Origin of the sequence: Nocardioides sp. J9 (genome assembly GCF_007829375.1) — a bacterium.
Taxonomy (GTDB): Bacteria; Actinomycetota; Actinomycetes; order Propionibacteriales; family Nocardioidaceae; genus Nocardioides.
On sequence record NZ_VLJQ01000060.1, the window covers coordinates 1 to 54,202 of the forward strand.

At 72.1% G+C, this 54,202-nt stretch carries 63 protein-coding genes and 2 pseudogenes (1 of these 65 cut by a window edge); 47 read left to right on the forward strand and 18 right to left on the reverse strand.

Annotation, left to right across the window (positions count from 1 at the left end; all coding sequences use genetic code 11):
* Positions 1-303: 303 nt before the first annotated feature.
* The 8 genes from L615_RS07615 (at position 304) to L615_RS07645 (ending at position 8,807) form a co-directional block, all read left to right on the forward strand.
* Entirely contained in the window at positions 304-1,425 is a 1,122-nt protein-coding gene (locus L615_RS07615; RefSeq protein WP_028656330.1) for a VWA domain-containing protein, read from the forward strand.
* Positions 1,418-2,701 (forward strand): XdhC/CoxI family protein, encoded by a 1,284-nt coding sequence (locus tag L615_RS07620; RefSeq protein WP_145724692.1) that lies wholly within the window; start codon positions 1,418-1,420, stop codon positions 2,699-2,701. Before L615_RS07615 ends, L615_RS07620 begins: the two co-directional genes overlap by 8 nt.
* A 77-nt stretch (positions 2,702-2,778) precedes the next feature.
* Positions 2,779-4,029, forward strand: a complete 1,251-nt coding sequence (locus tag L615_RS07625) for a helix-turn-helix domain-containing protein (protein ID WP_145724693.1) — start codon at positions 2,779-2,781, stop codon at positions 4,027-4,029.
* Positions 4,030-4,156: 127 nt separating this feature from the next.
* Positions 4,157-4,648 (forward strand): (2Fe-2S)-binding protein, encoded by a 492-nt coding sequence (locus tag L615_RS07630; protein WP_145724694.1) that lies wholly within the window; start codon positions 4,157-4,159, stop codon positions 4,646-4,648.
* Positions 4,645-7,131 carry a xanthine dehydrogenase family protein molybdopterin-binding subunit gene (locus L615_RS07635; protein ID WP_145724695.1) on the forward strand — a complete coding sequence of 829 codons (2,487 nt, stop codon included), beginning with the start codon at positions 4,645-4,647 and terminating at the stop codon, positions 7,129-7,131. Before L615_RS07630 ends, L615_RS07635 begins: the two co-directional genes overlap by 4 nt.
* Positions 7,128-7,826 (forward strand): xanthine dehydrogenase family protein subunit M, encoded by a 699-nt coding sequence (locus tag L615_RS07640; protein WP_261376595.1) that lies wholly within the window; start codon positions 7,128-7,130, stop codon positions 7,824-7,826. Before L615_RS07635 ends, L615_RS07640 begins: the two co-directional genes overlap by 4 nt.
* Positions 7,823-8,038, forward strand: a complete 216-nt coding sequence (locus L615_RS24095) for a hypothetical protein (RefSeq protein ID WP_261376596.1) — start codon at positions 7,823-7,825, stop codon at positions 8,036-8,038. The genes L615_RS07640 and L615_RS24095 overlap by 4 nt, the downstream gene beginning before the upstream one ends.
* Before the next feature lie 7 nt (positions 8,039-8,045).
* Positions 8,046-8,807, forward strand: a complete 762-nt coding sequence (locus L615_RS07645; protein WP_145724696.1) for an SRPBCC family protein — start codon at positions 8,046-8,048, stop codon at positions 8,805-8,807.
* A 35-nt stretch (positions 8,808-8,842) separates the two neighbouring features.
* On the opposite strand, the gene L615_RS07650 is transcribed toward L615_RS07645, so the two are convergent.
* From L615_RS07650 to L615_RS07680, 7 genes are read right to left on the reverse strand one after another with little or no spacing between them, the layout of a single operon-like run.
* Entirely contained in the window at positions 8,843-9,574 is a 732-nt protein-coding gene (locus L615_RS07650; protein ID WP_145724697.1) for a hypothetical protein, read from the reverse strand.
* Positions 9,571-10,488: a VWA domain-containing protein gene (locus L615_RS07655; protein WP_145724698.1), complete on the reverse strand. Its 918-nt coding sequence runs from the start codon at positions 10,486-10,488 to the stop codon at positions 9,571-9,573. The genes L615_RS07650 and L615_RS07655 overlap by 4 nt, the downstream gene beginning before the upstream one ends.
* A complete protein-coding gene (locus tag L615_RS07660) occupies positions 10,485-11,537 on the reverse strand; it encodes a VWA domain-containing protein (RefSeq protein ID WP_145724699.1) in 1,053 nt (350 codons plus the stop codon). Before L615_RS07660 ends, L615_RS07655 begins: the two co-directional genes overlap by 4 nt.
* 20 nt (positions 11,538-11,557) lie before the next feature.
* Positions 11,558-12,049 (reverse strand): hypothetical protein, encoded by a 492-nt coding sequence (locus L615_RS07665; protein ID WP_145724700.1) that lies wholly within the window; start codon positions 12,047-12,049, stop codon positions 11,558-11,560.
* A complete protein-coding gene (locus L615_RS07670; RefSeq protein WP_145724701.1) occupies positions 12,033-12,929 on the reverse strand; it encodes a DUF58 domain-containing protein in 897 nt (298 codons plus the stop codon). The genes L615_RS07665 and L615_RS07670 overlap by 17 nt, the downstream gene beginning before the upstream one ends.
* A gap of 9 nt (positions 12,930-12,938) precedes the next feature.
* Positions 12,939-14,000, reverse strand: coding sequence for a MoxR family ATPase (locus L615_RS07675; protein WP_145724702.1), 1,062 nt, complete (start codon positions 13,998-14,000; stop codon positions 12,939-12,941).
* Positions 14,001-14,031: 31 nt separating this feature from the next.
* Positions 14,032-14,868 (reverse strand): RDD family protein, encoded by an 837-nt coding sequence (locus L615_RS07680; protein WP_145724703.1) that lies wholly within the window; start codon positions 14,866-14,868, stop codon positions 14,032-14,034.
* 102 nt (positions 14,869-14,970) lie between these two features.
* Between L615_RS07680 and L615_RS07685 the strand changes: the two genes are divergently transcribed.
* Positions 14,971-15,975 (forward strand): stage II sporulation protein M, encoded by a 1,005-nt coding sequence (locus tag L615_RS07685; RefSeq protein WP_261376597.1) that lies wholly within the window; start codon positions 14,971-14,973, stop codon positions 15,973-15,975.
* Between the two features lie 236 nt (positions 15,976-16,211).
* Here L615_RS07685 and L615_RS07690 read toward each other — a convergent pair.
* The 5 genes and pseudogenes from L615_RS07690 to L615_RS07710 all read right to left on the reverse strand — a co-directional run bounded on the left by L615_RS07690 (position 16,212) and on the right by L615_RS07710 (position 21,614).
* Positions 16,212-17,537: pseudogene (locus tag L615_RS07690) on the reverse strand (DUF58 domain-containing protein).
* 15 nt (positions 17,538-17,552) lie between these two features.
* Positions 17,553-18,656, reverse strand: a complete 1,104-nt coding sequence (locus L615_RS07695; protein ID WP_084255335.1) for a MoxR family ATPase — start codon at positions 18,654-18,656, stop codon at positions 17,553-17,555.
* The gene (locus L615_RS07700; protein WP_145724704.1) at positions 18,653-19,798 is read right to left on the reverse strand and encodes a DUF4350 domain-containing protein; all 1,146 of its coding nucleotides are present in this window, start codon (positions 19,796-19,798) and stop codon (positions 18,653-18,655) included. Before L615_RS07700 ends, L615_RS07695 begins: the two co-directional genes overlap by 4 nt.
* Positions 19,795-20,433 (reverse strand): DUF4129 domain-containing protein, encoded by a 639-nt coding sequence (locus tag L615_RS07705; RefSeq protein WP_145724705.1) that lies wholly within the window; start codon positions 20,431-20,433, stop codon positions 19,795-19,797. Before L615_RS07705 ends, L615_RS07700 begins: the two co-directional genes overlap by 4 nt.
* On the reverse strand, positions 20,430-21,614 hold the full coding sequence (locus tag L615_RS07710) for a hypothetical protein (protein WP_145724706.1): 1,185 nt from the start codon (positions 21,612-21,614) through the stop codon (positions 20,430-20,432). Before L615_RS07710 ends, L615_RS07705 begins: the two co-directional genes overlap by 4 nt.
* A gap of 404 nt (positions 21,615-22,018) precedes the next feature.
* Here L615_RS07710 and rpsJ point away from each other — a divergent pair, with 404 nt between their 5' ends.
* The 28 genes from rpsJ (at position 22,019) to L615_RS07850 (ending at position 41,049) form a co-directional block, all read left to right on the forward strand.
* Positions 22,019-22,327: a 30S ribosomal protein S10 gene (rpsJ, locus tag L615_RS07715; RefSeq protein ID WP_007078637.1), complete on the forward strand. Its 309-nt coding sequence runs from the start codon at positions 22,019-22,021 to the stop codon at positions 22,325-22,327.
* 11 nt (positions 22,328-22,338) lie between these two features.
* Positions 22,339-22,989, forward strand: a complete 651-nt coding sequence (rplC, locus tag L615_RS07720) for a 50S ribosomal protein L3 (RefSeq protein WP_028656343.1) — start codon at positions 22,339-22,341, stop codon at positions 22,987-22,989.
* Positions 22,990-22,994: 5 nt separating this feature from the next.
* Positions 22,995-23,609: a 50S ribosomal protein L4 gene (gene rplD / locus L615_RS07725; protein ID WP_028656344.1), complete on the forward strand. Its 615-nt coding sequence runs from the start codon at positions 22,995-22,997 to the stop codon at positions 23,607-23,609.
* Entirely contained in the window at positions 23,609-23,911 is a 303-nt protein-coding gene (gene rplW / locus L615_RS07730) for a 50S ribosomal protein L23 (protein ID WP_028656345.1), read from the forward strand. The genes rplD and rplW overlap by 1 nt, the downstream gene beginning before the upstream one ends.
* Positions 23,911-24,747, forward strand: a complete 837-nt coding sequence (rplB, locus tag L615_RS07735; RefSeq protein WP_028656346.1) for a 50S ribosomal protein L2 — start codon at positions 23,911-23,913, stop codon at positions 24,745-24,747. The genes rplW and rplB overlap by 1 nt, the downstream gene beginning before the upstream one ends.
* Positions 24,748-24,762: 15 nt before the next feature.
* Entirely contained in the window at positions 24,763-25,044 is a 282-nt protein-coding gene (gene rpsS / locus L615_RS07740) for a 30S ribosomal protein S19 (protein ID WP_028656347.1), read from the forward strand.
* Positions 25,041-25,460, forward strand: a complete 420-nt coding sequence (gene rplV, locus L615_RS07745; protein WP_051485960.1) for a 50S ribosomal protein L22 — start codon at positions 25,041-25,043, stop codon at positions 25,458-25,460. Before rpsS ends, rplV begins: the two co-directional genes overlap by 4 nt.
* On the forward strand, positions 25,460-26,299 hold the full coding sequence (rpsC, locus tag L615_RS07750; protein WP_028656349.1) for a 30S ribosomal protein S3: 840 nt from the start codon (positions 25,460-25,462) through the stop codon (positions 26,297-26,299). The genes rplV and rpsC overlap by 1 nt, the downstream gene beginning before the upstream one ends.
* A gap of 4 nt (positions 26,300-26,303) precedes the next feature.
* Positions 26,304-26,723 (forward strand): 50S ribosomal protein L16, encoded by a 420-nt coding sequence (gene rplP, locus L615_RS07755; RefSeq protein WP_028656350.1) that lies wholly within the window; start codon positions 26,304-26,306, stop codon positions 26,721-26,723.
* Positions 26,723-26,959: a 50S ribosomal protein L29 gene (rpmC, locus tag L615_RS07760; protein ID WP_028656351.1), complete on the forward strand. Its 237-nt coding sequence runs from the start codon at positions 26,723-26,725 to the stop codon at positions 26,957-26,959. Before rplP ends, rpmC begins: the two co-directional genes overlap by 1 nt.
* Positions 26,959-27,231, forward strand: coding sequence for a 30S ribosomal protein S17 (gene rpsQ, locus L615_RS07765; protein WP_028656352.1), 273 nt, complete (start codon positions 26,959-26,961; stop codon positions 27,229-27,231). Before rpmC ends, rpsQ begins: the two co-directional genes overlap by 1 nt.
* A gap of 66 nt (positions 27,232-27,297) precedes the next feature.
* Positions 27,298-27,666, forward strand: a complete 369-nt coding sequence (gene rplN, locus L615_RS07770) for a 50S ribosomal protein L14 (protein ID WP_011757324.1) — start codon at positions 27,298-27,300, stop codon at positions 27,664-27,666.
* Positions 27,666-28,061 (forward strand): 50S ribosomal protein L24, encoded by a 396-nt coding sequence (gene rplX / locus L615_RS07775; RefSeq protein WP_028656353.1) that lies wholly within the window; start codon positions 27,666-27,668, stop codon positions 28,059-28,061. The genes rplN and rplX overlap by 1 nt, the downstream gene beginning before the upstream one ends.
* Positions 28,061-28,630, forward strand: a complete 570-nt coding sequence (rplE, locus tag L615_RS07780; RefSeq protein WP_028656354.1) for a 50S ribosomal protein L5 — start codon at positions 28,061-28,063, stop codon at positions 28,628-28,630. Before rplX ends, rplE begins: the two co-directional genes overlap by 1 nt.
* 19 nt (positions 28,631-28,649) lie before the next feature.
* Entirely contained in the window at positions 28,650-28,835 is a 186-nt protein-coding gene (locus L615_RS07785; protein WP_011757321.1) for a type Z 30S ribosomal protein S14, read from the forward strand.
* Positions 28,836-28,901: 66 nt separating this feature from the next.
* Positions 28,902-29,306 (forward strand): 30S ribosomal protein S8, encoded by a 405-nt coding sequence (gene rpsH / locus L615_RS07790; RefSeq protein WP_028656355.1) that lies wholly within the window; start codon positions 28,902-28,904, stop codon positions 29,304-29,306.
* Positions 29,307-29,328: 22 nt separating this feature from the next.
* Positions 29,329-29,868 (forward strand): 50S ribosomal protein L6, encoded by a 540-nt coding sequence (gene rplF / locus L615_RS07795; RefSeq protein ID WP_028656356.1) that lies wholly within the window; start codon positions 29,329-29,331, stop codon positions 29,866-29,868.
* Positions 29,869-29,870: 2 nt separating this feature from the next.
* Positions 29,871-30,254: a 50S ribosomal protein L18 gene (gene rplR / locus L615_RS07800; RefSeq protein ID WP_145724707.1), complete on the forward strand. Its 384-nt coding sequence runs from the start codon at positions 29,871-29,873 to the stop codon at positions 30,252-30,254.
* A 25-nt stretch (positions 30,255-30,279) separates the two neighbouring features.
* A complete protein-coding gene (gene rpsE / locus L615_RS07805; RefSeq protein ID WP_145724708.1) occupies positions 30,280-30,918 on the forward strand; it encodes a 30S ribosomal protein S5 in 639 nt (212 codons plus the stop codon).
* Positions 30,918-31,106 carry a 50S ribosomal protein L30 gene (rpmD, locus tag L615_RS07810; protein ID WP_028656359.1) on the forward strand — a complete coding sequence of 63 codons (189 nt, stop codon included), beginning with the start codon at positions 30,918-30,920 and terminating at the stop codon, positions 31,104-31,106. Before rpsE ends, rpmD begins: the two co-directional genes overlap by 1 nt.
* Before the next feature lie 2 nt (positions 31,107-31,108).
* A complete protein-coding gene (gene rplO / locus L615_RS07815; protein WP_028656360.1) occupies positions 31,109-31,549 on the forward strand; it encodes a 50S ribosomal protein L15 in 441 nt (146 codons plus the stop codon).
* Between the two features lie 160 nt (positions 31,550-31,709).
* Positions 31,710-33,020, forward strand: a complete 1,311-nt coding sequence (gene secY, locus L615_RS07820) for a preprotein translocase subunit SecY (protein WP_145724709.1) — start codon at positions 31,710-31,712, stop codon at positions 33,018-33,020.
* Positions 33,017-33,592, forward strand: a complete 576-nt coding sequence (locus L615_RS07825) for an adenylate kinase (protein ID WP_028656362.1) — start codon at positions 33,017-33,019, stop codon at positions 33,590-33,592. Before secY ends, L615_RS07825 begins: the two co-directional genes overlap by 4 nt.
* A gap of 10 nt (positions 33,593-33,602) precedes the next feature.
* Entirely contained in the window at positions 33,603-34,439 is an 837-nt protein-coding gene (map, locus tag L615_RS07830) for a type I methionyl aminopeptidase (RefSeq protein WP_145724710.1), read from the forward strand.
* A gap of 75 nt (positions 34,440-34,514) precedes the next feature.
* On the forward strand, positions 34,515-35,690 hold the full coding sequence (locus L615_RS07835) for an isochorismate synthase MenF (RefSeq protein WP_145724711.1): 1,176 nt from the start codon (positions 34,515-34,517) through the stop codon (positions 35,688-35,690).
* Positions 35,691-35,885: 195 nt separating this feature from the next.
* A complete protein-coding gene (locus L615_RS07840) occupies positions 35,886-36,902 on the forward strand; it encodes a TerC family protein (RefSeq protein ID WP_145724712.1) in 1,017 nt (338 codons plus the stop codon).
* A gap of 38 nt (positions 36,903-36,940) precedes the next feature.
* A complete protein-coding gene (locus L615_RS07845) occupies positions 36,941-39,463 on the forward strand; it encodes an FHA domain-containing protein (protein WP_145724713.1) in 2,523 nt (840 codons plus the stop codon).
* A gap of 536 nt (positions 39,464-39,999) precedes the next feature.
* Complete coding sequence (locus L615_RS07850; RefSeq protein ID WP_145724714.1) at positions 40,000-41,049, forward strand: LLM class flavin-dependent oxidoreductase; 1,050 nt, start codon at positions 40,000-40,002, stop codon at positions 41,047-41,049.
* Positions 41,050-41,076: 27 nt separating this feature from the next.
* Here the strand turns inward: L615_RS07850 and L615_RS07855 are convergent, their stop codons facing one another.
* From L615_RS07855 to L615_RS07865, 3 genes are all read right to left on the reverse strand, one after another.
* Positions 41,077-41,670, reverse strand: a complete 594-nt coding sequence (locus tag L615_RS07855; RefSeq protein ID WP_145724715.1) for a TetR/AcrR family transcriptional regulator — start codon at positions 41,668-41,670, stop codon at positions 41,077-41,079.
* Between the two features lie 62 nt (positions 41,671-41,732).
* Positions 41,733-42,419, reverse strand: a complete 687-nt coding sequence (locus tag L615_RS07860; RefSeq protein ID WP_028656366.1) for an ABC transporter ATP-binding protein — start codon at positions 42,417-42,419, stop codon at positions 41,733-41,735.
* Entirely contained in the window at positions 42,416-43,540 is a 1,125-nt protein-coding gene (locus L615_RS07865) for an ABC transporter permease (RefSeq protein WP_145724716.1), read from the reverse strand. The genes L615_RS07860 and L615_RS07865 overlap by 4 nt, the downstream gene beginning before the upstream one ends.
* Before the next feature lie 287 nt (positions 43,541-43,827).
* Here L615_RS07865 and infA point away from each other — a divergent pair, with 287 nt between their 5' ends.
* The 9 genes from infA (at position 43,828) to L615_RS07910 (ending at position 49,699) form a co-directional block, all read left to right on the forward strand.
* On the forward strand, positions 43,828-44,049 hold the full coding sequence (infA, locus tag L615_RS07870; protein ID WP_028656368.1) for a translation initiation factor IF-1: 222 nt from the start codon (positions 43,828-43,830) through the stop codon (positions 44,047-44,049).
* Between the two features lie 107 nt (positions 44,050-44,156).
* Complete coding sequence (rpmJ, locus tag L615_RS07875) at positions 44,157-44,270, forward strand: 50S ribosomal protein L36 (RefSeq protein WP_028656369.1); 114 nt, start codon at positions 44,157-44,159, stop codon at positions 44,268-44,270.
* A 184-nt stretch (positions 44,271-44,454) separates the two neighbouring features.
* On the forward strand, positions 44,455-44,829 hold the full coding sequence (gene rpsM / locus L615_RS07880) for a 30S ribosomal protein S13 (RefSeq protein WP_028656370.1): 375 nt from the start codon (positions 44,455-44,457) through the stop codon (positions 44,827-44,829).
* Between the two features lie 61 nt (positions 44,830-44,890).
* Positions 44,891-45,295, forward strand: a complete 405-nt coding sequence (gene rpsK / locus L615_RS07885; RefSeq protein WP_028656371.1) for a 30S ribosomal protein S11 — start codon at positions 44,891-44,893, stop codon at positions 45,293-45,295.
* Between the two features lie 23 nt (positions 45,296-45,318).
* Entirely contained in the window at positions 45,319-45,927 is a 609-nt protein-coding gene (rpsD, locus tag L615_RS07890) for a 30S ribosomal protein S4 (RefSeq protein ID WP_028656372.1), read from the forward strand.
* Positions 45,928-46,040: 113 nt separating this feature from the next.
* Entirely contained in the window at positions 46,041-47,063 is a 1,023-nt protein-coding gene (locus L615_RS07895; protein WP_028656373.1) for a DNA-directed RNA polymerase subunit alpha, read from the forward strand.
* A gap of 311 nt (positions 47,064-47,374) precedes the next feature.
* Entirely contained in the window at positions 47,375-47,956 is a 582-nt protein-coding gene (rplQ, locus tag L615_RS07900) for a 50S ribosomal protein L17 (protein ID WP_145724717.1), read from the forward strand.
* Positions 47,957-48,082: 126 nt separating this feature from the next.
* Entirely contained in the window at positions 48,083-49,078 is a 996-nt protein-coding gene (locus L615_RS07905; protein WP_084255339.1) for a 4-hydroxy-3-methylbut-2-enyl diphosphate reductase, read from the forward strand.
* A gap of 3 nt (positions 49,079-49,081) precedes the next feature.
* Entirely contained in the window at positions 49,082-49,699 is a 618-nt protein-coding gene (locus L615_RS07910) for an L-threonylcarbamoyladenylate synthase (RefSeq protein WP_145724718.1), read from the forward strand.
* Between the two features lie 429 nt (positions 49,700-50,128).
* On the opposite strand, the gene L615_RS07915 is transcribed toward L615_RS07910, so the two are convergent.
* Entirely contained in the window at positions 50,129-50,548 is a 420-nt protein-coding gene (locus L615_RS07915; protein ID WP_145724719.1) for a DUF6542 domain-containing protein, read from the reverse strand.
* 75 nt (positions 50,549-50,623) lie between these two features.
* Complete coding sequence (locus L615_RS07920) at positions 50,624-51,415, reverse strand: exodeoxyribonuclease III (protein WP_145724720.1); 792 nt, start codon at positions 51,413-51,415, stop codon at positions 50,624-50,626.
* A 22-nt stretch (positions 51,416-51,437) separates the two neighbouring features.
* Here L615_RS07920 and L615_RS24100 point away from each other — a divergent pair.
* Positions 51,438-52,292 (forward strand): annotated as a pseudogene (locus L615_RS24100) (glycosyltransferase 87 family protein); the annotation flags it as partial.
* 244 nt (positions 52,293-52,536) lie between these two features.
* On the opposite strand, the gene L615_RS07930 reads toward L615_RS24100, so the two are convergent.
* A protein-coding gene (locus L615_RS07930) for a CDP-alcohol phosphatidyltransferase family protein (protein ID WP_145724722.1) crosses the window boundary here: on the reverse strand, positions 52,537-54,202 show its 3' portion. The gene runs 488 nt beyond the window's last position; only the last 1,666 of its 2,154 coding nucleotides appear in the window; its start codon lies beyond the right edge, outside the window — the gene reads right to left on this strand; its stop codon occupies positions 52,537-52,539.

Sequence of the window (54,202 nt, forward strand, 5' to 3'; positions counted from 1 at the left end):
TCTCCGGGGTGGTGCTGGCAGACTTCATGTCAGCCTCCTCGCTGCTAGACCCAGTGGGGAGGCACCCTCGTCTTGGTGCCGGGACGCATCTGTCTGTCAGCTCACTGATCGGCGCTCCCAGCCAGCCATCCGGTCGGCCTTGGCGCACAGCCCTGTCGACGATCACGGCGTCCCGGGTGACCGCCGGGCCCTGCAGAACTCATCGTGGACCTCAAGGGGTCGAGCGAGCAGGGCAGTGACCCGACGGCACCTGGGGTGCATCAGCGGCCCGTCCAGGACCGCCGACACGAGGAAGGTAGTCCAGTGAGCGACACCGTCCTGCTCCGTGACGCCGACGAGGTGCTGCTCGGCTTCACCACCGCGCTCCGCGCCGCCGGGGTCACGGTGACCCAGGACCGCACCCGCACCTACCTCGACGCCGTCGCCCTCGTCGGCATCGCCGACCGCGACGCCACCCGCGCCGCCGGCCGGGCCACGCTGTGCGCGACCCGCGAGGACGTCGAGCGGCACGACCGGGTCTTCGACGCGTGGTTCCACCGCGACAACACGCAGCCGACGCTGCAGCCGCGGGCAGCGCAGGCCCGGCCCGGGGCCGGGTTGCTGCCCGACGACCTCGGCGAGGGTGCCGGCGCCGCCGACGACGACCCGCTGCGCGCGGCGGCCAGCGCCGCGGAGGTGCTGCGCCACCGCGACGTCGCGACGCTCGACCCGGCGGAGCAGGCGCTGCTCGCGTCGATGTTCTCCTCCTTGCCGGTCCGCCTGCCGGCGCGACCGACCCCTCGTCGTACCCCGCACCGCAGGGGTGACGTCGACGCCTCCCGCACGCTGCGGGCCAGCCTGCGCCGGATGGGGGAGCCGGCGCGGATCCACCACCGCCGTCGCGCCCGCCGGACCCGGCGGGTGGTGCTGCTGGTCGACGTGTCCGGCTCGATGAGCGGGTACGCCGACGCGCTGCTGCGCCTCGCGCACCGGGTCACCGCCGCGGGGCGGGCCGGCGACGTCGAGACCTTCACGCTCGGCACCCGGCTCACCCGGATCACCCGCCCGCTCGGGCTGCGCGACCCCGACCGCGCGCTCGCCGCAGCAGGCGACGTCGTCCCGGACTGGTCGGGTGGCACCCGGCTCGGCGAGACGCTGCAGGCGTTCCTCGACCGGCACGGGCAGCGCGGGATGGCGCGCGGTGCGGCGGTCGTCGTGCTCAGCGACGGCTGGGAGCGCGGCGGGGTCGAGCTGCTCGGCGAGCAGGCCGCCCGCCTGCACCGCCTCGCCCACACCGTCGTGTGGGTCAACCCGCACCGCGGCAAGGAGGGCTACGCCCCGGTGCAGCAGGGCATCGTCGCCGTCCTGCCGCACGTCGACCACTTCCTCGCCGGCCATTCGCTGGCGACGTTCGCCGAGCTCACGGAGGTGCTGGCCGGTGCGTGAGGTCCTGCCACAGCTGCTCGCCTGGTGGGAGGCGGGCGAGACCGTCGGCATGGGGACGGTCGTCGCGACGTTCCGCTCCGCCCCGCGCCCGCCCGGCGCGTCGATGCTGGTCGGCCCGGACGCCTCGGCGGTCGGCTCGGTCTCCGGCGGCTGCGTCGAGGGCGCCGTCTACGAGCTCGCCCAGGAGGTCGCGTCCTCCGGCACGCCCGTGCTGCAGCGCTACGGCGTCTCCGACGACGACGCGTTCGCCGTCGGCCTGACCTGCGGCGGCATCCTCGACGTGTTCGTCGAGAAGGTGGACCGCAAGACCTTCCCCGACCTCGGTGAGATCGCCGCCGACATCGAGGCCGGCCGCCCCGTCGCCGTCGCCACCGTCGTCGAGCACCCCGACCCGTCGTACGTCGGCCGCCGCACGACCATCCGCCCCGAGCCGGTCGTCCATGGCGAAGAGCACCGCGACACGCCGCCGGACGGTGCTCCTCGTCAGGGACCGTCCCTCGGCAGCGCCCGGATCGACGACGCGGTGCGGGACGACGCGCTGGGGCTGCTGGCGGCCGGGCACAGCGGGACGCTGTCCTACGGGCCGGACGGCGAGCGTCGCGGCGAGGGGATGCGCGTGTTCGTGTGGGCGTTCGCGCCGCCACCGCGGATGCTGGTCTTCGGTGCGATCGACTTCGCGGCCGCCGTGGCGCGGGTCGGCGGCTTCCTGGGCTACCGGGTGACGGTGTGCGACGCGCGGCCGGTGTTCGCGACGACCAGCCGCTTCCCCGGCGCCGACGAGGTCGTCGTCGACTGGCCGCACCGCTACCTGGCCGCCGAGCAGGAGGCCGGCCGCATCGACGGGCGCACGGTGATCACGGTGCTCACGCACGACCCCAAGTTCGACGTCCCCCTGCTGGAGGTGGCGCTGCGCCTGCCGGAGGTGGGGTACGTCGGCGCGATGGGCTCGCGGCGCACCCACGACGACCGGCTCGAGCGGCTGCGCGAGGCCGGCCTGGGCGAGGACGAGCTGGCCCGCCTGCACAGCCCGATCGGGCTCGACCTCGGCGCCCGCACGCCGGAGGAGACGGCGATCAGCATCGCCGCGGAGGTCGTCGCCGGCAAGCCGCTCGCGGTCAGGGAGGGGCGCATCCNCGAGGACGAGCTGGCCCGCCTGCACAGCCCGATCGGGCTCGACCTCGGCGCCCGCACGCCGGAGGAGACGGCGATCAGCATCGCCGCGGAGGTCGGCAGCGGCAAGCCGCTCGCGGTCAGGGAGGGGCGCATCCACGGCTGAGGGCCGCCCGGGCACCCGGCTCCCGGCTACCTCCGAAGGGAGTGATTGCCGTCACACGCCGGGGGTAGGGTGCGCCCATGGACGAGCTCCTCGAACGGCGGAGGGCGGCGCTCTCTGCCTGGACCACTTTCGTCGAGCTGGGCGACGGGGCCGCGCCGCTGGTCCGCCCCGAGATCCGCGACAGCTGGGAGCGCTCGCGCCCGGCCGTGCCGAAGGACGTCGGCGAGGCCCCGCTGGCGGACGAGTCCGAGACCCGCTCCTTCTGGGAGGGCTCCCCGCTGCAGGTCGGCGTCGCCCGTGTCGAGGAGGAGCTGCGTCGCACGGCCGAGGACGGCGACCTGGTGCTAGCGGTGACCGACCCGGACACCCGCGTGCTGTGGACGTACGGCGGCCGGGTGATGCGCCGCCGCGCGGAGAGCGTGAACTTCGTGGCCGGCGGCCGCTGGGACGACCAGTCCGTCGGCACGAACGCGCTCGACCTCGCCAACCGGCTCGAGCGGCCCTCGATGGTGTTCAGCGCCGAGCACTACGCGCCGATGGTGCACAACTGGGTGTGCTGGGCGGCGCCGCTGCACGACCCCGTCACCGGCGCCAAGCTCGGCGTCCTCGACATCTCCACGACCTGGGACCGCACCCACCCGATCGGCCTCGCGACCGCCCGCGTGCTCGCCCGCCTCGTCGAGCAGGCGATGCCGCGCTCGAACCACTACCTCGACCCCGCCGCCCCCGCCGCGGCCGCCGACGACGTCGCCGAGCCCGGCCTCGTGCTGCGCCTGCTCGGCAAGGCCGAGGCCACCGTCGACGGCCAGCGCCTGCTGCTCAACCGCCGCCAGACCGAGATCCTCGCCCTGCTCGCGCTGCACCCCGACGGCCTCTCGCTCGACCAGCTCCACGCGATGCTCTACGGCGACCACGCCGTCACCCTCTCCACGCTGAAGGCCGAGGTCTCCCACCTGCGCCACGCGCTCGCCGGCCAGCTCGCCTCGCGGCCCTACCGCCTGTTGATGCCCATCACCACCGACGTCGACCACGTGCTCGCCCTGCTCCGCCGCGGCGACGTGGCGGCCGCGGTCGCGGCCTACGGCGGCGACCTGCTGCCCGGCACGGAGAGCCCGGCCCTGGTCGAGATGGGCGAGTACGTCGCCGTCGCGGTCCGCGAGGCGCTGCTGGCCGACCCGCAGCCGGACGCGGTCCTCGACTACGCCGAGCTGGCGCCGTACGACACCGCGGTGCCGGAGGCCTGTCTCGCCCACCTCGAGCGGTCCGGACGCGCGGACCACCCCTCCATCCCGCTGCTCAAGGCGCGGCTGGCCGTCGCCGACGCGTAGCCGACGCGCAGCCGACGGAGCGACCCGCAGGCCGCGCCCTCGCGCCCGGCGCCCGCCGCAACCTTCGGCCAACCTTGGCTCCCTAGCGTGAGCCGCGTCACAGGTCCCTCGCGCTCAAGGGAGAGTCATGGCCCGGATCAACCTCACCGTCGACGGCCAGAAGGTCGCCGACGACGTCGAACCCCGCATGCTCCTCGTGCACTACCTCCGCGAGAAGCTCGGCAAGACCGGCACGGTCGTCGGTTGCGACACCAGCAACTGCGGTGCGTGCACGGTCCACCTCAACGGCAGGAGCGTGAAGTCCTGCAACGTGCTGGCCGTCCAGGCGGACGGCGGCGAGGTCACCACGATCGAGGGGCTGGCCGGCGAGGACGGCCAGCTGCACAAGGTCCAGGAGGCCTTCCGCGAGTGCCACGGCCTGCAGTGCGGCTTCTGCACGCCCGGGATGATCATGCAGACCGTCGACCTGCTCAACGAGAACCCCAGCCCCTCCGAGGAGGCGATCCGGCTCGGGCTCGAGGGCAACCTCTGCCGGTGCACCGGCTAMCACAACATCGTCCGCGCCGTGCAGCACGCCGCCGGCACGGCCACGGGTACGACGGAGGGGGCATCGGCATGACCGCGACCCAGGAGCCCACGACCGGGCAGGAGATCGGTCGCGACCGGCGACGCAAGGAGGACCAGCGCCTCATCACCGGCCGGACGCGGTGGACCGACAACATCACGCTGCCGGGGATGCTGCACCTGGCGATGGTGCGCAGCCCGTTCCCGCACGCGCGGATCACCGGCATCAACACCGAGGCCGCCAGGCAGGCGACCAACGTCGTCGCCGTCTACACCGGCGCCGACCTGGGGGAGGCGCAGGGCGCGTGCATCAACGCGTGGCCGGTCACCACCGACCAGGTCACCCCGCCGCACGTGCCGATGCCGACCGACCGGGTCGCGTTCGCCGGGGAGACCGTCGCCGTCGTCGTCGCCCGCAGCGCGGCTGAGGCCCGTGACGCGGCCGAGCTGGTCGAGGTCGACTACGAGGAGCTGCCCGCCGCGCTGGACCTCAAGGAGGCGGCCGCGGCCCACGAGACCGGGGGCGCGCTCGCGCACCCCGACCTCGGCACCAACGTCACCGCGGTGTGGAAGTTCGACTCCGCCGAGGCCGGCACCGGCGGCGACGTGGAGCAGGCGATCAGCGAGGCCCGCGCCAACGGCATCGTCATCGAGCGGGAGTACCGCCAGCAGCGGCTGATCCCCGCGTTCATGGAGCCGCGCAGCGTCGTGGTGGACCCGACCGGCGAGCAGATCACCATCTGGTCGGCCACCCAGATCCCGCACATCCTGCGCTTCGCCCTCGCCGCCACCACCGGCGTGCCCGAGTCGAAGATCCGGGTGATCGCGCCCGACGTCGGCGGCGGCTTCGGCGGCAAGCTCCAGCAGACGCCGGAGGAGATGATCGCGTTCGCGGTCGCGCGCAGGCTCGGCAAGCCGGTGAAGTTCACCGAGACCCGCAGCGAGTCCCTGCTCACCGCGCACCACGGCCGCGACCAGTGGCAGCGGCTCACCCTCGCAGCGACGAAGGAGGGCAAGGTCACCGGCCTCAAGGTCGACCTGCTCGCCGACCTCGGCGCCTACGTCGCCATCGTCGGCGGCGGTGTCCCGGTGCTCGGGGCCTTCATGTTCAACGCGATCTACAAGTTCCCCGCCTACCAGTTCCAGACGACGAACGTCCTGACCAACAAGACCTGGACCGACGCCTACCGCGGCGCCGGCCGGCCCGAGGCGACGTTCGCGATCGAGCGGCTCATGGACGAGCTCGCCGCCGAGGTCGGCAAGGACCCCCTCGAGGTCCGCGAGATGAACTGGATCAGGCACGAGGAGTTCCCGTTCACCACCGTCGCCGGGCTCGAGTACGACTCCGGCAACTACGAGGCCGCCACCGCGCGGGCCCGGGAGATGCTCGGGTACGACGAGCTGCGGGCCGAGCAGGCCGAGCGCCGCGCCCGCGGTGACAAGGTCCAGCTCGGGATCGGCGTCTCGACCTTCACCGAGATGTGCGGCCTGGCGCCCTCCCGGGTGCTCGGCCAGCTCAACTACGGCGCAGGCGGCTGGGAGCATGCCGAGGTGCGGATGCTCCCGACCGGCAAGGTCGAGGTCGTCACCGGTGCCACCGCCCACGGGCAGGGGCACGAGACGGCGTTCAGCCAGATCGTGGCCGACCGCCTCGGCGTACCGTTCGAGGACGTCGAGGTCCTGCACGGTGACACCCAGATCTCGCACAAGGGCCTCGACACCTACGGCTCGCGCAGCCTCGTCGTCGGCGGCGAGGCGCTGGTCCGGGCCGCCGACAAGGTCATCGAGAAGGCGAAGCCGATCGCGGCGCACCTGCTCGAGGCCTCCGCCGACGACCTCGAGTTCAACGGCGGCAGGTTCACCGTCCGCGGCACCGACCAGGGCATGGCGATCACGGAGATCGCGACCGCCGTGTTCGCCGCGCACAACCTGCCGGACGGGGTGGAGGCCTCGCTCGACTCCGAGGCGACCTACGACCCGGTGAACTTCAACTACCCCCACGGCACGCACCTGTGTGCGGCGGAGGTCGACACCGAGACCGGGCAGGTGAAGCTGCGCAAGTACGTCTGCTGCGACGACATCGGCGTGGTCATCAACCCGCTCATCGTGGCCGGCCAGGTCCACGGCGGGCTGGTGCAGGGCATCGCCCAGGCGCTGTGGGAGGAGGCGGTGTACGACGAGAACGGCACCCTGGTGACCGGCTCGTTCGTCGACTACCTGCTGCCCACCGCGGCCGACACGATCAGCTTCGAGATCGACCACACCACCTCGCCGTCGACCACGAACTCGCTCGGCACCAAGGGCGTCGGCGAGGCCGGGACCATCGCGTCCACGCCGGCGGTGGTGAACGCGATCGTCGACGCGCTGCGGCCGCTGGGCGTCAACGACGTGGCCATGCCGTGCACGCCCGAGCGGGTGTGGCGGGCGATCAACGAGGGCTCGGCCGGTGGCGAGACCACCGGTGCGGCCGCACCGCACTTCGATCCGTCGACGGGCATGTCAGGGACCGTCGACCGCGCGGAAGGAGACGTCCAGTGATTCCCGCAGCCTTCGAGTACGTCGCCCCGACCTCGGTCGAGGAGGCACTGGCCGCGCTCGCCGAGCACGGTGACGACGCCAAGGTCATCGCCGGCGGGCAGAGCCTGCTGCCGGTGCTCCGGATGCGCCTCAACGCCCCGGAGTGGGTGATTGACCTCGGCCGGATCGACAGCCTGCGCGGGGTGCGCGACGGTGGCGACCACCTCGTCATCGGCGCGATGACCACGCACCACGACGTCGGCCAGGACCCGCTGGTGCACGAGCACGCGCTGCTCGTCAGCAAGGCGATCACCCATCTCGCCGACGCGCAGGTGCGTCACCGCGGCACCTTCGGCGGGGCACTCGCGCACGCCGACCCGGCCGGGGACCTCGGCGCACCGGCCCGGGCGCTCGGTGCGACCTTCATGGTGCAGGGGCCCGGCGGGACGCGGGAGGTGCCGGCCGACGACTTCTTCGTCGACCTGTTCGAGACCGCGATCTCCGACGACGAGATCCTCACCGAGGTCCGGGTGCCCAAGCACACGGGCTGGGGGGCGTCGTACGAGAAGTTCGTGCGGATCGCCCACCAGTGGCCGATCGTGGCGGTCGCCGGCGAGTCCGTCGCCCGGATGACCGGCCGCAAGGTCGTGGTCCGCGGGTCGCCGCCGCGGTCCGGCTCGACGGCGACACCATCGCCGAGGCGCGCGTCGGGTTGACCAACATGGGCTCGACGCCGCTGCGCGCCACCGCGGTGGAGCAGGCGCTGGCGGGCCAGCCCGCGACCGAGGAGGGCGTGGCCGCGGCCGCCGCCCTCGCGGCCGAGGGCACCAACCCGCCGAGCGACCTCAACGGCGACGCCGACTACCGGCGCCACCTCGCCACGGTGCTGACCCGGCGGGCCGTGCTGTCGGCGGCAGGCAGGAGCTGAGGGAGTCGTGGACCTCACCCACTCCTTCACCGTCCCCACCGACGTCGACGCGACCTGGTCGCACTTCCAGGACATCGGCGGCCTCGCCGAGTGCTTCCCGGGCGCCCAGGTCACCTCGGTCGGTGAGGACGACGCCGGCAACCCGACCTTCGAGGGCACCTGCAAGGTGAAGCTCGGCCCGATCGCGCTCGTCTACGCCGGCTCCGGCGCGTTCGTCGAGCGCGACGAGGCCGGACGCCGCTTCGTCGTCGAGGCCAAGGGACGCGACAAGAGGGGCAACGGCACGGCGGGCGCCACGGTCACGGTGACCATGGCGCCCGCCGACGCCGGCGCGACGCAGGTGGAGGTGCTGACCGACCTCGCGATCACCGGCAAGCCGGCGCAGTTCGGCCGTGGCGTGATGCAGGACGTCTCCGACAAGCTGCTCGGCCAGTTCGTCGCCTGCCTCGAGCAGCGGCTCTCGGGCGAGCAGGAGCCGGCGGCGGACGACGAGCCCGCGGCGAGGGAGGGGACCGCGGCGCCCGACGCTCCGGCCGCCGGGCCGGCGCCGGCCGTGGACGCCGAGCCACCGACGGTGGCGACGTCCCAGGCGTCCGCGGAGCCGCCACGCGCGACCCCGCGCCCGGTGCCCGACCCGGACGACGACGCGCTCGACCTCGGCTCGGCGCTGCTGCCCGTGCTGCTGCGCAGCTACGGCAAGCAGGCCGCCGCCGCCGTGGGGGCGCTGCTCGTGCTGGCGGTGCTGCGGCGGCTGCTCCGCCGCTCGTAGCACCTCGCGGCGGAGGGCGGCCGCCCCGCGGCCGGCTACCAGGTCTCGGGGCGCGTGTAGTCCTCGTCGCGGAACAGGTCCTGCTCCTCGGAGCGCTGCTCGCGGCCGAGCTCGTTGTTGCGCTCGAGCCGGTCCTGGCGCGGGTCGCCGCCCTGGTCCGGCCGCTCACCCTGCTGCTCCTCGGGCTCCTGCCCCTGGTCGCCGCCTCCCTGTTGCTGCTGCTGCTCCTCGGCCTGCCGCAGCTTCTCCCGCAGCCGCTCGTCGACGTCCTCGGCGTCCTCGGCCTGCTCCTCGCCGCGGCCGGCGTCGGTCGGGCACTCGCCGGCGGCGAGCACGTCGATGCCCTCCTGGTAGGCCGCCGTCGCGCCGTCGAGGTCGCCCTCGCCCTGCCGGGCGTCGCCGATCGCCTCGTGGGCCAGCGACAGGTTGATCCGGACGGTGCACTCGTCGCGCTCCGGCACGTCCTCGAGCGCGGTCCCGTAGGCCGCGACCGCGTCGTCCAGCAGGCCGTCGGCGTGCAACGAGGCGCCCTGGCCGAAGGGGGCGACCCACGGCTCGAACCAGTTGAGGTCGCGGGTCTCGAAGAACTCCGCCGCGGCGCCGTCGTAGTCACCGCGGTCGAAGGCGTCGCGCCCGGCCGCGTTGTGCTGCAACATCAGCGCCACCTTGAGCAGGTAGGCGGCCACGACCAGCGCCGGCAGCGCGCCGGCGACGAGGAGCACCATGCGGCGCCGGGCGTTCGGGTTGGGGCGACGCGTGCGCCTCATCGCGGCTCCTCCTTCAGCGCGTCCTGCGAGCGCCACATCGCCCGCCAGCCGGAGCGCAGCTCGAGCAGCACGAGGCCGAGCAGGAGCAGCCCGAACACCCAGGTCAGGTCGTGCGCGGCCGGCGGGCCGTCGCCGCGCTCGCCCTCGACGTACGACGCGCCGAAGGAGTCGACCACCTCGTCGAGCCCCGGCGTGCTGGTGCGGTGCCAGAAGCCGACGTCGAGCTCGTCGGCGATCGCGCGCAGGTTGTCGAGGTCGGCACGGGAGACCGCAGGACCACCGCTCTCCGGGTCCTCGACGTAGTCCCCGTCGAGGTCGAGGTCGTCCGACGCCGGCATCCTGGCGCCGTCGGTCGTGCCGTAGCCGAGCACGGCGCCGCCGACGATCAGGTCGGCCACCGGCGCGAAGGTCTCCCCGGGGTCGGGGCTGGTGGTGTCCTCGCCGTCGCCGACGTAGACCACGACCCGGCGGCGGTCCGGGCGCCGTTCGGCCGCACGCTCGAGGACCTCGGCGACCTCGGCCGCGGGCCGGGTCGACGAGGAGCCGTTGCCCTCCCGTGGGCGCTCGAGGTCGAGTGTCTCGACCGCGGACAGGTACGCCGACGCGTCGGTCGTGAACGGCAGCGTCAGCCGGCTCTCGGCACCGAAGGTGACGATCCCGAAGCGCGCGCCCGGCACCTCCGTGGCCAGCGCCTCGAGGTCGGCGCGCACGCCCTCGACCCGGGGCCGGCTGCCGCCGTGGTCGAGCGCCGCCATCGACCGGGTGCGGTCGACGACGACGAGCAGGTCGACGTCGGCCAGCTGGGTCGGGACCTGTGCGGTCCCGAAGCCCGGCCGCAGCAGCACCATCACGAAGACGAGCACGATCGCGAGCCGTCGGGCGAGGAGCAGGAGCGTGGCGGTGCGCGGGTTCATGACGCGTCCTCCCGGCGGGCGGCCAGGGCGAGCACGCCCTGCACCGCCCAGACCACGCCGAGCCCGCCGACGCCGACCGCGGCGACCACGGTGCCCAGGCGCGGCCGGTCGAGGACCTGGACGATCGGCGGGCGCTCGATCTCCTTGGCCTCCAGCCGGCCGATCGCCTCGACGACGGTCGCGGCGCTGCCGTCCTGGCCGAGCAGCGAGAACGTGCCGCCGGTGCTGGTCACCGCGTCCCGGAACAGCCGCGCGGCGCTCGGGCGGTCCGCGGTCATCGGGGCGGCGATACCGTGCACCACGACCTCCTCGGAGCGGGCCAGCTCGGCCGCACCCTCGAGGTCGTAGATCCCCTCGCCGATCGGCTCGTTGTCGGAGGCGAGCACGATGGCGCGACTGCGCTCCTGGTCGCGGTTGTCGAAGCGCTGCACGCACGACGCCAGCCCGTCGCCGAGCTGCGACTGCACCGTCCAGTCGATGACGGTGCCGGCGGTGTAGCGGGCGTAGTCGTCGGAGTAGATGCCGCCGGACCCGAACGCCGACTCGGCCTCGGTGAGCTGCTCGAGCACGAACTCGTAGTCGTCGGTGAGCGGGAAGATCGTGATCGCCACGCCGCTCCAGATGGTCAGCCCCACCCGCTCCCCGCGCAGGCCGTCGACGATCGTGCGGAACTCGCGCAGCACCGCGGCGTCGACCTCCGCCATCGAGCCGGACGCGTCGAGGCACAAGATGATGTCGCGGGTCCGGTCCTCGCGCACCAGCGACTGTCGCTCCTGCACCCGCCCGCCCAGCACGATCGCCCCGGCGCAGGCGACCAGCGCGGCGACGGTCAGGCAGGTGCCGATCGCGACCTGGCGGCGCACCAGCGCCTGGTAGCGGGGCAGCGCGCGCAACCGCGCCGCGTGGGCGACGTACGACGCCCCGGTCGACGAGCGGCGGKCCCGGGACCGGGCCCACCACGCCATCAGCACGAGCACGAGCAGCGCGAGCACGGGCACCAGCCATGGCCAGCGGAAGCCGGKCTCGCCGCCGTTCCAGGTCAGGTCCATGTCCACCCCCGTCAGCCCCGTCAGCCCCACGTGCTCACGAGGTCGCGGGACCGGCCGACCGCGTCCTCGAAGGTGGCGAGCGGGTCGGCCGGGTCGGGCGCGAACTCGGGCGGGTACATGAGCTCGATCGCCTCCACCAGCTCACGCGGTGCCCGGTCGCGGAAGTCGGCGAGGGCCATGGTGCGGGCGGGCAGCGTGGAGACGGCGGCGACGTAGGACCGCACGAGCTCGCTGAGCTGCTGGTGCCCCTCGCGCGGGCCCACGTCGCCGGACCGCACGCGGGCGGCGAGGTCGTCGATGAGGGCGAGGTGCTGCTGCTGGGCGTCGGGCACGTCGACGGTTCGGCGCGGCACCGTGGGCACCCGCGGCGGGCGGGTGACCCACCAGGACACGAGGTAGTAGGCGAGGACGAGGACGAGCAGCGCGATGCCGATCCACAGCCACCGGTCGCTGTAGGCGACCGGGCCGGTGAACTCCTCGGGCATCCCCGGGACGTCAGCGGCGGCGGGCATGGCGCTGCCTCTCCAGCAGGCGGAAGACGGCGGTGAGCGCGGTCTCGGTGTCGTGGACCCGCTCGTGGACCACGCCGAGCTGCTCGAGGCGGCGGCGCAGCTGCTGCTCCTCCTCGCGGACCAGGGTCGCCAGCTCGCGGCGCAGCCGCCGGTCGTGGCGCAGCCAGCCGGGCACCTCGGCGGCCGAGTCGACGTCGACCAGCCGGCGGTCGGCGACGGTCGGCAGGGTGGGGTCGAGGTCGCCGATGGTCAGGAGCAGGACCTCGTGCTGGACCGTGAGCCGGCGCAGCAGGTCGGCGGTCCCGTCCGGCACGGTGGTCTCGTCGCAGACGACGACCAGGATCGTGCGGCGGCGCACCGTGCGCACGACGTAGCGCAGCAGTGCGGCGAGGTCGGTGTGTGCCCCGTCCGGGCGGATCGCGCCGTGCACCGTGCCCAGCAGCCGCTCGAGGTGCAGCTCGCCGCCCTTCGGTGGCTCCGCGTGCTGACCGGCCTCGTCGCCGTGCACGAGGCTGACGAGGTCGCCGTGCTGCACGGCGAGCAGGCCCATCACACCGGCGACGAGCACGGCGAGCTCGCGCTTGGAGACCGCCGCGTCGTTCATCGCCGCCATGCTGCGGCCGGTCGAGACGCACAGCAGGACGGTGTGCTTGCGCTCGGCGACGTACCGCTTCACTAGGAGCTGCCGGCTGCGCGCCGACGCCTTCCAGTCGATGTCCTTCACGTCGTCGCCGCGGACGTACTCCCGCAGGTCGTTGAAGTCGATGCCCCGGCCGACGTGGAGCGCGGCGTACTCGCCCTCGAGCAGTCCCCGCACCTTGCGGTGCGCGTGGATCGACAGGCGGGCCTTGATCCGGGGCAGGTGGGCGGGCACGGTCACGGGCTCCGGTCAGGGCGTGGGCACGGCACGGAAGACCGCGTCGATGACGGTCTCGGGGCGCACCCGGTCGGCCAGCGCCTCGAAGGAGAGGTGGATCCGGTGCCGCAGGACGCTGTGCCGCAGCTCGCGGACGTCCTCCGGGATCACGTAGTGGCGACCCTGCACGACCGCCATCGCCCGGGCTGCCTGGAAGAACGCGATCGAGCCGCGCGGGCTGGCGCCGATCTCGACGTAGCCGCCGAGCTCGGGCCCGAGCAGGCCGGTGACGTTGCGGGTGGCCCGGATCAGGGAGACGACGTAGCGGCGGATCGCGGGGTCGACGTACACCCGGCGGGTCAGGCCCTGCAGCTCGACGACCTCGGCGGGGGTGGCGACGGGCGCGACGTCGGTCATGTGCTGGCCCAGCGTGCCGTCGTCGATCCGCTCGAGGACCATCAGCTCGTCCTCCTCGCTCGGGTAGTCGACGATCTCCTTGAGCAGGAAGCGGTCCATCTGGGCGTGGGGGAGGACGTAGGTGCCCTCCTCCTCGATGGGGTTCTGCGTCGCGAGGACCAGGAACGGGTCCGGCAGCGGGTGGATGGTGCCGGCGATCGACGTCTGCCGCTCCTGCATGGCCTCGAGCAACGCCGACTGGGTCTTCGCGCTGGCGCGGTTGATCTCGTCAAGGAGCACGAAGTTGGCGTGCACCGGGCCCAGCTGGGTCTCGAACTCGTGGCGGCGCGGGTCGTAGACCTGGGTGCCGATGATGTCGCTCGGCAGCAGGTCGGGGGTGCACTGGATGCGCGCGAAGCGGGCGCTGACCGCCTGCGCGAGCGTCGACGCGGCGAGCGTCTTGGCCAGGCCCGGGACGCTCTCCAGCAGGGCGTGGCCCTCGGCGAGCAGGGTGACCAGCAGGGCGGTGCGCACCCGGTGCTGGCCGACGACGCGGCTGGAGAAGGCCTCCGAGATGCGTCCGACGAGCTCGGCGGCGCGGGCCAGCTCGGCCTCGGTCAGCGGGACCGTCGAGTCGACGTGGGCGCGCCGCACCGTGCTGCCGCTCGGGTGGGTCGGCGACTCGAAGACGTCGGTCATGCCGCCCAACCTACCCAGCAGGTGTGCGGGATCACCTGCCAGATCGGGGGACCTGCGGGGCGCGCTCCAGCAGGCGGGTACGCAGCGCCTCGTCGCGGCGCAGCCGCTCCAGGTCGCGGCGCCGGCGCTCGGCGACCACGGCGACCAGCACCATCTCCGGCGGCGCGCCCGGCGGCGGCGCCGGCGCGACGTGGGGGAGCACGTCGGCCAGCAGCGTGCGGGCGACCCGGTCGCGGGAGAGCGGGTCCAGCGTGCCGACCCGGTTGAGGAACTGGCGCACCGCCAGCGCGGTGCCGGTGGGCAGCGCGGCGAGGTCGGCCCGACGTGCCCAGGCCCCGAGCGGTGGCGGCATCTCCGGGGGCGGCGGGAGCCGCAGCGGGACGCGGTCGCGCACGACGTAGGTGCCGGCGGCGTAGTCGCCCAGCCGCTTGCCGCGGCTGCTCAGCATGACCGCGAAGAACGCCGGGGCGCCGCTGAGGAAGTAGATCTCGACCACGCCGATCAGCGCGCGCACCAGCGCGTGGTGGAACGAGATCGCCCCGCCGTCGTCGCGCACCGTGCGCAGGCCGAGCGCCAGCTTGCCGATCGAGCGGCCCCGGGTCAGCGTCTCGACGGTCGTGGGCACGCCGAGCAGGGCGACGATGGTCGCCAGCACGACCGCCGCACCCACCGCGGCCTCGTCGCGGAGCTGGAGTGCGGAGACCACCAGGACGATGTAGAGCACGACGAACGACACGATGGTGACCAGCACGTCGATCACGCCGCTGGCCAGCCGCAGGCCGAGGGAGGCGGCGGGCAGGTCGAGCGCGACGCCCTCGCCGGTGACGAGGTCGTCGGCGGTGACGGTGGCGAAGTCGGGTGCGGACATCGGGCACAGCCTAGGAGACCCGCGGGTGGGTGCCGGGCGGGCGCCGGGTGGGCGCCGGGTGGATGGTGCGGACCACGTGGCCGGGGACCGTAGGCTGCACCCGTGCCGCGCATCGACCTCGACGCCTACGTCGCGGCCCACTCGCACTCGTGGGCCCGCCTGGAGCAGCTGGTGCGCCAGCGCCGGCGGACCGGCGCGGAGGCCGACGAGCTCGTCGACCGCTACCAGCAGGTCGCGACCCACCTGTCCGTCGTACGCACGTCGGCGCCGGACGCCCAGCTCGTCGCCTACCTGTCGTCGCTGCTGGGCCGGGCCCGGATCGCGATGCTGGCCGCCCGGGTGCCCAGCTGGCGCGGGGTGCTGCACTTCTTCACCGACCGGTTCCCGGCCGCGCTCTACCGGCTGCGCTGGTGGTGGCTGGCGTGCCTGGCCGGCAACGTCGTCGTCACCGGCGTGATGATGGCCTGGCTGGCCGGCAACCCGTCGGTCGAGCAGAACCTCCTCGACCCGCAGCAGGTCGAGCAGCTGGTCAACAGCGACTTCGAGAGCTACTACAGCGAGAACGCCGCCGGCGCCTTCGCCACCCACGTGTGGCTCAACAACACCTGGGTGTCCGGGCTGTGCATCGCGCTGGGCATCCTCGGCCTGCCGGTGATCTGGCTGCTCTTCCAGAACATCGCGAACCTCGCCATCGTCGGCTCGCTGATGATCCGCCACGACCGCGGCGAGGTGTTCTGGGGCCTGATCATCCCGCACGGCCTGCTCGAGCTCACCTGCGTCTTCGTCGCCGGCGGCGTCGGCCTGCGCCTGTTCTGGTCGTGGGTCGAGCCCCGCGACCTCAGCCGCGCCGCCTCGCTGGCCCGCGAGGGCCGCACCGCGGTCACCGTGGCCCTCGGCCTCGGCGTGGTGCTCGCGATCAGCGGGGTGATCGAGGCCTTCGTGACTCCCTCCCCGCTGCCGACCTGGGCCCGCATCGCGATCGGCATCCTCGCCGAGGTCGTCTTCCTCGCCTACGTCTTCGTCGTCGGCCGCGCCGCGGTGGCGCGCGGAGCGACCGGGGACCTGGGGGCCGAGCTGCTCGAGGACCGGGTCGCCACCCAGGGCTGAGCTTCCTGCCCGTTCCTGCTGGTTCCTGGCCGTTGCAAAGGTCAGGAAGTGCGGGAATCACCGCCTGGGTGGTGATTCTCGGGACGGGTGGGGCTGGTGGGGTCGTGGCGTGCGGGGCCGGGTGAGCGTCGTACCTGGTGGCCGCTTCTGGGACTTGTTGGCTGCTGCAGGAGTCAACAAGTTCGGGAATCGCCGCCGGAGCGGTGATTCCTGTGACCGCCCAGCCCTCCCGCGCCCTACAGCAACCCCTGCGCCTTCAGGTGCAGGTAGTGGTCGGCCAGCGCCGGGGGGAGCTGGGCGGCGTCGGCGTCGACGACGTCCACCCCGAGGCGGGCGAGCACCTCCTCCATCCGGGCCCGCCGCTCGAGCTCGTGCTCGGCGGCGGCGGCGTCGTAGACGGCGTCGGCGGTCGGGCGGTCGGTGGCCGAGACGTCGGCGAGGTGGCCGAGCTCGGGGTCGCGGACCGAGGCGAGGACGACGCGGTGGTGGCGGGTCAGGGCCGGCAGGACCGGGAGGAGGCCGTCGGCGATGGCGGACGGCTCGAGCGCGGTGAGCAGGACGACGAGGGCGCGCTGGCGGCCGAACTCCTGGACGCCGCCGGCCAGTGCGTCCCAGTCGGCCTCGACGAGCGTGGGCTCGAGGTCGGCCATCTGCTCCTGCAGGCGGGCGGCGACGTCGCGGACGCCGTGGACGCGCTGGCGGGCGCGGACGCGGCGGTCGCCGGCCAGGAAGTCGATCCGGTCGCCGGCGCGCGAGGCGAGGGCGCCGAGGAGGAGGGCGGCGTCCATCGCGGCGTCGAGGCGCGGCATGCCGTCGGCGACGTCCTCGTCGACGGAGCGGGCGACGCGGCCGGCGGAGGTGCGGGAGGTGTCGAGGACGATCACCACCCGCCGGTCCCGCTCGGGCTGCCAGGTGCGCACGACCACGTGCGGGGCGCGGGCGGAGGCGCGCCAGTCGATGGAGCGGACGTCGTCACCGCGGACGTACTCCCGCAGCGAGTCGAACTCGGTGCCCTGCCCCCGCACGCGTACGGCGGCGCGCCCGTCGAGGTCGCGCAGCCGCGCCAGCCGGGACGGCAGGTGCTTGCGGGACTCGAAGGGCGGCAGGGCGCGCACGGTGCCGGGGACGTCGTAGGTCCGCTGCCGGGCGGCGAGGCCGAGCGGTCCCCAGGTCCGCACCGTCACCCCGGCGGCGTGCAGGTCGCCGCGGCGGCGGGGGAGGAGCGGGGTGGTGAGCCGGCGCGACTCACCGGCGCGCAGGTGGAAGCGGTGCCGGTTGTCGGTGGCGCCGGCCGACGGCTGCCAGGCGTCACGCACCTGGACCCGGCCGCTGCGGGTGGCGGSGRCSCSCMGSCCSGCGGKSGCGGGGTCGCCGAGGCGGACCGTGCCCGGCTGGCGGCGGGTGAGCGTGACCGACGCCGGCGCCGGTGCGACGGCGAGGTCGATGCCGACGAGCAGCAGCACCCCGAGCAGCCACAGCCACACGGTGCTGCCCTCGGGGCGCAGCACGACCGCCACCAGCCCCAGCAGGAGCAGCAGCGGCACGCGCCCGGAGATCGCCATGTCGACCCCGGTGGCTCAGCGCGGGACGGGCACGGAGGCGATGGCCGAGGCCAGCACCTGCGCGACGTCGACACCCTCGAGCTCGGCCTCGGGCCGCAGCCCGAGCCGGTGGACGAGGGTGGCCTGGGCGAGGGCCTTGACGTCGTCGGGCGTCACGAAGTCGCGGCCCGAGAGCCACGCCCACGCCCGGGCGGCGCGCAGCAGCGCGGTCGCGCCGCGGGGGCTGACGCCGAGCGACAGGCTCGGCGACTGGCGGGTGGCGCGCGCGACGTCGACGATGTACGCCGCCACCTCGGGCGAGACCTGCACGGTGCGCACGGCTGCCTGGGCGGCCTCGATGTCCTCACCGCTGGCGACCGCGGTGACCCCGGCGCCCGCCACGTCGCGCGGGTCGAAGCCGGAGGCGTGGCGGGTCAGGATGGTGACCTCGTCGTCGCGCGGCGGCACCGGCAGCACCACCTTGAGCAGGAAGCGGTCCAGCTGGGCCTCGGGCAGCGGGTAGGTGCCCTCGAACTCGACCGGGTTCTGCGTGGCGGCGACGAGGAACGGCCGGGGGAGCTGGCGGGTGACGCCGTCGGCGGACACCTGGCCCTCCTCCATCGCCTCCAGCAGCGCCGACTGCGTCTTCGGGGGCGTCCGGTTGATCTCGTCGGCGAGCAGCAGGTTCGTGAAGATCGGGCCCTCGCGGAACGACAGCTCGCCGGCGTTCTTCGAGTCGATCACCAGCGAGCCGGTGATGTCGCCCGGCATCAGGTCGGGCGTGAACTGCACGCGCCGGGTCTGCACCGACAGGCTGGCGGCGAGGGTGCGCACGAGCAGCGTCTTCGCCGTGCCAGGCACGCCCTCCATCAGCACGTGGCCGCCGCACAGCAGCGCGACGAGCAGGCCGGACACCGCGGCGTCCTGGCCGACGACGGCCTTCGCGACCTCCTGCCGCACGGCGAGCAGCCGCTCGCGCAGCGCCGCGTCCCCGGCGCCGCCGGAGCCGGGGACGCCGGACCCGCCGGACCAGCCGGACCCTCCGACGCCGCTCGGGCCACCGGGGCCCCCGGCCTCGCCGGGACCGCCCGTGCCGTACGGCGGCGGCGGGGGCGGGGTGTGCTTCGTCAGATCGGTCATCCTCGTCGTACCTCTTTCCTGAGACGGGCGAGCTCCTGGGCGAGCGCGACCAGGTCCTGGTCGCTCGCGGGGACGTGGCCGTGGTCGTCGAGCAGGGCGGCGACCTGCTCGAGGGGTGCGCCGGTGTGGCGGGCGGTCGCCTCGACGACCTCGCCGGTGCCGGCCCGACGGTCCAGGCCGAGGCGGGCGGCGACGTCGGTGCGCGCGGCCCGGCGCAGGACGCCGGCGGCGTGCCGGCGGTCGCCGCTGCGGCGGTACATCCGGCCCCGGCTCCGTGCGGTCTCCACCGCCCGCACCACGACCGGCAGGGGCTCGCGCGAGAGCGGCCCGAGCCGGCGCACCCGCCACAGCAGCAGGCCGAGCAGGCCGAGCGCGGTCAGCCACAGCCCGGGCACCACCCAGCGGGGCAGCAGGGAGCCGAGGGAGACCACCTCGTCCGCGCCGGCGTCGGTCGGGTCCGGGACGTACCAGACGAGGCGGTTGCTGCCGCCGGCCACGCGCAGCGCGAGCGCGGCGTTGTCGGCGCGCAGCACCTGGTCGTTGGTGAGCGCCTGGCCCGCGCCCAGGAGCACGAGGTCGTGGGCGCGTGACTCGGCCACGACCACGCCGCCGCTGGTCGGGAAGCACCGGGCGCCGTCGAGCGCGTCGCCGCCGGTGAAGACGGTGAGCTGGTCGACCTCGATGGTCAGGTCGGACAGGTCGGTGCCGGCCGGGGCGGACCCGGCCTCGCACGCGGCCTCGACCTCGTCGGGGTAGACGGTGGTGGCGCGCAGGTCCTCGTCGATCTCCCGGACCAGGGAGTACGACGGTTCGACCAGCACGAGGCGGGCTGGCTCCGCGTGCTGGCGGAGCCGGTCGAGGGTGCGCGGTGAGAGCGCGGCGGTGGCGGTGACCAGCACCGTGGTGTCTTCGCCGACCGTGGTGTCCTCCAGCGCGTCGGCCGAGCGGACGACGGTGACCGCGACGCCCTGGTCGTCGAGCACCTCGGCGAGCGCCTGGGCGCCGTCGGGCCCGGGGTTCCGCGGGTCGAGCGGGGTCGGGTACTCGGTGCTGCCGCGGGTGGACCACACGGCGACCAGGAGCGCGGCGACGAGCGCGAGCGCGACCAGCACCGTGGTCCGTCGGGGGCGGGTGAGGGTCACCGGCGGACCGCCCGTCCCGCGAGCGCGTCGTCGAGGTCGAGCAGCTCGCGGGCCTGGCCGGGGGTGGCCTCCCGCTCGCCGTACAGGGTCTGGTCGAAGAGGTCCGCCCCGTGGTGCACCGCGCCGGCGTGCGCGGGGAACTCCGCGGCGAGGGCGCGGGCGAGCTCGTGCGCGGTCGCCTGGGGGACGTCCTCGATGCGGTGCCGCTCGACCTGCCGGACCGCCAGGGCGCGGAAGGCGTCGACGAGGGCGGCCGAGGAGTCGCCGGCCGCGAGCGCCGCCTCCGCCCGTGCCCGCAGCTCCGCGGCGGTGATCATCTCGTCGGTCAGCGCCGCGGCCGGCCGCCGCCCGGCGCGCGCGGTGCGCCGGGCGCGGGACACGATGAGGATCACCGCGGCGACCAGCGCCATCGCGACGAGGATCGCGAGCAGCGCGGACAGCGGCCGCGAGCCGGAGACCCCCTCGATGGTCCGGCCGACGGTGCGCTCCAGCCAGTCCCGGAGGCGCTGGAGCAGGTCGGTGTCGTAGTACTTCGGGTCCGCCAGCTCGCGCCGCAGGCTCCGGCGCGCCTCGTCGCCGCTGGGGTCCAGCGGCGGCTCGAGGCTCCCGGCGAGGAGGGCGGCGAGCGGCGTCATGCGGAGATGATCCCCGCCTCCCGCAGCAGCTCGACGTCGAGCGCCTCCTTGCGGATGCGCAGGTCGAGGTACTGCATCGAGTTGACGCTGGCGAGGAAGGGAGCGCTGAACGCGTTCTGCACCACCATCGCGAGCGCCTGGGTCACCACGAGCAGCAGCAGGGCGTACTCCGGGACGACGAAGACGCCGAACTGGCCGATGAGGGAGAACGGGGTCGACAGGATGCTCCCGCCGATGGCGCCGATGAGGGCGGTCAGCAGCGCGAGGCCGAAGGTCCGCCAGAAGTGCCGGGTGGTCAGCCGCCATGCCCGGCCGATGGAGCCGAACACCCCGACCGGCTCGAGCATGAGCACCGGGACGGCGAGGTAGTAGGCCTTGATCCACAGCCAGCAGCAGAGTGCGATGAAGGCCGGCACGCTGAGCAGGCCCCACAGCACGACCAGCCCCGCGGGCAGGCCGGCCACCACCACGACGACCCACATCAGGACGTAGGCGGTCGTCAGGAGCAGGAAGGCGACGATCGACAGCGTGACGAGGCCGATCAGCCGCCAGCGCTTCCCGTGCGTCGCCGCCCAGGCCTCGGCCAGGCCCAGCCGGCGCCCGACCGCGGCGGCGCGGGTCACGTGCACCACCATCCCGGTGACCAGGGCGATGCCGACGAAGGACAGGAAGTAGGAGGCGACCAGCGAGCCGTACGCCGCGACCAGCCCGACGGCTTCGCCGGTGGTCAGGTCGGCCTCCTCTGCGGTCAGGTCGACGGCGAGCCCGGCGGTGAGGGTGAGCACCGTCGTGATCACCACGGGCAGCAGCATGGCGACGGCGGTCACCAGCACCGCCGCGCCGACCGTCGCACGCGGGTTGAACCGGATGATCCGGAAGGCACCGTCGTAGAGGTCGCCGAGCCCGAGCGGACGCAGCGGGAAGGCGCCCGGCTTGTGGGCGGCGCCCAGCGCCAGGCCGGGCCGCGGGCCCGGCCCGGGGGCGGGGTACGTCGCCCACCCGGGCGGGGGAGCGTCGGCCGGCGGGGGAGCGCCCGGTGCCGGGAAGGCCGCCGTACCCGGGTAGCCCGGGTAGCCGGGGTGACCCGGGTGCCCCGGGAAGGCGGTCTGGGCGGGCTGGGACGCAGGCTGCTCCGGCGGCGGCGCACCCGGTGGCGGGAACGCGTGCGGGCCGTCGGTCATGGCTCTCCTCGGTCGCTGGGGGTGCGCCCATCCTTGCAGGCGGCAACAGCCTGGCCGGGGGACCTCCTTGTCGATTTGTTGGCCGCGCCGAACTCTGCCAAGATGTTCCGGTTGCTCCGACGGGGTTCGTCGGGGTGCGTGCCACACCTTGACTACTGAATCGTGTCTCCCTCGTGGAGCTGGAATCCGGTTTCCGGACACTCCCGCACCGCGGTGAGCGTGCGCGGTGGTCGACGTTGGTCGCACCGCGCCGAGACCCGAAGCAGCCGAGAACAACAGCTCCACTTCCCCCAGGACGGGAGACGTGCGCGTTCAACAGGCGCGACACGCCCGACCTCGGGGGTCGGGGGCTGGCCCACAGAACGAGCCGACATGGCACGGACGAGTAAGGACGAGAGAGACCTATGGCGGGACAGAAGATCCGCATCAGGCTCAAGGCCTATGACCACGAGGTGATCGACACCTCGGCGCGCAAGATCGTCGACACGGTCACCCGTACGGGTGCGAAGGTCGCGGGCCCGGTCCCGCTGCCGACCGAGAAGAACGTCTTCTGCGTCATCCGCTCGCCGCACAAGTACAAGGACTCGCGCGAGCACTTCGAGATGCGCACCCACAAGCGGCTCATCGACATCATCGACCCCACGCCGAAGACCGTCGACAGCCTGATGCGCCTCGACCTCCCGGCCGGTGTCGACATCGAGATCAAGCTCTGAGGTTTGCCGACATGACTATTGAGCGCAACGTGAAGGGGCTGCTGGGCACCAAGCTCGGCATGACCCAGCTGTGGGACGAGAACAACCGCGTCGTCCCGGTGACCGTCGTCGCCGCTGGCACCAACGTGGTCACCCAGGTTCGCCAGCCCGAGCCGGACGGCTACAACGCCATCCAGATCGGCTACGGCGAGATCGAGGGCCGCAAGGTCAACAAGCCGCAGGCGGGTCACTTCGCCAAGGCCGGCACGACCCCGCGTCGTCACCTCGTCGAGATCCGCACCGCGGACGCCGCCGAGTACACCGTCGGCCAGGAGCTGGCCGTCGACACGTTCGAGGCCGGCCAGGCCATCGACGTGACCGGCACCAGCAAGGGCAAGGGCTTCGCCGGTGTCATGAAGCGTCACGGCTTCGCCGGTGTGAGCGCCTCGCACGGTGCCCACCGCAACCACCGCAAGCCGGGCTCGATCGGCGCCTGCGCCACGCCGGGCCGCGTGTTCAAGGGCCTGCGCATGGCCGGCCGCATGGGTTCCGACACCGTCACCACCCAGAACGTCACCGTCCACGCCGTCGACGTCGAGAAGGGCCTGGTCCTCCTCAAGGGCGCCGTCCCCGGCCCCAAGGGCGGCCTCGTCGTCCTGCGCACGGCCGCGAAGAAGGGCTGATCGCCATGGCCAAGACCGTTTCCGTCGACCTCCCCTCGTCGATCTTCGACGTCGAGGTCAACGTCCCGCTGATCCACCAGGTCGTCGTCGCCCAGCAGGCGGCCGCCCGGCAGGGCACGCACGCCACCAAGACCCGCGGCGAGGTCCGCGGTGGCGGCAAGAAGCCCTACAAGCAGAAGGGCACCGGCCGCGCCCGCCAGGGCTCGACCCGTGCGCCGCAGTTCGCCGGCGGTGGCACCGTCCACGGCCCGCAGCCGCGTGACTACTCGCAGCGGACCCCGAAGAAGATGAAGGCCGCCGCCCTGCGCGGTGCCCTCACCGACCGGGCCCGCAACGAGCGCATCCACGTCGTCGAGGGCCTCGTGTCGGGCGACAAGCCGTCCACCAAGGCCGCGCTCGCGTCGCTCTTCGAGCTGTCCGACCGCCGCAAGTTCCTCGTGGTGCTCGAGCGGACCGACAGCCTCACCTGGCTGTCGCTGCGCAACGCTCCCGAGGTGCACATCGTGGCCGTCGACCAGCTCAACACCTACGACGTGCTCGCGAGCGACGACGTGGTGTTCAGCAAGGCCGCGTTCGACCTGTTCGTCGCCGGTGGCAACGCCCAGGAGGAGAGCAACTGATGAGCACCCTGCACAAGGACCACCGCGACGTCCTGATCGCGCCGGTCGTGTCCGAGAAGAGCTACGGCCTCCTCGACAACAACAAGTACACGTTCCTGGTGCGCCCCGACGCCAACAAGACCGAGATCAAGATCGCGGTCGAGAAGGTGTTCGGCGTCAAGGTCACCTCGGTCAACACCCTCAACCGTCCGGGCAAGGTCCGCCGCACCCGGCACGGCCTCGGCAAGCGCAAGGACACCAAGCGCGCCATCGTGAGCCTGGCCGAGGGTCACCGCATCGACATCTTCGGAGGTCAGGCCTGATGGCTATCCGCAAGTACAAGCCGACCACCCCGGGCCGTCGTGGCTCCTCGGTGGCCGACTTCGCCGAGATCACCCGGACCACCCCGGAGAAGTCCCTGACGCGTCCGCTGCCCAAGAAGGGCGGTCGCAACAACCAGGGCCGGATCACCACCCGGCACCAGGGCGGTGGCCACAAGCGTGCCTACCGCGTCATCGACTTCCGTCGCTACGACAAGGACGGCGTGCCGGCCAAGGTCGCGCACATCGAGTACGACCCGAACCGCACGGCGCGCATCGCGCTCCTGCACTACGCCGACGGCGAGAAGCGCTACATCGTCGCGCCGAAGGACCTCGTCCAGGGCATGCGGGTCGAGTCGGGTGTCAACGCTGACATCAAGCCGGGCAACAACCTGCCGCTGCGCAACATCCCGGTCGGTACCACCATCCACTGCGTCGAGCTCCGCCCCGGTGGCGGCGCCAAGCTGGCCCGCTCGGCCGGCAACAGCGCGCAGCTGGTCGCCCGTGAGGGTTCGCGCGCCACGCTGCGCCTGCCGTCGGGCGAGATGCGCTTCGTCGACGTGCGCTGCCGCGCCACCGTCGGCGAGGTCGGCAACGCCGAGCAGTCGAACATCAACTGGGGCAAGGCCGGCCGCATGCGCTGGAAGGGCAAGCGCCCGACCGTCCGCGGTGTCGTCATGAACCCGGTCGACCACCCGCACGGTGGTGGTGAGGGCAAGACCTCGGGTGGTCGTCACCCGGTCTCGCCGTGGGGCAAGCCCGAGGGCCGCACGCGCAAGCGCAAGGCCAGCGACTCCCAGATCATCCGACGCCGCAAGTCCGGCAAGAACAAGCGCTGATAGGAACCGTCAGAGATGCCTCGCAGCCTGAAGAAGGGCCCCTTCGTCGACGGCCACCTCCTCAAGAAGGTGGACGCCGAGAACGAGAAGGGCACCCACAACGTCATCAAGACCTGGTCGCGTCGGTCGATGATCATCCCCTCGATGATCGGCCACACCATCGCCGTCCACGACGGCCGCAAGCACGTCCCGGTCTTCATCTCCGACTCGATGGTCGGCCACAAGCTCGGTGAGTTCGCCCCCACGCGCACCTACCGCGGCCACGTCAAGGAAGACCGGAAGGGACGCCGTCGATGAGCACCACTGAGCGTCACCGCACCAGCGCGCGTCGCGAGTCGATCCTGGGCGACGAGCCCGGCGCCTTCGCGACCGCCCGCTTCGTGCGCATCACCCCGATGAAGGCGCGCCGCGTCGTCGACCTGGTCCGTGGCCTGCCCGCGGACGAGGCGCTGACCCTGCTGGAGTTCGCGCCCCAGTCGGCCGCCGAGACCGTCTACAAGGTCCTCAGCTCCGCCGTCGCGAACGCGACCACCACCGAGGGCCTCGCCTCCGGTGACCTGGTCGTCTCCGTCGCGCGGGTCGACGAGGGCCCGACGATGAAGCGCTGGCGTCCGCGTGCGCAGGGCCGGGCCACCCGGATCAACAAGCGCACCAGCCACATCACCATCGCGGTCCAGCCGGCCGACGTCGTCGCGAAGAAGGGCAAGAAGTAATGGGTCAGAAGATCAACCCGAACGGCTTCCGCCTCGGCATCTCGACCGACCACAAGTCGCGTTGGTACGCCGACAAGCTGTACAAGTCCTACGTCGGCGAGGACGTCGCCATCCGCAAGCTGCTCAGCAAGGGCATGGAGCGGGCCGGCATCGCCAAGGTCGAGATCGAGCGCACCCGTGACCGGGTCCGCGTCGACATCCACACCGCGCGTCCGGGCATCGTCATCGGTCGCCGTGGCGCCGAGGCCGACCGGATCCGTGGCGAGCTCGAGAAGCTCACGGGCAAGCAGGTCCAGCTGAACATCCTCGAGGTCAAGAACCCCGAGATCGACGCGCAGCTGGTCGCCCAGGGTGTCGCCGAGCAGCTCTCGGGCCGCGTGCAGTTCCGCCGCGCGATGCGCAAGGCCATGCAGACCTCGATGCGTTCCGGTGCCAAGGGCATCCGGATCCAGTGCTCCGGCCGCCTCAACGGCGCCGAGATGTCGCGCACCGAGTTCTACCGCGAGGGCCGCGTCCCGCTGCACACGCTGCGCGCCGACATCGACTACGGCTTCTACGAGGCCCGCACCACCTTCGGCCGCATCGGCGTGAAGGTGTGGATCTACAAGGGCGAGGTCGCCGGCACCCGTGCCGAGCGCCAGGCCCAGGCCGCTGCCCGCGCCGGCGTCCCCGGCCGCGGTGGCCGTCCCAACCGCGGTGGCGACCGTCCGACCCGCGGCTCGCGCGGCGACCGTCCCAACCGCTCGGACCGTGGTGGCGACGCCCCCGCCGTGACCGAGGCTCCGGCCGGCGGCGACACGGCGCAGGCCACCACCCCGGCAGAGACCCAGGAGGGCTGACGACATGTTGATGCCGCGTCGCGTCAAGCACCGCAAGCAGCACCACCCGAAGCGTCGGGGTGCCGCCAAGGGCGGTACGTCGCTGGCGTTCGGTGACTTCGGTATCCAGGCGATCGAGGGTGCTTACGTCACCAACCGCCAGATCGAGTCGGCCCGTATCGCCATGACCCGCCACATCAAGCGTGGCGGAAAGGTCTGGATCAACATCTACCCGGACCGCCCCCTCACCAAGAAGCCTGCCGAGACCCGCATGGGTTCCGGTAAGGGCTCCCCCGAGTGGTGGGTCGCCAACGTCAAGCCGGGCCGCGTCATGTTCGAGCTGTCGGGTGTGCCGGAGGACGTGGCTCGCGAGGCCATGCGTCGCGCGATCCACAAGCTGCCCATGAAGGCCCGATTCATCACGCGAGAGGCTGGTGAGTTCTGATGGCGAACGTCATCCGCGCGCACGAGCTCGACGAGCTCAACGACGTCGACCTCGAGGCCAAGCTGCGCGAGGCCAAGGAGGAGCTGTTCAACCTGCGGTTCCAGGCGGCCACCGGCCAGCTGGAGAGCCACGGCCGGCTCCGCACGGTCAAGAAGGACATCGCCCGGATCTACACCGTGGTGCGTGAGCGCGAGCTCGGCATCCGGACCGCTCCGGGTTCGGAGGAGGAGAACTGATGGCCGAGACGACCGAGAACCAGCGCAACGCGCGCAAGACCCGTGAGGGCCTGGTCGTGAGCGACAAGATGGACAAGACCGTGGTCGTGTCCGTCGAGGACCGCGTCAAGCACGCGCTGTACGGCAAGGTCATGCGGCGCAACACGCGCCTCAAGGCCCACGACGAGCAGAACGAGTGCGGCGTCGGCGACCGCGTCCTCATCATGGAGACCCGCCCGCTGTCGGCCACCAAGCGCTGGCGCGTGGTGGAGATCCTCGAGCGCGCCAAGTAATTCCGTTCGGCCAGGCTCGGCCCCCGGTGAGGGGCCGAGAACCGGCACGACAACCAGGAGAAATCGATGATTCAGCAGGAGTCGCGACTCAAGGTCGCCGACAACACCGGTGCGAAGGAGATCCTCTGCATCCGGGTGCTCGGCGGCTCCGGTCGTCGCTACGCCGGGATCGGTGACGTCATCGTCGCCACCGTCAAGGACGCCATCCCCGGCGGCAACGTCAAGAAGGGCGACGTCGTCAAGGCGGTCGTCGTGCGCACCGTCAAGGAGCGCCGTCGTCCCGACGGCTCGTACATCCGCTTCGACGAGAACGCCGCGGTGATCCTCAAGAACGACGGCGAGCCCCGCGGTACCCGCATCTTCGGCCCCGTCGGCCGTGAGCTGCGGGAGAAGAAGTTCATGAAGATCATCTCGCTCGCGCCGGAGGTGCTGTGATGGCTGCCCGCAGGAAGTCGGAGCAGGACCGCAAGCGTCCCAACCTCCACGTCAAGAAGGGCGACACCGTCAAGGTCATCGCCGGCAAGGACAAGGGCGCCGAGGGCAAGATCATCAAGGTGCTCCGTGAGGAGCAGCGGGTGATCGTCGAGGGCGTCAACCGGATCAAGAAGCACACCAAGGTCGTCGACCAGGGTGGTCGCGCCGGCAACACCGGCGGCATCATCACCACCGAGGCGCCGATCCACGTGTCCAACGTGATGCTGGTCGAGGGTGACGGCGTCACCCGCGTCGGCCACAAGCGGGTCGAGGTCACCAAGCGCCGTCCCGACGGCTCGGAGTACACCTCGACGCGCAGCGTCCGCATCTCCCGCAAGACCGGGAAGGAAATCTGATGACCGAGAGCACCATCGAGAAGGTCACGCCCCGGCTCAAGACCAAGTACCGCGAGGAGATCCTCCCGGCGCTCAAGTCCGAGTTCGAGATCGCCAACGTCATGCAGGTGCCCGGCCTCGTCAAGATCGTGGTCAACATGGGCGTCGGCGAGGCCGCGCGTGACTCGAAGCTGATCGAGGGCGCGATCCGCGACCTGACCGCGATCACCGGCCAGAAGCCGGCGGTCACCAAGGCCCGCAAGTCCATCGCGCAGTTCAAGCTGCGCGAGGGCATGCCGATCGGCACGCACGTCACGCTGCGCGGCGACCGGATGTGGGAGTTCCTGGACCGCCTGCTCACGCTGGCCCTGCCGCGTATCCGCGACTTCCGTGGTCTGTCGCCGAAGCAGTTCGACGGCCGCGGCAACTACACGTTCGGGCTGACCGAGCAGGTCATGTTCCACGAGATCGACCAGGACAAGGTCGACCGCCAGCGGGGCATGGACATCACCATCGTCACCACGGCGACCAACGACGAGCAGGGGCGCGCGCTGCTGAAGCAGCTCGGTTTCCCGTTCGCTGAGCGCTGAGTCAGCGAGGAGAGAAGACATGGCGAAGACTGCCCTCAAGGTCAAGGCCGCCCGCAAGCCCAAGTTCGCGGTGCGTGGCTACACCCGTTGCCAGCGCTGCGGCCGCCCCAAGGCCGTGTACCGCAAGTTCGGCCTGTGCCGTATCTGCCTGCGCGAGATGGCGCACCGTGGCGAGCTGCCCGGTGTCACCAAGTCGAGCTGGTAACCCACCACGTAGCAGGTCGCGCCGGCTGGGACCGGTGCGAAACCACTTCGAGAAAGAACACACATCATGACGATGACTGACCCGATCGCAGACATGCTCACGCGTCTGCGCAACGCCAACCAGGCGTACCACGACGCGGTGACCATGCCGTACAGCAAGCTGAAGGAGGGCGTGGCCGGCATCCTCAAGCAGGAGGGCTACATCACCTCCTACGAGGTCGCCGACAACGAGAACGGCGTCGGCAAGCTGCTGACGATCACCCTCAAGTACGGCCGCAACCGGGAGCGCTCGATCGCCGGCGTCCGCCGCATCAGCAAGCCCGGTCTGCGCGTGTACGCCAAGCACACCGGTCTGCCCAAGGTCCTCGGTGGCCTCGGCGTCGCGATCATCTCGACGAGCCAGGGCCTCCTGACCGACCGCCAGGCCAACCAGAAGGGCGTGGGTGGGGAAGTCCTCGCCTACGTCTGGTGACAAGGGAAGGAGAGAGAAGAACATGTCGCGCATCGGCAAGCTCCCCATCCCGGTCCCGGCTGGGGTCGACGTCCAGATCAACGGCGCAGACGTCACGGTGAAGGGCCCCAAGGGCACCCTGAGCCACACCGTTGCCGCTCCGATCACCGTGGAGAAGGGCGAGGGCGTCCTGGACGTCAAGCGTCCCGACGACGAGCGGGTCTCCCGCTCGCTCCACGGCCTGTCCCGCACCCTGATCAACAACATGGTCGTGGGTGTGACCGAGGGCTACGAGAAGAAGCTCGAGATCGTGGGCGTGGGTTACCGCGTCCTGTCGAAGGGCCCAACCCAGCTGGAGTTCCAGCTCGGTTACTCGCACCCGATCATCTTCGACGCCCCCGAGGGCATCACCTTCACGGTGGATGGCCCGACCAAGCTCGGCGTCGTCGGTATCGACAAGCAGCTGGTCGGCGAGGTCGCCGCCAACATCCGCAAGCTCCGCAAGCCCGAGCCGTACAAGGGCAAGGGTGTCCGGTACGCCGGCGAGCACGTCCGCCGCAAGGTCGGAAAGGCTGGTAAGTGACCATGGCGATCACTCTCAAGCACAAGCGGAACCTGTCCGCGCGCGCCAGCTCGCGCCTGCGCCGCCAGATCCGCGGTCGCAAGAAGATCTACGGCACGGCCGAGCGGCCGCGCCTGGTGGTCACCCGCTCGAGCAAGCACATCACCGCCCAGGTCGTCGACGACCTGGTCGGCAAGACCCTGGCGTCGGCCTCGACCCTCGAGGGCGACCTGCGCGCCTTCGACGGCGACAAGACCGCCAAGGCCAAGAAGGTCGGCGAGCTCGTCGCCGCCCGTGCCAAGGAGCTGGGCGTGGAGTCGGTCGTCTTCGACCGCGCCGGCAACAAGTATCACGGTCGCATCGCGGCCCTGGCCGATGGCGCCCGCGAGGGCGGCCTGACCTTCTGACCGCGAACAGGACTGAGGAGAAATCATGAGCGGACCCCAGCGCGGACAGCGTTCGGGCGGCGACCGTGGCGGCCGTGGCGGCCGTGACGGCCGCGGTGCCGAGAAGAGCCAGTACGTCGAGCGCGTCGTCGCGATCAACCGCGTCGCCAAGGTCGTGAAGGGCGGTCGTCGCTTCAGCTTCACCGCCCTCGTGGTCGTCGGTGACGGCGACGGCCTGGTCGGCGTCGGCTACGGCAAGGCCAAGGAAGTTCCCGCGGCGATCGCCAAGGGTGTCGAGGAGGCGAAGAAGAACTTCTTCCGCGTCCCCCGCATCCAGGGCACGATCCCGCACCCGGTCCAGGGCGAGAAGGCTGCCGGCGTGGTGTTCCTGCGCCCGGCCGCTCCCGGTACCGGTGTCATCGCCGGTGGTCCGGTGCGCGCCGTCCTGGAGTGCGCCGGCATCCACGACGTCCTCAGCAAGTCGCTGGGCTCGTCGAACCAGATCAACATCGTGCACGCCACCGTCGAGGCGCTCCGCATGCTGGAGCAGCCCGAGTCGGTCGCCGCGCGTCGTGGTCTGCCGGTCGAGGACGTCGCCCCGGCGGCGCTGCTGAAGGCCAAGGCCGAGGGCGAGGCCGCTGCGGCCGCCGCCAAGTCGGCCGCCCCCGAGGCGGTGAACGTCTGATGGCTCAGCTCAAGGTCCAGCAGACCAAGTCGAAGATCGGCGCGAAGGCCAACCAGCGCGAGACCCTGCGCACCCTGGGCCTCAAGCGGATCGGCGACGTCGTCATCAAGGAGGACCGTCCCGAGATCCGGGGCATGGTCCACACCGTCCGTCACCTGGTGACGGTCGAGGTCGTCGGAGGCGAGTGACCATGACTCTCAAGCTGCACCACCTGCGCCCGGCCCCGGGCGCCAAGACCGCCAAGACCCGCGTGGGTCGCGGTGAGGGCTCCAAGGGCAAGACCGCGGGCCGTGGTACCAAGGGCACGAAGGCCCGTTACCAGGTCCCCGTCGCGTTCGAGGGTGGCCAGATGCCGCTGCACATGCGGCTGCCGAAGCTCAAGGGCTTCAAGAACCCCTTCAAGGTGACCTTCCAGGTCGTCAACCTCGACAAGATCAGCGCGCTGTTCCCCGAGGGCGGCGACGTCACCCCGGAGACGCTGGTCGCCAAGGGCGCCGTCCGCAAGGGCGAGCCCGTCAAGGTGCTCGGCCAGGGCGACCTGACGGTCAAGGTCGCGGTGAGCGCGCACGCGTTCTCGGCCTCGGCCAAGGAGAAGATCGAGGGCGCCGGCGGGACCGTCACGGTCCTGTGATGGCGCTGCGAGGGGCGCGTCGAACCCAGCCACAGCTGGGGTTCGCCGCGCCCCTCGTCTCGTCTCCACGGTCAGGTCGCCGTACCCCGCCAGGCTTCTGCGACCGCCCTGTTAGGCTTCCCGCTGGCCACAAGGCCAGCGATGAGAGAAGAGGACCCGAGTGCTCAGCGCGTTCGTGAACGCCTTCCGGACCCCGGACCTGCGGCGCAAGCTGCTGTTCGTCCTGTTGATCATCGTGATCTTCCGGGCCGGTTCGCAGATCCCCGCCCCGGGTGTGCACGTCTCCAACGTGGAGCGGTGCATCGACATCGTCCAGGACGGCGAGAACGCCGGGCTGTACAGCCTGGTGAACCTGTTCTCCGGCGGTGCGCTCCTGCAGCTGACTGTCTTCGCGCTCGGCATCATGCCGTACATCACCGCGAGCATCATCCTGCAGCTGCTCGTCGTCGTGATCCCGCGCCTGGAGGCCCTGAAGAAGGAGGGCCAGGCCGGGCAGACCAAGATCACGCAGTACACGCGCTACCTGACGCTGGGCCTCGCCGTGCTGCAGGCGACGGGCATCGTCGCGCTGGCACGCACCGGCAACCTGCTGCAGGGCTGTGACCGCGACCTGCTGCACGACGACAACACCTCGACCTTCCTGGTCATGGTCATCACCATGACCGCCGGCACGGCCGTGATCATGTGGCTGGGTGAGCTGATCACCGAGCGCGGCGTCGGCAACGGCATGTCGATCCTGATCTTCACCCAGGTCGTCGCGACCTTCCCGGCGGCGCTGTGGCAGGTCAAGATCACCCAGGGCTGGTGGACCTTCGGCATCGTCATCGCCATCGGTCTCGCACTGGTGGCCGCGGTCATCTTCATCGAGCAGTCGCAGCGCCGGATCCCGGTGCAGTACGCCCGCCGCATGGTCGGGCGGAAGATGTTCGGCGGCAGCTCGACCTACATCCCGCTCAAGGTGAACCAGGCCGGCATCATCCCGGTCATCTTCGCGAGCTCGCTGCTCTACCTGCCGGCCATGGCCGTGCAGTTCAACGCGAACGCCGAGTCGACCAACTGGTTCATCGACTTCCTCAACGAGTACCTCGTCGACCAGGGCAACCCGGTCCACATGGCGGCGTACTTCGCGCTCATCATCTTCTTCACCTACTTCTACGTGTCGATCACCTTCAACCCGCAAGAGGTGTCCGACAACATGAAGAAGTACGGCGGCTTCATCCCCGGGATCCGGGCAGGCAAGCCGACCCAGGACTACCTGTCCTACGTCCTCTCCCGCATCACCCTGCCGGGCTCGCTCTACCTGGGTCTGATCTCGCTCGTGCCGCTCATCGCGTTCGTGCTGATCGACGCCAACCAGAACTTCCCGTTCGGCGGAACGTCCATCCTGATCATGGTCGGCGTCGCCCTGGACACGGTGAAGCAGATCGAGAGCCAGCTCCAGCAGCGCAACTACGAAGGATTCCTGCGTTGAGGCTTCTGATCATGGGCCCCCCGGGCGCCGGCAAGGGCACCCAGGCCACCGCGGTCGCCGACCACTTCTCCATCCCCGCCATCTCGACCGGTGACATCTTCCGGGCGAACGTCAGCGGTGGCACGCCGCTCGGCATCGAGGCCAAGCGCTACATGGACGCCGGCGAGTACGTGCCGGACGAGGTCACGAACAACATGGTGCGCAGCCGGCTCGCCGAGCCGGACGCCGAGGGCGGCTTCCTGCTCGACGGCTACCCCCGCACCCTGGCCCAGGTCACCGAGCTCGACTCGATGGTCGAGGAGACCGGTCACAAGCTCGACGCCGTCCTGGTGCTGACCGTCGACCGCGAGGCGGTCGTCGAGCGGCTCCTCAAGCGCGCCGAGATCGAGGGTCGCGCCGACGACACCGAGGACGTCATCCGGCGTCGCCTCGAGGTCTACGCCGAGGAGACCGAGCCACTCATCGAGGTCTACTCGGGCCGCGGCCTGGTCGTCTCGGTCGACGGCATGGGCGACATCGCCGACGTCCAGCAGCGGATCTTCTCCGCGCTGGACGCCCTCACCACGAGCTGACCTGCCCTCGGTGCTGTTCGACCACCGGATCGAGGTCAAGACCCCCGAGCAGGTGCGCTCCATGCGCGCCGCGGGGCTCGTCGTCGGTCACACCCTTGCGCGCCTGCGTGACGCGGTGCAGCCGGGCGTGAGCACGGCCGACCTCGACGCGCTCGCCGAGGCGAGCATCCGGGAGCAGGGCGGGGTGCCGTCCTTCCTGGGCTACGGGGTGCCCCCGTTCCCCGCCAGCATCTGCGCCTCGGTCAACGACGAGGTCGTCCACGGCATCCCCGGCCCGCGGGTGCTGCAGGAGGGCGACATCATCTCCATCGACTGCGGCGCGATCGTCGCGGACGAGGACGGCACCGGCTGGCACGGCGACGCGGCCATCACCGTGGCCGTCGGAGACGTGCCTGAGGACGTGCGGCGGCTGATGCAGGTCACCGAGGACGCCCTGTGGCGGGGTCTCGCGGCGGCGCGCGTCGGCGGACGGGTCGGCGACATCTCGCACGCCGTCGAGAGCTTCGTCCGAGCCGCCGGCGACTTCGGCATCGTCGAGGGCTACACCGGGCACGGCATCGGCACCTCGATGCACATGGAGCCCGACGTCCCGAACGAGGGGCGGCGCGGCCGTGGCCCCCGCCTGAAGCGGGGCATGGCCCTGGCCGTCGAGCCGATGGTCACCCTCGGCACGGCCGACACCGTGGTCGCGGACGACGAGTGGACCGTGATCTCCGCCGACCGGTCGTGGGCGGCGCACTACGAGCACACCTTCGCGCTCACCGACGCGGGGGTGTGGGTCCTGACCGCCGAGGACGGTGGGCAGGCCCGGCTCGAGGAGCTCGGTGCGCCGTACGGCGCGATCTGAGGTGCCCTCCGACTTGGACCTCGCCGCCCCGCATGTGACGCTGCACCACGAGCACGTCCACGGAGGAGACCGCCAGTGAGCCAGAACGACGCTCGCGAGCCGATCACCCCGGCGGCGCTGGCCGAGCGACCGCTGCTGTTCGCGTCCGGGGTGCAGGCCTACGTCGCGAGCCGCGTGGTGCGCACCTGGCAGACGCCGGACGGTGCCGACCCGAGCTGGGCGGACGAGGTCGTCGCCGGCCTCGCCCCCGGCGAGCGGGCGCTGTGCGCGCTGTCCTTCGCCGCCGGGGCCCCGGGCATCGCCCACCAGGTCGAGGGCGCCGAGCGGGCCCTGCTCCGGGTCGAGCCCGACACGACCGTCGACCGCCACTACGACGTGACCGAGTTCCCGACCCCGGCCGAGTACGCCGTCATGGTCGAGGCCGCGCTGGAGAAGATCGCCGGCGGCGACCTCCACAAGGTCGTCCTCGGCCGCTGCCTCGACGTGGTCAGCACGCCGCCGCTCGTGCCGGCCGAGATCATCGACCGGCTGCTCACGACCCGACCGGGCCGCTACGTCTTCAGCGTCCCGCTGGTGCCGGGCACCAAGGACGGCACGCCGACGGAGGGGCCGATCCTCGTCGGAGCCAGCCCCGAGCTGCTGGTCCGCCGCGACGGCCGCACCATCACCTGCACCCCGCTCGCAGGGTCGGTGCCGCGCTCCGACGACCCCGACGAGGACGCGAGGCGCGCCGCCGGCCTGCAGGCCTCCGCCAAGGACCTCGCCGAGCACGCGTTCGTCGTCGACGCGATCGTGCACGCCCTCAAGGACGTCTGCGTCGAGATCCAGCACCCGGCGACGCCGGAGCTGCTCTCGACCGACACCGTGTGGCACCTCGCGACCCCGATCCGCGCCCGCCTCGCCGGTGACGACCACGGACTGAGCGCGCTGCGCCTGGCCCAGCTGCTGCACCCGACGCCCGCCGTCGGCGGCGTCCCCACCGCCGCCGCCAACGCGGTCATCGCCGACCTCGAGGGCGACCTGCGCGACTTCTTCGCCGGCTGCGTCGGCTGGGTCGACGGCAACGGCGACGGCGAGTTCGCCGTCACCATCCGCGCCGCGGTGATCGACGGGCCGAAGCTGCGGCTGTTCGCCGGCGCGGGCATCGTCGCCGGCTCGGACCCGGCGCTCGAGGTGCGCGAGACCGGCGCGAAGCTCGCCACGATGGCGCGCGTCACCGGCTTCGCCCCGCCCGGGGAGCCGGCTTCCTGACACGTCCGGCGGGCGGTCGCCTTGGTCGGGGCCGGTCCGTCTGTCACCATGGAGGCAGCCAAGGGGAGTAGTCCTCCGCTGCGGGCTCGTCAGTACGAGCGGTCGTCGTGCCGCTCCGGACCCGCAGGTTGTCCATCCGGACAGCGGACGAGACCTCGGTCGACCATCGACCGACCCCTGGAAGGACCTCGTCCCGTGGACGTGACCACCCTCGAATGGACCATCACCATCGCGGCGACCGTCGCCGTGCTCCTCTTCGACGTCGCCGTCATCGCGCGCAACCCGCACGAGCCGACGATGCGCGAGTGCGCGATCGCGCTGACCTTCTACATCGGCGCGGCGCTCGCCTTCGGCGCGTGGACCTGGCTGGGCCACGGCCAGGAGTACGGGCTGCAGTTCTACACCGGCTGGCTCACCGAGTACTCGCTCTCGATCGACAACCTCTTCGTCTTCCTGCTGCTGATGGCAGCGCTGAAGGTGCCGCGCCAGTTCCAGCAGCAGGCGCTGATGGTCGGCATCGTGCTCGCCCTGCTCTTCCGCGCAGTGTTCATCGCCCTGGGCTACGCGCTGATCGAGAACTTCAGCTGGGTCTTCTACGTCTTCGGTGCCTTCCTGGTCTGGACGGCGGTCAAGCTGGCCCGGTCCTGGCGCACCCACGAGGAGGAGCACCCCGAGGACAACGCGATCGTCGCCTTCACCCGCAGCCACCTCCGCGTCGGCGAGCGGTACGACGGCCTGCGGCTCTGGTACCGCGAGAACGGCGTCCGGTTCGTCTCCCCGATGGTGGTCGTCATCGTGGCGCTGGGTGCGACCGACATCCTCTTCGCGCTCGACTCGATCCCCGCCATCTTCGGCGTCACCCGCGAGCCCTACCTGGTCTTCACCGCCAACGTCTTCGCGCTGATGGGCCTGCGCCAGCTCTACTTCCTGCTCGGTGGGCTGCTGCAGAAGCTGGTCTACCTCTCGCTCGGCCTGGCCGTCATCCTCGCCTTCATCGGCGTCAAGCTGGTGCTGCACGCACTGCACGAGAACGAGCTCTCCTTCGTCAACGGTGGTGAGCCGCTCCACGTGCCCGAGGTCCCGTCGTTGCTCAGCCTCGGCGTCATCGTCGTGACCCTCGTCGTGACCGCCGTCGCCAGCCTGTGGCGGGCGCGACGGCAGGAGGAGCGGGAAGGGGCGAAGAACCGTTTCGACGGCGCCTCCATCGGTTAGGGTTCCCGCGTCAGCGGCTCCCGACCGAAGGATGATCAGTGGACCGTCTCCAGGTGCAGTGGGCGGGGACCACCCGGACCTTCGACGGGCCCAGCGTGGTGGTCGGCCGGGAGCATGACTGCGACGTCACCGTCGCCGACGCCCGGGCCTCGCGCCACCACGCGACGGTCCAGCTCGAGGACGGCACCTGGGTGGTCGTCGACTCCAGCAGCAACGGCACCTTCGTCGCCGGGCAGCGGATCACCCGGCTCCCGCTGACCGGCGGACCCGTCAGCATCCACCTCGGTGGCCCGGCCGGTGAGCCGGTGGTGCTGACCGTGCTGGTCGGCCAGTCCGGCGGGGGAGGCGTGGCCGCGCCGCCGCCGTACCAGCAGCCGGCACCGCAGTCCTCGCGCCCGCTGCCGCAGGGCACCCCGCAGGTCGGGACGCCCTCGCCGCAGGCCCCCAAGCAGCCGCAGGCCCAGCCGGCGGACGGTGGCGAGTTCTGGAAGAACCTGCCTCCGCCGCAGCTGCCGGCGAGCGGCGCCCCCGCCGACGCGTGGCGCCCGGCCGGCGTGCTCCCGCCGGGCCAGCTCCCGCACGGCCACTCCGTCGTGCTGCCCCAGCAGCTGCAGGCGGGCCGCTCACTGGGCATCGGTCGCGACCACGCCAACGACATCGTGCTCGACGACCCGCTGGTCAGCCGTCGCCACGCCCGGCTCGACCCGCCGACGGGGCAGACCCTCGCGGTGCTGCACGACCTCGGCTCGTTCAACGGCACCTTCGTCAACGGCCACCGCGTCCAGGGCGCCGTGCAGCTGCCGGTCGGCTCCGAGGTCATCTTCGGCAACCAGACCTTCCGGTGGGACGGCCAGCAGCTCATCGCGTCCGCGACCGCGCACGAGCTCACCCTGTACGCCGACGGCCTGACCCAGGTCGTCGCCGGCGGCAAGCGGCTGATCGAGAACATCTCGTTCAAGCTCGAACCGAAGAGCCTCACCGCGGTCATCGGCCCCTCGGGTGCCGGCAAGTCGACCCTGCTCGGGGCCCTCACCGGCCTGCGCCCGGCCAGCCACGGCCGGGTGATCTGGCAGGGCCACGACCTCTACCAGCACTACGACCAGCTGCGCTTCCAGATCGGCCTGGTGCCGCAGCAGGACATCCTGCACCCGCAGCTGAAGGTGCGGCAGGGCCTGCGCTACGCCGCCCAGCTGCGCCTGCCCCCCGACACCACCGCGCAGGAGTGGGACGCGCGGGTGAACCACGTCGCGCACCAGCTGCAGCTGGTGCAGCGGATGGACAACCGGATCGGCACCCAGCTCTCCGGCGGCCAGCGCAAGCGCGTGTCGATCGCGACCGAGCTGCTCACCGCGCCGCCGCTGCTCTTCCTCGACGAGCCGACCTCGGGCCTCGACCCGGGCCTGGACCTGGAGGTGATGAAGCAGCTGCGCTCGCTCGCCGACGACGGCCGCGTCGTCATGGTCGTCACCCACTCGGTGCTCGCCCTCGACGTCTGCGACAACGTCATGGTGCTCGCCCCCGGCGGACGGATCGCCTACTTCGGCCCGCCGGACGGCGTGCTCGCCCACTTCGGGGCGAGCAACTACCCCGAGGTCTTCGACCTGCTCGACGAATCGGACCTGTGGCAGCGGATCCCCGCGCCGCGGCACGCCGTCGACACCTCCTCGCTGCAGCGGCACCACCAGGCCGCCGTACCCGCGCCACCGCGGCAGTCGGTCGCGCGCCAGCTCAGCACGCTGGTCAAGCGCAACCTCGCCGTCGTCCTCGCCGACCGGCTGCTGCTCGGGATGCTGCTCGTGCTGCCGCTGGTCCTCGGCGGACTGAGCCGCCTCGTGCCCGGCAGCAACGGCCTCTCGCTCGACGTGTCGCGCAAGGAGCGCACCCTGCCCGACGGCGGGGTCGTGGAGTCTTTCGCCACGGGCGAGGCGTCCCAGCGCCTGATCGTGCTCATCGTCGCCGCCTGCCTGATGGGCACCGCGCTGGCGATCCGAGAGCTGGTGGGGGAGCGGCCGATCTTCAAGCGGGAGTACGCCGTCGGCCTCTCGCCCGGCGTGTACTTCACCAGCAAGGTCATGGTCCTCGGCTCTGCCGCCTTCCTGCAGGGCCTGGTCGTCACCTTCCTCGCCACCGTCGGGCTGCCCGGTGCGGACGGCGAGCTCGGCACGATCCGGGTCGGTCTCGCGATCGCCGCGCTGTCGTTCACGATGGTCGTCATCGGCCTCGCCCTGTCGGCCCTGGTCACCAGCACCGAGCAGACCATGCCCGCGCTCGTCGGCCTGGTGATGCTGCAACTCGTGCTCTCCGGCGCCCTCTTCGAGATCGCCGGCCGCCCGATCCTCGAGCAGGTCGCCTGGCTCTCCCCGTCCCGCTGGGGCTACGCCGCGGCTGCGTCCGCGATGGACCTGGTCCGCGAGACCGAGGGCACCGACAAGGAGGACTGGATCGCCCTCGGCGGCGCCGCGCACTACGTGATGGACCTGCTCGTCCTCGCCCTGCTGTGCCTGGTGTCGTACGTCGTCGGCCTCCTGCTCGTCCGCCGCAGCGCCACCGCCGACGACTGAGGCCGGCCGGCTCTGGTGCCGGGCTCGGGGTGCGGGGGCTCGGTCCGCGGGGCGTTCGGGCCGGCTCGGTCCGCTGTAACACGTTGATCGCGGCTCTACCCGTCCGCTGACCGCGTCCGAGGGGCGCTGGGTGGGGCTGGAACAGCAGTGGAGGGGCTGCCAGGTCGGCAGACCACGTGTTGTATGGCCGGTGGGCGGCCCGAGGGCGTTCGGGCGGGGCTCGGGCCGGGCTCGGCCCGGGCTCGGCCCGGGCTCGGGCGGGGCTCGGTCCGCTGTAACACGTTGATCGCGGCTCTACCCGCCCGCTGACCGCGCCCGAGAGGCGCTGGGTGGGGCTGGAACAGCAGTGGCGGGGCTGCCAGGTCGGCGAACCACGTGTTGCAGCGGCCATGCGGCTGCCAGGTCGGCAGACCACGTGTTACATGAGCCGTCGGGCTGCCAGGTCGGCAGACAGCGTGTTGCAGCGCGCGCCCGAGGCAGGCCGACCGACCCCACGCGGCGGGAATGTTCGAGCCCCCACCAGCCTTGGGTCGGCGATGCCTGATCTCGCGCTCTCCGTCCTCGACCTCGTCCCCGTCCGCAGCGACCAGACCACCGGCGACGCCGTCGCCGCGTCGGTCGAGCTCGCCCGCACCGCCGACCGACTGGGCTACCGCCGCTTCTGGGTGGCCGAGCACCACAACATGCCGGCCGTCGCGGCGACCAACCCGCCGGTGCTGATCGGCCTCTTCGCGAGCGCGACCGAGCGGATCCGGGTCGGCTCGGGCGGCGTCATGCTGCCGAACCACGCGCCCCTGGTCGTCGCCGAGCAGTTCGCGCTGCTCGAGGCGGCGTTCCCCGGCCGGATCGACCTCGGCATCGGCCGCGCGCCGGGCAGCGACCCGGTCACCAGCTGGGCGCTGCGCCACGGCGCCGGGGGAGTGGAGGACGACGCCGTCGCCCGCTTCCCGGAGTACGTCGACAACGTGCTCGCGATGATGGAGCCGGCCGGCGTCGGCCTGGCGCTGCGCAACGGCCAGCACGTCCTCAAGGCCACCCCGGTCGCCCGGTCGGTGCCCGAGGTGTGGCTGCTCGGCTCCTCCGACTACTCCGCCCGGCTGGCCGCCGCCAAGGGCCTGCCCTACGTCTTCGCGCACCACTTCTCCGGCTCCGGGACCGCCGAGGCCCTGCAGCTCTACCGCTCGACCTTCCAGCCCTCGCCGGAGGGCGCCGCCCCGCGCACCTTCCTCACCGTCAACGCCTCGGTGGCCGACACCGCCGAGGAGGCACACCGCCAGGCGCTGCCGCAGCTACTGCAGATGCTCGCGCTGCGCACCGGCCAGCCGCTCATCGCGCAGCGCACGATCGAGGACGCCGAGACGATCGTCGAGGCCGGCCTGCCCGAGGCGCACCAGTCGCTCGTCGACGCGATGCGGCGCAAATGGGTGATCGGCGACGCCGAGTCGGCCCGCAAGGAGATCGCGGACCTCGCGGCGTCGTACGGCGTCGACGAGGTGATGGTCAACCCGGTCGGTGGTGCCACCTCGGGCACCGACCCGCGCACCGCCCCCACCCGGGTGCGGACCCTGGAGCTGCTCGCCGGCTGAACCGGCCCCAGCCGGTCCCAGCCGGCCTCAGCCGGCCAGGCGGAGGTACCCGCCGAGCAACCGGCGCAGGTGGGCCAGCGCGGCGTCGTGGTCGCGCGGTGCGTCCTCCCTGCCGTCGACCAGGGCCTGTGCGGTCCGCACGACGATCCCGTCGATGGTGTCGGCGACCAGGCGCGGGTGCGGCTCGCCGTGGTCGACGAGGGCCGCGACCAGGGGCTGGTGCAGCTCGGCGTGGAAGGCTGCGACCGGTTCCCGCAGCACGCTGGGCTCCACCACCTTGCGCAGCGCGGTGGCGACGGCCTGCTCGGAGCTGGTGAACAGCTCGAGGTTGGCGCAGACGTAGGCCCACACCCGCTCACCCGGGCCGTCGGCCGCCTCCATCCGGTCGCGGACCTGCTGCGCCCACGCCGGGAAGACGTCCGCGACGACCGCCGCGAGCAGGTCGTCGGGGGAGGAGAAGTACTGGTAGACGCTCGACCGCGCCAGGCCCGCCCGCTCGGCGGTCGCGGCCAGGGTCGGTGCCCTCCCGGTCTCGCCGAGGATGGCCCGGGCGCCGTCGAGCAGCGCCCGCAGCTGCTGCTCGCGGTGGGCAGCCACCGTGGGGGCGTTGATCCGCGGCACCGGCCACCTCCTCCTGCGACTCCTGCGACTCCTGCGACTGCTGGGCTCCCGCGACGTCCCGGTCAGGCCGGCGAGTCGGCCGCGGCCCCGAGCCTGCCGTCGATCATCTCGTACACCCGGTCGCAGTGGTGGAGCACGTCGCGGTCGTGGGTGACCATCACCGTCACCACCCCGTGGGCCCGGGTCTCGCGGGCGAGCAGTCCGACGACGTCCTGGCTGCGCTGGCGGTCCAGGGCAGCGGTCGGCTCGTCGACCAGCAGCAGTGCCGGGCGGGTGACCAGCGCGCGGGCGATGCCGACGCGCTGGCGCTCGCCACCGGAGAGCTGGTGCGGACGGCGTCCGGCCTTGTGGTCCATGCCGACCTCGGCGAGCAGCTCGCGCGGGTCGCGCGGGTCCTCGACCTTGCCGAAGGTGAGCGGCAGCCTCAGCTGGTCGAGCGCCGTGAGCGCAGGCACGAGGTTGCCGGTCTGGAAGACGAAGCCGACGTTGCGGCGGCGGAACGAGGTCAGCTCGCGCCGGGACAGCCCGGTCAGCTCCGTGCCGCCGACGCGGACGCTGCCGCTGGTCGGCGGGGTCAGGCCACCGGCGACCGCGAGGAGGCTGGACTTGCCGGCGCCGGACGGGCCCACGACGGCCACGATCTCGCCGGGCTCGACGGTGAGGGTGACGTGGTCGAGGGCGGTGACGGTCTCGTCGCCGTCGCCGTGGACGAGGAGGGCGTCCTCGAGGTGCAGGCTCTGCTCGGTCATCGGTTCTCCCCCAGGGCGGTCAGCGGGTTGACGCGGACGATCCGCAGCACGGACACGACGGCGCCCACGACGCCGAGGATGAGCAGCGCGGCGGTCGCGCCGGCGATCGGGCCGGCGTCGAGTGAGAAGGGCATCGGGGTCGACGAGATCGCCGCACCGGCGCCCACGCCGATGCCGACGCCGACCGCGGCCGAGACGACCAGCAGGATCACGGCCTGCGCGATGCTGTCGCGCAGCAGGTAGCCGGTCGAGGCGCCCATCGCGCGCATCACCGAGATCTCCTGGCGCCGCTGAACGGTCATGACGCTGAAGAACGCGCCGACGACCAGGGCCGAGATGGCGTAGAGGAAGGCCTGGATGAGGCTGAGCGTCGACGTCTCGGCCTTGTAGCCCGGCGAGGCGTCGTACGACTCCTCGACGGTCATCGAGGTGGTGCCGGCCGCCTTGTCGCCGGCGGCGAGGTCCACGTCCGTGCCGCGTACGGCGACCGCGGTGATCTCGTCGTACACGCGCGGTGCGACCTGGTCGCCATCGCGCACGCCGGCGTTGACCTCCTGCCAGGTCCTCAGCGGCAGGTAGCCGATGTCGACGTGGCCGAAGGTGTGCTGGTCCTCCAGCAGCCCGACGACCCGCAGCTCGGTGCCGTTCGGCTCGAGCACGACCACGTCGCCCACGGCCACGCCCTCGTCGGCGGCGGTGGCGCTCAGCACGACCTCGTCCGGGGCGCCGCTCAGGGCCTCGCCCTCGGCGACCTCGGGGGAGAGGAACCCGTCGACCTCGACGCCGAACAGGGCCAGGTCGATCTCCACCCCGCGGTCGGTGCGGCCGTTGACCAGCGCGTTGCCGAACGGGCTGGCGTCCTCGACGTTGGGCTGCTCGGCCCACGTCGCGACGGCCTCGGTGGAGACCGTGCTGCGGGAGAAGGCCGAGTCCTTGGCGACGTCGTCCTGGAAGGCGAACGACGTGGCCGGGATCCGCTGCAGGCCGGACACGCCGTCGCGGACCAGGCCGACGGAGAGGCCGCTCAGCAGGACCATCAGCACGGCGATCAGTGCGATCACCGAGCCCATCAGGACGAAGCGACCGCGCGCGAACGCGATCTCACGGAGGGCGAGGAACACGGGCGGTCAGCTCCCGGAAGTTGTCGACGGCATGTCGACAAAGATAGCAACGCGGCGTCGGGAAACTACGCCCGGCGAGTGCGAAGTGGCTCACCCCCGGGCCGGAGTGCGAGGCTGCGGCTCGCGGATTGGGAGTTCATTGGTGACAAGTCATAGACTGGCGTGTCGGTCCAACGTGGGTTCGTGTGTGGTGCACGGCTTCACGAGGTCCACCGCCCCTCGCCCGCGGGGGGAGGAGGTTCCCGGACCACCGGTAGACACCCTGATCCCCAACCAGATTGTGAGACATGGCAAAGAAGGAAGGCGTCATCGAGATGGAGGGCTCCGTCGTGGAGGCCCTTCCGAACGCCATGTTCCGCGTGGAGCTGAGCAACGGCCACAAGGTCCTGGCTCACATCAGCGGAAAGATGCGCCAGCACTACATCCGGATCCTCCCCGAGGACCGCGTGGTGGTGGAGCTCTCTCCCTACGACCTCTCCCGCGGACGGATCGTCTACCGCTACAAGTGAATCCCGCCCGGGCGTGACCCGGTGGGAGCAGGCAGCTCGCTGCCCCGCTCGCCGCGCGCCACGACCCGCCCACGGATTCTCTCCGCCACTACCGAGAAAGGGCTGACATGAAGGTCAACCCGAGCGTCAAGCCGATCTGTGACAAGTGCAAGGTGATCCGTCGCCACGGCCGCGTCATGGTGATCTGCGACAACCCGCGCCACAAGCAGCGCCAGGGCTGAGTCGCACGGGCCGGGACCATCCCGGCCCGCCACAACTGAACACGACATCCACGTGATCGCTTAGCCGACGGCACCGCCGACGGCGAACCACCTCCGGGACGGATGGCCGGAGCTGGGCACTACCGCAACACCGCCCGGACGCATCACGACCACACCACCGTGATCCATTGAAAGGAAGCCATTCATGGCTCGCCTCGTCGGAGTGGACCTGCCGCGCGACAAGCGCATCGAGGTCGCTCTCACCTACATCTACGGCATCGGCCGTACCCGCGCCCAGCAGGTGCTGAAGGCCACGGGCGTCAGCCCGGACCTCCGCGTCCACGAGCTGGGTGACGAGGAGCTGGTCAAGCTCCGTGACGAGATCGAAGCGAACTTCAAGATCGAGGGTGACCTCCGTCGCGAGGTCCAGGCTGACATCCGTCGCAAGATCGAGATCGGCAGCTACCAGGGTCGCCGTCACCGCATGGGCCTCCCGGTCCGCGGTCAGCGCACCAAGACCAACGCTCGCACCCGCAAGGGCCCGAAGCGCACGGTTGCCGGCAAGAAGAAGGCCAAGTGACCTGAGCCTCCGGCTCGTCACTGCCTCTCACCACAGACCAGCTTTCTCAAGGAGATAACGCATGCCTCCCAAGGCTCGTGCGGGCGCGGCCAAGAAGGTCCGCCGCAAGGAGAAGAAGAACGTCGCTCAGGGCGAGGCCCACATCAAGAGCACGTTCAACAACACGATCGTCACGATCACCGACCCGACCGGTGCGGTGATCTCGTGGGCCTCTGCCGGCACCGTCGGCTTCAAGGGCTCCCGCAAGTCCACCCCGTACGCCGCTCAGATGGCCGCCGAGGCCGCTGGCCGTCGGGCGATGGATCACGGCATGAAGAAGATCGACGTCTTCGTCAAGGGCCCGGGCTCGGGCCGCGAGACGGCGATCCGCTCGCTGGGTGCGATCGGCCTCGAGGTCGGCACCATCCAGGACGTGACCCCCGCCCCGCACAACGGCTGCCGCCCGCCGAAGCGCCGGCGCGTCTGATCTGGACTTGAAGGAGAACTGACATGGCCCGTTACACCGGACCCCTGACCAAGAAGTCGCGCCGCCTCGGCGTCGACCTCGTCGGCGGCGACGCCGCCTTCGAGAAGCGCCCCTACCCGCCGGGCCAGCACGGCCGCGCGCGGATCAAGGAGAGCGAGTACCGCAACCAGCTGCAGGAGAAGCAGAAGGCCCGCTTCACCTACGGCGTGCTCGAGAAGCAGTTCCACCGCTACTACGTGGAGGCCGCCCGTCGCCAGGGCAAGACCGGCGACAACCTCCTCCAGCTGCTCGAGTGCCGCCTCGACAACGTGGTCTACCGCGCCGGCTTCGCCCGCACCCGCCGCCACGCCCGCCAGCTGGTGACCCACGGTCACTTCCTGGTCAACGGCAAGAAGGTCAACATCCCGTCCTTCCAGGTCACCCAGTACGACATCATCGACGTGCGCGAGAAGTCGCTCGAGATGACGCCGTTCATCGTGGCCCGCGAGACCCACGGCGAGCGGATCGTCCCGGCGTGGCTCGAGGCGCTCCCGAACCGGATGCGGATCCTGGTGCACTCGCTGCCCGTGCGCGAGCAGATCGACATGCCGATCCAGGAGCAGCTCATCGTGGAGTACTACTCCAAGAAGTGATCTCCATGCGGTCGGGGGCGTCGCCGCCCCCGACCGCACACGCCTTTCTTCTCCCTACTCCGCACCAACTCTGGGTCCTCATATAGCGGTCGGCCCGGAAAGGAAAGAAACAAGTGCTCATCGCACAGCGCCCCAGCCTCTCGGAGGAGACCGTCGACCAGTTCCGGTCGCGCTTCGTCATCGAGCCGCTCGAGCCCGGCTTCGGCTACACGCTCGGCAACTCGCTGCGTCGTACCCTCCTGTCCTCGATCCCCGGTGCCGCCGTCACCAGCATCAAGATCGACGGCGTCCTCCACGAGTTCTCGACCATCGAGGGCGTCAAGGAAGACGTCACGGAGATCATCCTCAACCTCAAGGGCCTCGTCGTCTCCTCCGAGCACGACGAGCCCGTCACCATGTACCTGCGCAAGTCGGGTGCCGGTGACGTCACCGCCGCGGACATCGCCCCGCCGGCCGGTGTCGAGGTCCACAACCCCGACCTGAAGATCGCCACCCTCTCCGACAACGGCAAGCTCGAGCTCGAGCTCGTCGTGGAGCGCGGCCGCGGCTACGTCTCGGCCGTCCAGAACAAGGGCGCCGACAACGAGATCGGCCGCATCCCGGTCGACTCGATCTACAGCCCCGTGCTGAAGGTGACCTACAAGGTCGAGGCCACCCGTGTCGAGCAGCGCACCGACTTCGACAAGCTCGTCATCGACGTCGAGACCAAGCCGTCGATCCTGCCCCGCGACGCCATCGCGTCGGCCGGCAAGACGCTGGTCGAGCTCTTCGGCCTGGCCCGTGAGCTCAACGTCGAGGCCGAGGGCATCGACATCGGCCCGTCGCCCGTCGACGAGCAGCTCGCCGCCGACCTCGCCCTCCCGGTCGAGGACCTGCAGCTGACCGTCCGGTCCTACAACTGCCTCAAGCGCGAGGGCATCCACACCGTGGGTGAGCTCATCAGCCGCTCCGAGCAGGACCTGCTGGACATCCGCAACTTCGGCGCGAAGTCCATCGACGAGGTCAAGGCCAAGCTGCACGAGATGGGCCTGTCCCTCAAGGACAGCGCTCCCGGCTTCGACCCGTCCGCCGCCCTCGCCAACTACAGCGACGACGAGGACGACGACGAGAGCTTCGTCGAGGACGAGCAGTTCTGAGCTGATGGCGTGAGCGTGTCGCCTGTCGACGAGGGCCGCACGGGCGCTCGCTGCGCTCGGCCCGCGGGCCCTCGTCGACGCGGCTTCGCCGCGGGCGACACGCTGCCACGCCGCAGTTGTCTTCCGTAGGTCCTGCCTCCGCCTGGCGGCAAGACACGAGAGACGCAGCCGTCGGGTGGGGCCTGGCCCCGCCTGGCGGCAAGACAAGTGAAGAAGGACCGGGCAATCGCCCGGTTCCCACCTCCGGTACCTGACACGGCCGGACCTAGCACCCGGTACCTCGTACGGCCGGGCAGGAAAGAGAGAACGACATGCCCAAGCCCAAGAAGGGTCCCCGCCTCGGCGGCAGCCCGGCGCACCAGCGCCTCATCCTCGCGAACCTCGCCACCTCGCTCTTCGAGCACGGCCGGATCACGACGACCGAGGCCAAGGCCCGCACCCTGCGGCCCTACGCCGAGAAGCTGATCACCAAGGCCAAGAAGGCCCACGCCGGCGAGAACCCGCTGCACCAGCGCCGCGAGGTCCTCAAGGTCATCCGGGACAAGGGTGTCGTGCACACCCTCTTCACGGAGATCGCGCCGACCTTCGCCGACCGCCCGGGCGGCTACACCCGCATCACCAAGATCGGCAACCGTGCCGGTGACAACGCGCCCATGGCCGTCATCGAGCTGGTGACCGAGGCGTTCACCCCGTCCGCGCCCAAGGCTGCCCCGGCTGCTCCGGCCGCCGAGGTCACCAAGCCGGCCGTGGACGCCCCGGCCGAGGTCGAGGCCACCGACGAGACCGGCGAGGCCGGGGTCGTCGACACCTCCGCGACCGACGTCGAGACCGCCGAGGCGGAGACCACCGCCGAGGAGACCGAGGCTCCGGCCGAGGACGCCGACAAGGCCTGACGCCCCGCGTCACGTCGTACGACGGCCCGCCACCCCGCCGGGGTGGCGGGCCGTCGCCGTTCCCACGACTCCGCGGCAGGACGTCGAGAAGTCGGCTCGTGCGTGCTCCGTCCGTAGACTGGGGGCATGACGATCGACCTGGGGACGCCGCGCCTGCTCGAGGACAGTGAGCGTGAGGTGCTGCTCGCCGACCCCCGCGGCTACTGCGCCGGCGTCGACCGCGCGGTCGTGACCGTGGAGCAGGCGCTTGACCTCTACGGCGCCCCGGTCTACGTGCGCAAGCAGATCGTCCACAACAAGCACGTCGTCGCCAACCTCGAGTCGCGCGGCGCGATCTTCGTCGAGGAGCTCGACGAGGTCCCGCCCGGTGCGACCGTCGTCTTCTCCGCCCACGGCGTCTCGCCGGCCGTGCACCGGCAGGCCGAGGAGCGCGAGCTCAAGACCATCGACGCCACCTGCCCGCTGGTCACCAAGGTGCACCGCGAGGCCGTGCGCTTCGCCCGCGAGGGCTACACGATCCTGCTCATCGGCCACGCCGGCCACGAGGAGGTCGAGGGCACCGCTGGTGAGGCCCCCGAGCAGACCGTCCTCGTCGAGCACCCCGACGACGTCGACCGGCTCGAGTTCCCGGCCGACGCCAAGCTGGCGTGGCTCTCGCAGACCACGCTGAGCGTCGACGAGACGATGGAGACCGTCCGCCGGCTGCGCGCGAAGTTCCCGCAGCTCGAGGACCCGCCGAGCGACGACATCTGCTACGCCACCCAGAACCGCCAGGTCGCGGTCAAGGAGATCGGCGCCGCCGCCGACCTCGTCATCGTGGTGGGCTCCGCGAACTCGTCGAACTCCGTGCGTCTCGTCGAGGTCGCGCTCGAGGCCGGCGCCAAGGCGTCGTACCGCATCGACGACGTCTCCGAGCTCGACGAGTCCTGGCTCGAGGGCGTCCGCTCGGTCAGCGTCACCTCCGGCGCCTCGGTGCCCGACCACCTCGTCCAGGAGGTGCTGGGCTACCTCGCCGAGCGCGGCTACCCCGACGCCCGGCCGGTGCAGACCGCCGAGGAGACCCTCGCGTTCTCGCTCCCCAAGGAGCTGCACCGCGACCTCAAGGCCGCCGGCCGCGCCTGAGCCATGGCCCGCTACCTCGACGTCCACCCGGACAACCCGCAGCCGCGGCTGCTCGGCCAGATCGTCGACGCGCTCAACGACGACGCCCTCATCGCCTACCCCACCGACTCCGGCTACGCGCTCGGCTGCCGCATCGGCAACCGCGACGGCCGCGACCGGATCCTGCGGATCCGCGGACTCGACGACAAGCACCACTTCACCCTGCTCTGCAAGGACTTCTCCCAGCTCGGGCAGATGGTCCACGTCGAGAACTCCGCGTTCCGCGCCATCCGCGCCGCGACCCCCGGGCCCTACACCTTCATCCTGCCCGCGATGCCCGACGTGCCCCGCCGCCTGATGCACCCCAAGAAGCGCACCGTCGGCGTCCGCATCCCCGACCACACCTTCGTCCAGGCCCTCCTCGCCGAGCTCGGCGAGCCCCTGCTCAGCTCCACCCTGATCCTCCCCGGCGAGACCGAGCCGCGGACCATGGGCTGGGAGGTCAAGGAGGACCTCGACCACGACGTGGACGTCGTCGTCGAGGCAGGGGAGACCCCGGCCGAGCCGACCACCGTCGTGGACTGGTCCGACGGCGCCCCCGAGGTCATCCGACGCGGAGCCGGCGACCCCGACCGCTTTTGATGGCGCGAGCGCGTCGCCGACTGGCTTGGTGGCGCGAGCGCGTCGCCTGTCGACGGCTGCGCGCAGGCACTCGCTCCGCTCGGCCCACGCTTGCCGCCGACGCGCCTTCGGCGCGGGCGCCGCGCTGCCGCGCGCGCGGTTGCCTTTCGTAGGTCCAGCCTCCGTCTGGCGGCAAGACCGGCGTAGGTGGTCCGAGCGTTGCTCCCGGTGGTTGAGGTGCGAGGCCGCGGGCGCCGCGCTCGTGCCTGATTGCGCGAGCGCGTCGCCTGTCGAGGTCGGCGCGCGCGGTTGGCTTCGGGAGGTGGCACAGTCCGTCTGGCGGCAAGCCTTGGGTGCGCTTCGCCTGACTCCCGGTGGTTGAGGTGYGAGGCCGCCCGCGGCCGAGCCTCGAAACCTCCGGGCCTGCGGGGCGGGCTGCGGTGAGCAGGGTCAGCGCGGGTGGGTGGTGAGGTACTGGCGGCGTACGGCGAGGAGGGCGAGGCAGGCGCCGTAGCCGAGGGCCAGGGCGATCCCGTGCGAGGAGAGGCCGGAGACGGTCGCCTGCACCACGCCGTCGCGCTCGTCGGCGACCGCACCAGGCTCGGCGATGGCGAGCAGCAGCACGACGGCCAGCATCGCCAGCGGCGGGAAGACGCCGACGGAGAAGAAGTCGCGGGGGCGGACGAGCAGCGCGAGGCCGACGCAGACCGTCGCGAAGACGAGGTCGTGGAACAGGCCGAGGCCGTCGGAGAGGACCAGGTCGACCACCGCCGCCGACATGATGAGCGCGCTCGCGAGGCGCAGCGCCCCGCCGGCGGGGCGGGTGCCGGCGTCCCAGAGCGTGGCGGGACGGGCGCGGACGGAGCTCACCCCTCCACGCTAGGACGTGAGGGCGCCCGACCAGCGGATTTCCCCGGCCGGGTCGGGTCGGTCGGGTCGGTCGGGTCAGTCGGCGAGGTCGACGAGGTCGACGACCACGGGGGCGTGGTCGGACGGCGCTCCCGGGAACACCGACGGGTCGCGCTCCTCGCGGTCGATGAACGCCCCGGTCACCCGCTCGGCGAAGGACGCGGAGCCGAGGACGAAGTCGATCTTGAGGCCGCGGTCGCGCTCGAAGCGCTGGCGGTAGTAGTCCCAGTAGGTGTAGCTCGGGGCGTGGTCGCGGGTCACCTCGGACCAGCCGCCGTCGAGGAACGCCTGGAAGGCGGCGCGCTCGGCGGGGGTGACGTGCGTGGAGTTCCTGAACTGCTTGACGTCGAAGACGTCGTCGTCGGTGGGGCAGATGTTCCAGTCGCCGACGAGCGCGGTGGGGGTGTCGAGCCACTCACCGGCGGCCTCGCGCAGGCGGGCGAGCCAGTCGAGCTTGTAGACGTAGTGCGGGTCGTCGGGCTTGCGCCCGTTCGGCACGTAGAGGCTCCACACCCGCACCCCGCCGCAGGTCGCACCGAGGGCACGCGCCTCGACCTCGGCGGTGTCGCCGTACCCCGGCTGGCCGGGGAAGCCGACGGTCACCTCCTCGAGGCCGACGCGGCTGATCAGCGCCACACCGTTCCACTGGTTGAGCCCGTGTGCCGCGACCTCGTAGCCGCGCGCCTGCAGGCCCATGAGGGGCAGCTGGTCCTCGCGTGCCTTCGTCTCCTGCACGGCGAGCACGTCGATGTCGTGCCGCTCGAGGAAGGCTTCCACGCGGCCGATCCGCGTGCGCAGGGAGTTCACGTTCCAGGTGGCCAGTCGCACCGGCCAACCCTAAGGTGCACGCATGGACCGCGTGCGGCGGGGACCCGGGCTGGCGGTTGTCGTCGCGCTCGTGGCCGGTGCGCTCGCCGGGGGTCTCGCGGGCGGCTTCCCCGACCTCCACGTCTACCGGTACGGCGGCGACACGGTCCTGCACGGCGGCGGGCTCTACGACGCCGACGACCCGGTGACCGGCTACCCGTTCACCTACCCTCCCTTCGCGGCGCTACTGATGGTGCCGCTGGCCGTGGTGCCCGGCTGGGTGGCGGCCGCAGCGTGGACCGGGGCGTCGACGGCAGCCCTGGTCGCCACGGTGGCCCTCGTGCTGCGGGCGCAGGACCGGCCGGTGCCGGCGTGGTTGCTCGTCGGGACCGGTGTGGCCGCGCTGGGCCTGGAGCCGGTGTGGCAGACGCTGTCGTTCGGGCAGGTGAACCTGCTGCTGGTGCTGGCGTTGCTCGTCGACCTGCTCGGCCCGCGGCGGAGGTGGTCAGGCGTGCTGGTCGGGGTGGCGGCGGGCATCAAGCTCACCCCGCTCGTCCTCGTCGTGCTGCTCGTCCTGGTCGGCCGGCGCACCGACGCCGGGCGGGCGGTGGCGACGTTCGCGGTGACGGTGGCGCTCGGGTTCGTCGCGCTGCCGGGACCCGCGGCGTCGTACTGGACGGACGGACTGCTGGAGGCGCGCCGGGTCGGTCCACCGGCCCTGGCGCACAACCAGTCCGTCCACGGGGCGCTGACCCGCGTCCTCGGCGAGCCCGCCCCGGTGTGGCTGTGGCTGCTCGTCGCCGGCCCGGTCGCGCTCGCCGTGCTCGCCGTCGCGGTGCGGCGCTGGCGTGACGGCGACGAGCTGCTCGCGGCCTGCCTCGCCGGCATCGCCATGCTCGTCGCGTCGCCGGTGTCGTGGTCGCACCACTGGGTGTGGGCGGTGCCGCTGGCGCTCGTGCTGTGGGGGCGCTCCCGGCTCGCAGCGCTCGCGTGGACGGCGGTGTTCGTGGCCCGGCCGTTCACCTGGCCGCCCTGGGCGGAGGGCCGGGAGTACGACTGGCGCTGGTTCGAGCACCTGCCCGGCAACGCCTACCTGCTCGCCGGCCTCGCGCTCACGGTCGCAGCGGCGGTGCCAGGTGCCGTCAGCGGGCGAACGCGGCGAGGAACCGGTCCCGGACCTGGTCCATCCGCCACACCGGGGCGTCCGGGTCCGGGTGGATCCCCGGCTGCCAGCCCCAGCCCTCGATCCGACGGATCACCTCGGGGTCCTGGGCGAGCACGGTGACCGGCACGTCCCGGCCGGGGGAGGGGCCGCTGACGAACGAGTGCGGCTGGTGGTCGCCGACGATGATGACGACGCGGTCGGGGTCGGGCCAGGTCGTGAGGAAGGAGAGCAGCGTGCGCCAGGTGTAGCGCACGGACGCGGCGTAGTTGCGCTGCGCAGCCTCGGGCTCGTCGTCGCCGTCGACCGCCTCCGCGCCGCGTTCCGGCATGCCGTCGAACACCGAACCGTCGCCGACCTGCGGCCACGGCACCAGCTCGGGCACGGGCGCCCAGGGGTGGTGGCTCGAGACGAGGTCGACCTCGGCGAACACCGGTGCCCGGTCGGCCGGGGCCAGCTCGGCGCGGCGCAGGTGGTCCAGCGTGTACTGGTCCGGCATCGAGGCGTAGCCGAACTCCGGCCCGCGGTAGCCGACGTTCCGCGAGTCGTGGAGCGCGTCGAAGCCGTAGTACGCCGCTCCCTCGGGCCAGTCGCGGGTGTTGGCCGGCACCGCGAACACCGTGCGCCACCCCGCGTCCGCGAACGCGCTGGTGAGGCTGACCCGGTTGCTGTCGAGGAGCTGGGCGTAGCGCTGCTCGCTGTCCGCCCACGCACCCGACTGCAGGGTGCCGTGCGCCAGCCAGCTCGCGGCGCCGAAGGTCGGCGAGGTGAGGAAGGCGCTGCGGGAGTGGTAGCCGGCGGCGGCCAGCTGCCGGTCGCCGCGCTCGAGGACGTCCACCACGGACGGGGCGAACCAACTGTCCTCCAGCGCGACCCGGCCGTAGCTCTCGAACCACACGAGCAGCACGTCCTTGCCGCGCAGGCCGCGCAGCAGCTCGTCGCCGGGCACGCGGGCGTAGTCGTCGTCCTCGAGCACCCGGGTGAAGACGTAGGTGTCGTCGCGGTCGGCGCGCACCTGCTCGACGGTGTCCGCCACCCCGCCGACGGGGCCACCGACGGCAGCACACACCGCCCACACCACGGCCAGCGCGGCGAGGCTGCGCCACGTGGTGCGCGGGTGCTCGGCCGCCGTCCGCGCCACCCGCACCGCGGCCCGGGTCAGGCCAGTCGCCAGCGCGGCGACGGCCGCAGCCAGGCCCACGGCAGCGAGCACGGCGGGCAGCGTGCCCTCGGTGTCGCGCAGCACCTCGAAGCCCTTCGGCAGGTAGGACCAGTCACCGAGCACGTGGAAGGACCGGTCGAGGTAGAGGTCGAAGCCCAGGCCCAGCCCGCGCAGCACCGCCAGGACGGTCGCCCCGACCCCCACCGCGCCCGCGAGCACGAGCCGGCCCCGGGCCGGCAGCAGCAGGGCGACGGCGAGCAGCACCAGCCCCTCCACCGGGATGCGTACGACGTCGGCGAGCCCCAGGCCGTCGACCACCCGCGGCGGGGCGAGCGCCACCCACAGCACCGCGACGGCGGCCAGCGTGACCAGGCGCGGCGGCGGCTCCGTCGTACCGGCGGGCAGCGGGGCGTCGGCCGGGTCACCGCGGTGCCGCCACTGCCACAGCACGTCGTGGCCGAACGACTCGACGAGCAGCAGCAGG

What these genes read in the sequence shown, in the direction of transcription:
- rplR (WP_145724707.1), top strand. Translation starts at nt 29,871, where the DNA reads ATGGCGATCACTCTCAAGCACAAGCGGAACCTGTCCGCGCGCGCCAGC.
- infA (WP_028656368.1), top strand. Translation starts at nt 43,828, where the DNA reads ATGGCAAAGAAGGAAGGCGTCATCGAGATGGAGGGCTCCGTCGTGGAG.
- rpsK (WP_028656371.1), top strand. Translation starts at nt 44,891, where the DNA reads ATGCCTCCCAAGGCTCGTGCGGGCGCGGCCAAGAAGGTCCGCCGCAAG.
- L615_RS07625 (WP_145724693.1), top strand. Translation starts at nt 2,779, where the DNA reads ATGGACGAGCTCCTCGAACGGCGGAGGGCGGCGCTCTCTGCCTGGACC.
- L615_RS07905 (WP_084255339.1), top strand. Translation starts at nt 48,083, where the DNA reads ATGACGATCGACCTGGGGACGCCGCGCCTGCTCGAGGACAGTGAGCGT.
- L615_RS07650 (WP_145724697.1), bottom strand. Translation starts at nt 9,574, where the DNA reads ATGAGGCGCACGCGTCGCCCCAACCCGAACGCCCGGCGCCGCATGGTG.
- L615_RS07910 (WP_145724718.1), top strand. Translation starts at nt 49,082, where the DNA reads ATGGCCCGCTACCTCGACGTCCACCCGGACAACCCGCAGCCGCGGCTG.
- rplQ (WP_145724717.1), top strand. Translation starts at nt 47,375, where the DNA reads ATGCCCAAGCCCAAGAAGGGTCCCCGCCTCGGCGGCAGCCCGGCGCAC.
- rpsJ (WP_007078637.1), top strand. Translation starts at nt 22,019, where the DNA reads ATGGCGGGACAGAAGATCCGCATCAGGCTCAAGGCCTATGACCACGAG.
- L615_RS07635 (WP_145724695.1), top strand. Translation starts at nt 4,645, where the DNA reads ATGACCGCGACCCAGGAGCCCACGACCGGGCAGGAGATCGGTCGCGAC.
- L615_RS07655 (WP_145724698.1), bottom strand. Translation starts at nt 10,488, where the DNA reads ATGAACCCGCGCACCGCCACGCTCCTGCTCCTCGCCCGACGGCTCGCG.
- rpmJ (WP_028656369.1), top strand. Translation starts at nt 44,157, where the DNA reads ATGAAGGTCAACCCGAGCGTCAAGCCGATCTGTGACAAGTGCAAGGTG.
- rpsQ (WP_028656352.1), top strand. Translation starts at nt 26,959, where the DNA reads ATGGCCGAGACGACCGAGAACCAGCGCAACGCGCGCAAGACCCGTGAG.
- L615_RS07695 (WP_084255335.1), bottom strand. Translation starts at nt 18,656, where the DNA reads ATGACCGATCTGACGAAGCACACCCCGCCCCCGCCGCCGCCGTACGGC.
- rpsD (WP_028656372.1), top strand. Translation starts at nt 45,319, where the DNA reads ATGGCCCGTTACACCGGACCCCTGACCAAGAAGTCGCGCCGCCTCGGC.
- rplF (WP_028656356.1), top strand. Translation starts at nt 29,329, where the DNA reads ATGTCGCGCATCGGCAAGCTCCCCATCCCGGTCCCGGCTGGGGTCGAC.
- rplW (WP_028656345.1), top strand. Translation starts at nt 23,609, where the DNA reads ATGAGCACCCTGCACAAGGACCACCGCGACGTCCTGATCGCGCCGGTC.
- L615_RS07675 (WP_145724702.1), bottom strand. Translation starts at nt 14,000, where the DNA reads ATGACCGACGTCTTCGAGTCGCCGACCCACCCGAGCGGCAGCACGGTG.
- L615_RS07705 (WP_145724705.1), bottom strand. Translation starts at nt 20,433, where the DNA reads ATGACGCCGCTCGCCGCCCTCCTCGCCGGGAGCCTCGAGCCGCCGCTG.
- L615_RS07710 (WP_145724706.1), bottom strand. Translation starts at nt 21,614, where the DNA reads ATGACCGACGGCCCGCACGCGTTCCCGCCACCGGGTGCGCCGCCGCCG.
- rpsC (WP_028656349.1), top strand. Translation starts at nt 25,460, where the DNA reads ATGGGTCAGAAGATCAACCCGAACGGCTTCCGCCTCGGCATCTCGACC.
- rplO (WP_028656360.1), top strand. Translation starts at nt 31,109, where the DNA reads ATGACTCTCAAGCTGCACCACCTGCGCCCGGCCCCGGGCGCCAAGACC.
- L615_RS07680 (WP_145724703.1), bottom strand. Translation starts at nt 14,868, where the DNA reads ATGTCCGCACCCGACTTCGCCACCGTCACCGCCGACGACCTCGTCACC.
- rplD (WP_028656344.1), top strand. Translation starts at nt 22,995, where the DNA reads ATGGCCAAGACCGTTTCCGTCGACCTCCCCTCGTCGATCTTCGACGTC.
- rpsM (WP_028656370.1), top strand. Translation starts at nt 44,455, where the DNA reads ATGGCTCGCCTCGTCGGAGTGGACCTGCCGCGCGACAAGCGCATCGAG.
- rplX (WP_028656353.1), top strand. Translation starts at nt 27,666, where the DNA reads ATGGCTGCCCGCAGGAAGTCGGAGCAGGACCGCAAGCGTCCCAACCTC.
- rpsS (WP_028656347.1), top strand. Translation starts at nt 24,763, where the DNA reads ATGCCTCGCAGCCTGAAGAAGGGCCCCTTCGTCGACGGCCACCTCCTC.
- rpsH (WP_028656355.1), top strand. Translation starts at nt 28,902, where the DNA reads ATGACGATGACTGACCCGATCGCAGACATGCTCACGCGTCTGCGCAAC.
- L615_RS07850 (WP_145724714.1), top strand. Translation starts at nt 40,000, where the DNA reads ATGCCTGATCTCGCGCTCTCCGTCCTCGACCTCGTCCCCGTCCGCAGC.
- rpmC (WP_028656351.1), top strand. Translation starts at nt 26,723, where the DNA reads ATGGCGAACGTCATCCGCGCGCACGAGCTCGACGAGCTCAACGACGTC.
- rplN (WP_011757324.1), top strand. Translation starts at nt 27,298, where the DNA reads ATGATTCAGCAGGAGTCGCGACTCAAGGTCGCCGACAACACCGGTGCG.
- rplB (WP_028656346.1), top strand. Translation starts at nt 23,911, where the DNA reads ATGGCTATCCGCAAGTACAAGCCGACCACCCCGGGCCGTCGTGGCTCC.
- L615_RS07665 (WP_145724700.1), bottom strand. Translation starts at nt 12,049, where the DNA reads ATGCCCGCCGCCGCTGACGTCCCGGGGATGCCCGAGGAGTTCACCGGC.
- rpsE (WP_145724708.1), top strand. Translation starts at nt 30,280, where the DNA reads ATGAGCGGACCCCAGCGCGGACAGCGTTCGGGCGGCGACCGTGGCGGC.
- rpmD (WP_028656359.1), top strand. Translation starts at nt 30,918, where the DNA reads ATGGCTCAGCTCAAGGTCCAGCAGACCAAGTCGAAGATCGGCGCGAAG.
- rplC (WP_028656343.1), top strand. Translation starts at nt 22,339, where the DNA reads ATGACTATTGAGCGCAACGTGAAGGGGCTGCTGGGCACCAAGCTCGGC.
- L615_RS07785 (WP_011757321.1), top strand. Translation starts at nt 28,650, where the DNA reads ATGGCGAAGACTGCCCTCAAGGTCAAGGCCGCCCGCAAGCCCAAGTTC.
- rplE (WP_028656354.1), top strand. Translation starts at nt 28,061, where the DNA reads ATGACCGAGAGCACCATCGAGAAGGTCACGCCCCGGCTCAAGACCAAG.
- rplP (WP_028656350.1), top strand. Translation starts at nt 26,304, where the DNA reads ATGTTGATGCCGCGTCGCGTCAAGCACCGCAAGCAGCACCACCCGAAG.
- rplV (WP_051485960.1), top strand. Translation starts at nt 25,041, where the DNA reads ATGAGCACCACTGAGCGTCACCGCACCAGCGCGCGTCGCGAGTCGATC.
- L615_RS07860 (WP_028656366.1), bottom strand. Translation starts at nt 42,419, where the DNA reads ATGACCGAGCAGAGCCTGCACCTCGAGGACGCCCTCCTCGTCCACGGC.